This is a genomic window from Pseudomonas sp. CFBP 13727, assembly GCF_014841915.1.
In the GTDB taxonomy this organism is placed as follows: domain Bacteria; phylum Pseudomonadota; class Gammaproteobacteria; order Pseudomonadales; family Pseudomonadaceae; genus Aquipseudomonas; species Aquipseudomonas baltica.
In genome coordinates this window covers 455,951-510,971 of the sequence record NZ_JACYUT010000004.1, presented here as the reverse complement: position 1 = coordinate 510,971, position 55,021 = coordinate 455,951, and the positions used below count along the sequence as shown (strand labels likewise).

Sequence of the window (55,021 nt, the reverse complement as noted above, 5' to 3'; positions counted from 1 at the left end):
GTCAGCGGGAGGCGAATTCTACAGCGTTTCAAACCGCTGTCAACTGCCTTTTTCACCGCTTCCGACCTTGACGATCGAAACCCTTCCGAACCTTCTGAAACGGCTAACTCATTGATTATCAAGGAGTTTATCGTTTCGGCTGCGCCGGAAGTGGGGCGAATTATAGACACATTGAGAGGGGCGTCAACAGGTAATTTCAAAAAACTGTCACATATCCCTAAAAGCAAAGGGCGGGCCTGGCGGCCCGCCCTTTCTCGACGCTTAAAGGCTAGGGAAAGCGAACTGCGAGGCTTCGTGGCTGGCACGTTGCGGCCAGCGCTGGGTAATGGCCTTGCGTCGCGTGTAGAAGCGTACGCCATCCGGGCCATAGGCATGCAGGTCGCCGAACAGGGAGCGCTTCCAGCCGCCGAAGCTGTGATAGGCGACCGGCACCGGCAGCGGTACGTTGACACCGACCATGCCGACTTCGATCTCGTCGCAGAACAGGCGTGCCGCTTCACCGTCGCGGGTGAAGATGCAAGTGCCATTGCCGTATTCATGGTCGTTGATCAACTGCATGGCCTGCTCGAGGCTTTCGACACGGACGATGCACAACACCGGGCCGAAGATTTCTTCTTTATAGATACGCATCTGTGGAGTGACGTGGTCGAACAGGCACCCGCCGAGGAAGAAGCCTTCTTCGTTGCCCGATACACTCAGACCGCGACCGTCCACGACCAGCTTGGCGCCGGCCTGCTCACCGTCATCGACATAGCCTGAGACCTTGTCACGGGCCTGGGCGGTCACCAGTGGGCCCATGTCCAGACCACAAGACGTGCCGGCGCCGATCTTCAGCGACTTGATCTGCGGAGTCAGCTTGGCCACGAGGGCGTCGGCGACCTGGTCGCCGACGCACACGGCTACCGAAATGGCCATGCAGCGCTCACCGCAGGAACCGTAGGCTGCGCCCATCAAGGCGCTGACCGCGTTGTCGAGATCGGCGTCGGGCATCAACACCGCGTGGTTTTTCGCGCCACCCAGGGCCTGAACGCGTTTACCGCGACGGGTGCCTTCGCTGTAGATGTACTCGGCGATCGGCGTGGAGCCAACGAAACTCAGTGCCTTGACCTCCGGCGCTTCGATGAGCGCGTCCACCGCGACCTTGTCACCGTGCACGACATTGAGTACGCCAGCCGGGAGGCCCGCCTCCAACAGCAGTTGCGCTATATAGAGTGTAGAGCTGGGATCACGCTCGGACGGCTTGAGGATGAAGCAGTTGCCGCAGACGATGGCCAAGGGGTACATCCACAGCGGGACCATGGCCGGAAAGTTGAACGGCGTGATACCAGCAACGATACCCAGTGGCTGGAAATCGGACCAGGCATCGATATTGGGACCGACGTTGCGGCTGTACTCACCCTTGAGCACCTCAGGTGCTGCGCAGGCGAACTCGACGTTTTCGATGCCGCGCTTGAGTTCACCTGCAGCGTCTTCCAGCGTTTTGCCATGCTCTTCACTGATCATCTGGGCGATCTTGGCTTCGTTCTGCTCGAGCAGTTGCTTGAAACGGAACATCACCTGGGCACGCTTGGCCGCTGGAGTCTTGCGCCAGGCTGGAAACGCGGCCTTGGCGGCGTCGATGGCCAGTTGCACGGTCTCGCGGCTGGCCAGCTGGAGTTTGCGGATGGCCTGGCCGGTCGACGGGTTGAAGACATCGGCCGTACGGTCGCCGCTGGAAACCAGATCGCCGTTGATCAAGTGTTGGATAGTGCTCATGCAATGGGCTCCTTGGAAAAAAGGTCAGTCGATCTGGTTGAGGGCTTCGCCAACAGCATCGAACAGGCGATCGAGGTCTTGCGGCTGGGCGTTGAAGGTGGGGCCGAACTGCAGGGTGTCGCCGCCGAAGCGCACGTAGAATCCGGCTTTCCATAGCTTCATGGACACCTCATAGGGGCGCACGATGGCATCGCCATCGCGTGGCGCTAGCTGGATCGCGCCGGCAAGGCCGTAGTTGCGAATGTCGACGATGTTCTTCGCGCCCTTGACGCCGTGCAGCACGTTTTCGAAATGCGGTGCCAGCTCGGCGACGTTCTGCACCAGGTTTTCGCGCTGCAGCAGGTCCAGCGCGGCAAGGCCGGCGGCGCAGGCCACCGGGTGCGCCGAGTAGGTATAGCCGTGGGGGAACTCAACGGCGTACTCGGGCGTCGCCTGGTTCATGAAGGTCTGGTAGATCTCGGTGCTGGCGATGACGGCGCCCATCGGAATGGCGCCGTTGGTGATCTGCTTGGCGATGCACATCAGGTCCGGGGTCACGCCGAAGGTGTCGGCACCGAACATGGCGCCGGTGCGCCCGAAGCCGGTGATGACCTCGTCGAAGATCAGCAGGATATTGTGCTGGTCGCAGATTTCACGCAGGCGCTTGAGGTAGCCCTTGGGCGGTGGCAGCACGCCTGCCGAACCCGCCATGGGCTCGACGATCAGGGCGGCGATGTTGGAAGCGTCGTGCAGCTCGATGACCTTGAGCATTTCATCGGCCAAGGCAATGCCACCCTCCTCCGGCGATCCCTTGGAATAGGTATTGCCCGGCAGCAGGGTATGGGGGATGTGGTCGACGTCCATCAGCTGGCCGAACATCTTGCGGTTGCCGTTGACGCCGCCCAGGCTGGTGCCGGCAACGTTGACACCGTGGTAGCCACGGGCCCGGCCAATCATCTTGGTCTTGGTGGCCTGGCCTTTCAGGCGCCAATAGGCACGGACCATTTTCACGGCGGTGTCGCAGCACTCGGAGCCGGAGTTGGTATAGAAGACGTGATTGAGATTGCCGGGAGTCAGGTCGGTGATTTTTTCCGCCAGCTGGAAGGACAGCGGATGGCCGTACTGGAACGCGGGCGAGTAGTCGAGCACACCGAGCTGACGCGACACCGCTTCCTGGATTTCCTTGCGCGTATGGCCCGCACCGCAGGTCCACAGGCCGGAGAGGCTGTCGTAGATCTGCCGGCCCTTGTCGTCGGTCAGCCAGCTGCCTTGGGCCGCGACGATGATCCGCGGGTCACGCTGGAAGCTGCGATTGGCGGTGTACGGCATCCAGTGAGCATCCAGCTTGAGCTGGCTGGTGATGCCGACAGGGGCGTTCTCGGGCATGTTCATGTGCACAGACCTCATTGAGCGATTGAAGACGCGATGACAAGCGTGTTGCCTCTACGGTGTCACGACGATAAAGTCTGGAAAACCCAACTTTTACGATCTTCAGTCAGGCAGCTACTAAACTATGAGCCGTCGCCCCGATCCGCTCGCGCAGGTCAGTGATTTCGATATTCGCCTGCTGCGCATCTTTCGCAGCGTGGTGGAGTGCGGCGGCTTTTCTGCGGCGGAGAACGTCCTGGGTATCGGTCGTTCGGCGATCAGCCAGCAGATGAGCGACCTCGAGCAGCGTTTGGGCCTGCGCCTGTGTCAGCGTGGCCGCGCAGGGTTTTCCCTGACCGAAGAAGGCCGCGAGGTCTATCAATCGGCGCTGCAGTTGCTGGCGGCGCTGGAAAGCTTCCGCACCGGCGTCAACGGCCTGCACCAGCACCTGCGTGGCGAGTTGAACATCGGCCTGACCGATAACCTGGTGACGCTGCCACACATGCGCATCACCCATGCGCTGGCGCAACTCAAGGACCGTGGGCCCGATGTGCGCATCCAGATCCGGATGATCGCGCCCAGCCAGGTCGAGCAGGGCGTGCTCGATGGCAGCTTGCATGTTGGCGTGGTGCCGCAGTCGAGCCCGTTGTCGGGGCTCGAGTACCAGCCGCTGTACAGTGAGCGTTCGTTGTTGTACTGCGCGGTCGGCCACCCGCTGTTCTACGCCAGTGACGAGGCACTCGATGGCGACCGCCTCAACGCACAGGAAGCCATCGCGCCGACATTTCGTCTGCCGGCCGATATCCAGGCGCGTTACCAGGTGCTCAAGTGCACCGCCAGCGCCTCGGATCGCGAGGGCATGGCGTTTCTGATTCTGACGGGACGCTACATCGGCTACCTGCCCGACCATTACGCCACTTTCTGGGTACAACAGGGGCGTCTGCGTGCGTTGAAACCGAGCGAGCGGTTCTATGACCTGACGTTGTCCTGGGTGACGCGCAAGGGCAGAAGGCCCCATCTGGTGCTGGAAAGCTTTCTGGAAAGCCTGGCGCAGACGCGCTGAAGGATCGTCGTGGTTTATCCATCAAGGCTTGTCGGATCAGGGCGGGTACGCTATCAACGCATCTGCAGTATTCAAACGATCGGTTCGGAAATCGCCCATGAGTCTCGAAGTCCCCGCGCACAGCGCCTCGGTCAGTGGCAAACCTGCCAGCCGCATCCGCCAGAAGAATGAAGAAGCGATTCTAAAAGCGGCCGAAGACGAGTTCGCCCGGCACGGTTTCAAGGGCACCAGCATGAACACCATTGCGTTGAATGCAGGCTTGCCCAAGGCCAACCTGCACTATTACTTCACCAACAAACTCGGCCTGTACATTGCGGTGCTGAGCAACATCATCGAGCTGTGGGACAGCACCTTCAATACGTTGCGCGCCGAGGATGATCCGGCGCAGGCGCTGACCCGCTACATCCGCGCCAAGATGGAGTTCTCGCGCCGCCAGCCACTGGCGTCACGGATCTTCGCGATGGAGATCATCAGCGGCGGCGAGTGCCTGAGCGAGTACTTCAGCCAGGACTACCGCAGCTGGTTCGCGGGGCGTGCCGCGGTGTTCCAGGCCTGGATCGACGCCGGCAAGATGGACCCCGTCGACCCAGTGCACCTGATCTTTCTGCTGTGGGGCAGTACCCAGCATTACGCCGACTTCGCCACGCAGATCTGCCGGGTGACCGGACAGGCGCGCCTGACACGGCATGACTTCGAACACGCCAGTGACAACCTGATCCGCATCATTCTGAAAGGATGCGGCTTGACCCCTGCGGTGTGATCACTGCAACAGCCAAGAGATAAGCATGCCTTCTACCCTGCTGGGACCCTGCGAGTACCGCGAGGAGATTCGCAAGAGTCGATTCATCACCCTCGCCGCGCCGATAGCCAGCGTGCAGGACGCCCAGGCCTTCATCGAACAGACCAGTGACCTGGCCGCGACCCATAACTGCTGGGCGTGGAAACTGGGCGATCAGTACCGCAGCAACGACGATGGCGAGCCAGGCGGTACCGCAGGCCGACCGATCCTGGCGGCGATCGAGGCACAGGATTGCGATCAGGTGGTGGTGCTGGTGATTCGCTGGTACGGCGGCATTCAGTTGGGTACAGGAGGGTTGGCCCGTGCCTATGGCGGAGGGGCGAACAAATGCCTGCAGCAGGCGCCCAAGCGCCTGTTGATCGCGCGGGTGGCTGTGAGCTGTTCCTGCACATTCAGTGAGCTGGCCCTGGTCAAGCTTCGGGTGGCCGAGGTTCAGGGGTTGGTGACTGCAGAAGATTTCACCAGCAATGGGGTCGATCTGCAGCTGGCAGTGGCCAGTGAGGCCATCGCTACCCTGGCGCAGCAGCTTGCCGACCTTTCCAGGGGACGGATCGTGCTGCAAGCCGTCGCGTCTTGAGCGCGTCGTTGCTGACAGCGAGTGCTAGTCTGTTTCCTTTGTTCAGGAGAGTGGCAATGACAACTGCAAAGAAAGCGTTGGTGATTGGTGCATCCCGTGGCCTGGGTCTGGGGCTGGTGGAACGCTTGAGCGAAGATGGCTGGGAGGTGACGGCCACGGTTCGCGATCTGGACAAGGTGCCGCCGGCGCTGACGGCCACCGGCGCGAAGGTGGAGGCGCTGGAGATGACTCGCCTGGAGTCCATGGACGCCCTGAGCCTGCGGCTGCAGCAGCAGACCTTCGACCTGCTGTTCATCAATGCCGGGGTGTCCGGGCCGGCGGGCTACAACACCGACCAGGCCAGCGATGCAGACATCGGTGAACTGTTCGTCATCAATGCCGTGGCGCCGATCCGTCTGGCCCAGCGACTGGCGGGCAATGTCGCCGATGGCGGTGCGATCGCCTTCATGAGTTCGGTGCTGGGCAGTGTGGCGATGCCTGAAGGGTCGCCCATGGCCTTGTACAAAGCGAGCAAGGCGGCCTTGAATTCGATGACCAATACCTTCGTGACCGAGTTGGCGCGGCCGCAGTTGACGGTGCTGTCGATGCATCCGGGCTGGGTGAAGACCGACATGGGCGGCGACGGTGCCAGTCTGGACGTTGCCACCAGTACCCGTGGATTGGTGGATGTGATCACCGCGCAGCTGGGCAAGGGTGGGTTGCAGTTTCTCGATTACAGGGGCGAGAAGATCGACTGGTGAGGTCCGAGGGAAGCGGTGGTGTCAGCGGCGGCCTCTTCGCGGGCACTGCCCGCTCCTACAGGATGCGGGCAGTGCCAGTTAGACGGTGGTTTACAGGCCCAGGATCGATAGCATGATGAAGGTCGCGAACAACACGAAGTGAGTCATGCCCTCGATGGCGTTGGTTTCGCCGTCGTTGAGGTTGATCGCGCAGACCAGCAGGGTGATGAAGATCATCACTGTCTGCACCGGTGTCATTGCCATCTGGAACGGCTGGCCGCTGTACAGGGCCAGGCCTTCCATGACCGGTACGGTAAGGATCACCGTTGACAGCGAGGCACCCAGGGCGATGTTGACCACCGACTGCATGCGGTTGGCCAATGCTGCACGCAGTGCAGTCAGGATTTCCGGCGCAGCGGAAATGGCTGCCACCAGAATGGCCGTCATCACCGGTGGTGCACCGGTGCCCTCGAGACCCAGGTCGATGGTCTTGGACATGACTTCGGCCAGGGCGCCGATGACGACGATACCGAACACCAGGGTACCCACCGACCAACCCAGGTGAACCGGCTTCTCGGGTTCGGTGGTCACGCCCTTGCGCTTCTTCTTTTCCGGATAGTTGTAGCTGAAGAAGTAACTGTGCGGCCCGACCTGCATGCGCAGGAACAAGGCGTAGAGCACCAGCATGGCGCCGATGGTAAAGCCTGAGTAGACCTTCCAGTTGCCCTCGGGGATGAACTCCGGCACCACCATGGACACACCCATGGCGGTGAGGATCATGACGCTGTAGCTGCGCGCCGAATCGTCATTGTAGGACTGTTCGCCATGCTTGAGCCCGCCCATCAGTGCCGCGAGCCCGAGAATGCCGTTGATGTCGAGCATGACCGCCGAATAGATGGTGTCGCGCACCAGGGTCGGTGATGGCTCGTTGCTCATCATGATGCCCAGTACCACTACTTCGACCAGCACCGCCGACAGGGTGAGGATCATGGTGCCGTAGGGGTCACCGAATTTTTCGGCGAGCAACTCGGCGTGCCCGGCAACTCGCACCGAGGCGAAGATGATCGCCACGACCAGGGCGATACCCGCGCCCAGTGCCACGCCTTGACCATGGCTGAGCAGGTAGTGCTCGGCCGGGAAGGCAATGCATGCGGCGATCACCGCCAGAAGTAGAAATTTTTCCTGCTTGAGTAACGCGATCATGGCCTGCCTTCGCTGATTGCTGCGACCTGTGCCGCTGAAAGTAACTGGATGTAACAAGAATCAGCGGATCAGAGTACGCGACAGCTGCAAAGGTTCAGGGGCAGACCTGTGCCTGGGCCACCAACCAGTCATGGATGGCACGTCGGGTTGGCGTATTGAGTGCGCCTTCGCGGTACGCCAGCACGTATTTCTTGCGGGCCTGGATGGGCCATCCGAACGGCACGATCAGCGAGCCTTGTTCCAGCTCGTCGGTGATCAGCGCGCGACGGGCGATGGCAACACCCATGCCCATGCGCGCCGCATCGATGGTCAGGTGATTGCGATTGAAAGTGTGGCCGCGGCGCACATCGATGCCTTCGGCGCCTATCGCCGAGAGGTAGAACTCCCACTCTGCATATTCATAGCTGCCGCGCCAGGCGGTTATGTCGTGCAGCAATGGGAAGTGCACCAGCTGGCCGGGGCTGTCCAATGGCGGACGACCCTCAAGCAGAGTGGGCGAGCACACCGGGAACAGCTCCTCTTCCAGCAACGGTGTAGTGACCAGGCCTGGGTAGCTGCCATCGTTGAGGTCGATGGCCAGGTCGAAATCGTCGTCACGCAGTGAGCCACTGCTGTCCTCGGCGATCACCCGCAGCTGGAGCTCGGGAAAAGCCCGCTCGAGGCTGGGCAACCGTGGCATCAGCCACTTGCTCAAAAAGGAAGGGATGCTGCGCAGCTTGAACACCCCGCCGATGGTGCCGGAATGCAACAGCCGCAGTTCTTCGTCGATGCGGCTGTGCACTTCGTTGGCGACCACCGCAAGGCGCTGGCCCTGCGCAGTCAATTGCAGGCCGCGACCCACCCGATGGAACAGCGCAAAGCCCAGGCGATCTTCCAATTGCTTCATCTGCTGGCTGATGGCACCGGGGGTCACATGCAATTCATCGGCGCAGCGGGTGAAGGACAGATGCCGCGCGGCGCAGGCAAACACCTGCAGCCAGGCGTGCATTTGGGCATTGAGGATCTTGCTCATCGGTGAGCCCCGCTAAACAGTGACTTAGTAAGTATCGTTTGTCTGAAATGTCTGTCAGGCCAAAGATAAGGCACGAGTGTATAGAGAGAGAATGAGGCAGACATGGCTATCAGCGTATTCGACATGTTCAAGATCGGCATCGGCCCCTCCAGTTCGCATACGGTGGGCCCGATGCGCGCCGCTGCCCTGTTTGCCAAAAATCTCATTGAACAAGGCATGGCACCGCTGGTGGAGCGGATCGAAGCCCGCTTGTATGGCTCGCTGTCCGCCACCGGCATAGGCCATGGCAGTGACCGCGCGACCCTGATGGGCTTGATGGGCGAATGGCCGGACCGGGTCGACCCGGACACCGTCGGGCCTCGGGTCGACGAAGTGATCCAGCGGCAATGCCTGCAACTGGGCGATCACACGATTCATTTCGACTGGCAGCGCGACATGCTTCTGCTCGATGAGAGCCTGCCCTACCACCCCAATGGCATGACCTTGGTGGCGCACCTGCAGAACGGCGAGGTGCACGAGCAGACCTACTATTCGGTTGGTGGCGGTTTCGTGGTCGATGCCGAGCAGGCTGCCAGCGGTGTGCTGGACAACGACACCACCGTCCTGCCCTACGACTTTTCCTCGGCGGCGCAGTTGCTGAGCCTGTGCAAGCGCACCGGCCTGAGCATTGCGGCACTGATGATGGAAAACGAAAAGGCCTGGCGTTCCGAAGCGCAGATCCGCGAACAGTTGGCGGTGATCTGGCAAGCGATGCAGGCTTGCGTGGATAAAGGTCTGACCGGGCAAGGCATTCTGCCAGGCGGGCTGAACGTGCGCCGCCGGGCCTATCGTCTGCACCAGAACCTGCAGGAGATCGGCAAGCCCAACGTCATTGGCTCCACCCTCAGTGCCATGGAATGGGTCAACGTCTTTGCTCTGGCGGTGAACGAAGAGAATGCCGCCGGCGGGCGCATGGTGACCGCCCCCACCAACGGCGCGGCCGGGATCATTCCGGCGGTGTTGCACTACTACATGAAGTTCTGCCCGGAAGCGTCGGCCGACGACGTGGTCCGGTTCTTCCTGGCAGCTGCGGCGGTAGGCATCCTGTGCAAGAAGAACGCGTCGATTTCCGGCGCCGAGGTGGGCTGCCAGGGTGAAGTGGGTTCGGCTTGCGCCATGGCGGCTGCCGGCTTGGCCGAGGTGCTGGGTGCCACGCCCGAACAGGTCGAGAACGCAGCGGAAATCGGCCTGGAGCACAACCTGGGGCTGACCTGCGATCCGGTCGGAGGGCTGGTCCAGGTGCCGTGCATCGAGCGCAATGCGATTGCCGCGGTCAAGGCGATCAACGCCGCGCAAATGGCGCTGCGCGGTGATGGCGAGCACTTCATCTCGCTGGATCACGCCATCCGGACCATGCGTGACACTGGCGCCGACATGCACGACAAGTACAAGGAAACCTCGCGCGGCGGGTTGGCGGTCAACCTCGTGGAGTGCTGAGTTGCACCCACCGTTTCGAAGGTAAGTCCGAAAGCGCGAAACACTCGTAAAAGAGAATGTTTTTTGATCACGACAGCCTGATATGGAATAGTACCCGCCGTTTTTGCGCGCCCGCCCAGCGCGCAGGTTCCACAGCGAAGGTATTTGTCCATGCGCAGTTCCCGCCTCACCTCGATGATCGTCGCCAGTGCCCTGGCCTTGTGCACACGACTCATCGTCGCAGCGCCCATCGATATCAATGATGGCCAACACACCGTCCATCTGCCCCAAGCGCCGCAACGTGTGGTGGTGCTGGAGTTCTCCTTTCTCGATAGCCTGGCGGCAGTCGGCGTCACCCCGGTTGGCGCCGCCGACGATGGCGACGCCAATCGCGTATTGCCCAGAGTACGGCAGGCCATTGGTCAGTGGAGCTCGGTGGGCCTGCGCGCCCAGCCCAGCATCGAACAGATCGCGCGGCTCAAGCCTGACCTGATCATTGCCGATCTCAATCGCCATCAGGCGCTGTACGCTGACCTGGCAAGCCTGGCGCCGACCTTGCTGCTGCCTTCGCGCGGGGAAGACTATGAAGGCAGCTTGAAGTCCGCCGAGTTGATTGGCCGGGCGTTGGGCAAGAGCGAGGCGATGCAGGCGCGGATCGCGCAGAACCGTCGCAGCCTCGCCGACATCGCCGGGCAGGTGCCCGCCGGTACCAAGGTGCTGTTCGGTGTGGCGCGGGAAGACAGCTTCTCCGTACATGGACCGCACTCCTATGCGGGCAGCGTATTGGCGGCAATCGGTTTGCAGGTTCCGCCGGTACGCAGCAACGCGGCACCGACCGAGTTCGTCAGCCTGGAACAACTGCTGGCGCTGGACCCTGCCTGGCTGCTCGTCGGGCACTACCGGCATCCGAGCCTGGTCGACAGCTGGAGCCAGCAGCCGCTGTGGCAAGTGCTGGGCGCAGTGCGCAATCATCAGGTTGCAGAGGTCGACGGTGACACCTGGGCCCGCAACCGCGGGGTGATGGCGTCCGAGCAGATTGCCGAAGACGCCCTGGCCATTCTCAAGGGCGGCAAAGCCGCCATGACGCCCTGAATGAGGCGTTGGTGGGCGATGGCGCTGGGCACGGTGGTCGTCGCCGGACTGTTCTGGACGTCGCTGTACGCCTGGTCGCCGTTCACGATCAGCCAGGCGGATGCGTTCAACGGGCTGTTCAGCCAGGGCCGTGAGGGCGGCAACATGGCTTATATCGTCGCCCAGTTGCGGGTGCCGCGGGCGCTCTGCGCTGCGTTGGTCGGTGCCTGTCTGGGACTGGCCGGTGCATTGATGCAGGGCATTACCCGCAACCGCTTGGCGTCGCCGTCCCTGTTCGGGGTCACGGCAGGCGCCGCGCTGGGCCTGGCATTGTTCTCCACGGGCCTGGTGGCCCTGCCGTTCGCAGGCGGCGCGTTGCTGATGACGTGTGTGGGGGGTGCCCTGGCCTGGGTGATCGTTTTCAGCCTGGGTGGCGCCTGGTCCCCAGCGGCGGCGCAAGGCCGACTGGTGCTGGCCGGAGTGACCGTGGCGGCACTGTGTGCGGCGTTGACGCGGCTGACCGTGATACTGGTCGAGGCGCAGGCACAGAGCGTGCTCAACTGGCTGGCCGGATCGCTGGCCAACGTCGGTGCTGCGCAACTGCAACTGTTGTGGCCCTGCACTCTGATCGGTGCCCTGTGGGCACTCTTCTGCGCGCCACGCCTGAACCTGGTGAATCTGGGCGAGGATGCGGCTCGCTCGCTGGGCGTCGGTATCGCCGGCCTGCGCCTGCAGGTGTTTTTCGCCAGTCTGCTGCTGGTGGGTGCCAGTGTCTGCGCGGTTGGTCCGATCGGCTTCGTGGGCCTGATCGCGCCGAACATCGCCCGGCAATACCTGGGCAACGACTATCGCTGGCTGATTCCGGCGAGCGCCTTGCTGGGTGCGGCGATCGTGCTGGCGGCCGATCTGGTCAGCCGCGCCGTGGCCTTCCCGGCCGAGACGCCGGCCGGGGTGGTGACCGCGCTGATCGGCGCACCGTTCTTCCTTTACCTTGCCAGGCGCACGCAATGATTCGGCCCTACCCTCGCCTGCTGATCCTGCTCGCGCTGTTGCTTGCGGCGTTGTGGCTGAGTTTGAGTGCAGGCACCTCATGGCTGGCGCCGAATGCAGTGTTCGAGCGTTTGCTGGCGCATGACCCGCTGGACTTCGAGGTGTGGAACCACCGCCTGCCGCGCGGGCTGATCGCGATCCTGACCGGCAGCGCCCTGGGCCTGGCCGGCGCCCTGGTGCAGGGGGTGATTCGCAACCCGCTGGCTTCCCCGGAGATTCTGGGGGTGACCCAGGGCGCCGGGCTGGCCCTGACCATTGCCATCATCGCGGTACCGCAGCTGCCCTTTACCTGGCTGCCGCTGGTGGCCGGCGTGGGCGGCGCCGGCGGCGCACTGCTGCTGGCGCTGTACAACAGCGGTGTGAGTTTTTCCGGCGTGCGCTTTGCGTTGTCCGGGGTGGCGATCGCCGTGACCCTGTCGAGCATCACCGAGTTTCTGATTCTGTCGCACCCGCTGGACATCAACACGGCGTTGCTGGCCTTGACGGGCAGCCTGTGGAGCCGCAGTTGGCATCATCTGGCGCTGGCCCTGCCGTTCGTGGTGCTGATGCCATTGGCGCTGGGCCTGGCGAAACCGCTGAACCTGATCGGCCTGGGCGACGAAGCAGCCCACAGCCTGGGTACCGCACTCAAGCGCACACGCTGGCTGGCGATGGGCGCAGCGGTGCTGTTGAGCAGCCTGGGTGTAGGCATCATCGGCCCGGTTGGCTTTCTTGGCTTGGTCGCGCCGCACATGGCGCGCCGCCTGGTGGGCGGGCATCATCAGCACCTGCTGCCGGCCTCGATGCTGATCGGTGCTCTGTTGCTGGTGCTGGCCGACACGCTGGGACGCACACTGATCGCGCCCAGCGAGATCCCGGCAGGCGTTCTGACCGCGGTCATCGGCGCACCTTACTTTCTCTGGCTGCTGGCACGCTTCAAGGGCTGACATCATGAGCATCATCAAGGCCGACGGCGTCGATATCGGCTACGGCGCCACGCCTATCGTACGCAATCTCTCGTTCACCCCGCCTGCCGGGCAAGTCACCGCGCTGATCGGGCCCAATGGCTGTGGCAAGTCGACGCTGCTCAAGGCCCTGGCACGCATCATCACGCCGCAATGCGGGACGGTGAGCCTGGATGGCCAACCCTACGCGCAGCTGTCGTCGCGCGCGTTGGCGCAGCATGTGGCGTTCCTGCCGCAGGTATTGCCCATTCCCGAAGGGGTCAGCGTTGCCCAACTGGTGGCCTATGGGCGCAGCCCGCACAACAGCTTCTGGGGGCGCCTGAGCGGCACGGACCGCAATGCCGTGGAGCAGGCCCTGCAGCGCATGGGCCTGGAATCACTGGCCGACACCGCGCTGGCGGACCTCTCCGGCGGCCAGCGGCAAAGGGCCTGGCTGGCCATGGTGCTGGCGCAGGATACGCCGGTGGTGTTGCTCGACGAGCCCACGACCTACCTGGATATCAGCCATCAGGTCGAGCTGCTCGACCTGATGCGCCAGCTTGCCGCCGAAGGCAAGACCGTGGTTACGGTGTTGCACGATATCAACCAGGCCTGCCGCTACGCCGATCATCTGGCGGTGATGCATCAAGGTCGCCTGGTGGCCGATGGTCCGCCTGGGCAGGTCGTCGATGCCCAATTGATGCAGCAGGTATTCGAGGTGCAGGTGCAGATCGTCCGTGAGCCGGTGGCGGGCACGCCGATGTGCGTGGTGGAAAAAAGCACGCGCGCCTCGACGTGAATGGTCTGGCCCCCGACCGGGGCCGACCCGCCGGGCGTCGGCACGAACCTGCCGGTTGGGCCCTCGCGGCTGCGAGTGAAGGGCAATACCTGTAGAATCGGGCACGATTGCACCTGATGAGAGAACGAAAACACCATGTACGACTGGCTCAATGCCTTGCCCAAGGCCGAACTGCACATGCACCTGGAAGGCTCGCTGGAACCCGAGCTGCTGTTCGCCCTGGCCGAGCGCAACAAGATCGCGTTGCCCTGGAATGATGTGGAGGCGCTGCGTGGAGCCTATGCGTTCAATAACCTGCAGGAGTTTCTCGACCTGTATTACCGCGGTGCCGACGTGTTGCGCACCGAGCAGGATTTCTACGACCTGACCTGGGCCTATCTGTTGCGCTGCAAGGCCCAGAACGTCGTACACACCGAGCCGTTCTTCGATCCGCAGACCCACACCGACCGCGGTATCGCCTTTGAAACGGTGCTGGGCGGCATCACTGCCGCACTGAATGACGGCCGTACCCAGCTGAACGTCGACAGCGGGCTGATCCTTAGTTTTCTGCGCCATTTGAGCGAAGACGAGGCGCAGAAGACCCTGGATCAGGCCTTGTCTTTCCGTGATGCGTTCGTTGCCGTGGGTCTGGACAGCTCCGAGATGGGCCATCCGCCGAGCAAGTTCAAGCGCGTGTTCGACCGCGCCCGCGACGAGGGCTTCCTGACAGTCGCCCACGCCGGTGAGGAAGGCCCGCCCGAGTACATCTGGGAAGCCCTGGACCTGCTCAAGATCCAGCGCATCGACCACGGCGTGCGTGCCATCGAGGACGAGCGCCTGATGCAGCGCATCATCGACGAGCAGATTCCACTGACCGTATGCCCGCTCTCCAACACCAAGCTGTGTGTGTTCGATCACATGAGCCAGCACAACATTCTCGACATGCTCGAGCGCGGCGTGAAGGTCACGGTCAATTCCGATGACCCGGCCTATTTCGGCGGCTACGTCACCGAGAACTACCACGCGCTGTACACCCATCTGGGCATGACCCAAGACCAGGCTGGGCGCCTGGCGCAGAACAGCCTGGATGCTCGCCTGATCAAGCAATGAGGCCGGCGGGGTCGAACCCCGGCCTCACCCGCCCCATCACGTACCCAAGCGACCGATCTCGCTCATGCCCAGACGGGTAACCTGCAGCGTGCGGCTGTCTTCGTTGAGCTTGAGCCAGCCCGACTGCAGGAACAGGGTCAGCAACCCTGCACCCAGTGCGCCGCCGACGTGCGGGCGCTGGGTGCTCCAGTCGCAACAGCTGTGCAGCGGCTGGCGCTCGCGATTGACCAGTGCCTGCGTATAGATGCCTTGGCTGGCCAGGCGGCTGCTGCCCAGCGCCGTCACTTCGAGCCGCTGTTCATAGTGTTCGAGCCAGCCGTTCTGGACCATGCGCTGGAACAGGTCGGCCGCCAGCACGCCGCCCAGATGATCACCGCACAGCCGCACCTGATGCAGGGCCTTGGGCGAGCGCGGTTTGGGCACGCTGATGCGCGCCGCCATTCCCGCATTGGCTTGCACCAACGAGACGCTGGCCAATGCCTCCACCGCCGCCCCTACTTCAGGCTTGGCCAGACGGAAGAAACGCTTGCGCCCACGCGCTTCGAGGGTCAGCAGACCACCTGCCGACAGCCGCGCCAGATGCGCGCCTGCCGACGAGGGCGAGACACCTGCCAGCGATGCCAGCTCGTCGGCGCCTCGCGTGGTGCCGTCGATGAGCGCCCAGAGCATGGCGCTGCGCTTGGGGTCGGCCAGCAATGTGGCGATCCGGCTGATGCAAGGTGTTGGTTGCATGTGTTCACTCCCTGTGGAAACGTTCGTCAATCTGGCAATGGTTGCCGGGGTGATTATATGCACCCCGCCGTTGTACGGAATTGGACGAAAGCGCCGGGGACCAGCATCGAATGCGAGGGGTGTGCAATACCCTGTACTTGTATGGCCCGCCCTTACCGACGGCATTTTCCGGGACGCTTGCTCAAGCGCCCGCAACGCGTCGCTCTGTTGCCTGAAGACCGGTTGGATACATCATTCATTACAGGTTTGACCCCACAGCCGGGGCGGACTTTTCCCGCAATGTCCGTCCTTGCAGACCTACATGATTGTTTGGTTCGCGCTGCCTCGCCGTCAGTCTGACGGGCACCCGATGACGCTCGCACGCCCGAAATGAGGACTACACTGGGTCCTCATCTCGAGCCCGAGGACATCGCAATGAAAGTTCTTCTTTCTGAGTTGAAGCAACCACGTGGCAGCTGCTGGCAGGTGCGTATGGACCAGCATGCGGTGTCATTCCGCAGCGAAGCCGAGGCGCGGGCCTTCATCGCCACCCTCGAAGCCCGCTTGCAGGCGCCCCACGGCCTGCCGCAGGCGCGGGGGGCCAGCGCCGGTTAGCGGGCTGTCTGCAGGTCGCGCCGTTGCTGGCAGCGGCGTGTCAGTACTGCCGCACAGACGGCAAGGATGCCGCAGCCAGCGATCACCCAGGCCATCGGCATTGCCGTGCCGTCGTGCAGTAATCCGACCAACGACGCGGCGGCGGCGGCAAGACTGAATTGCAGACACCCCAACAGCGCCGAAGCGCTGCCGGCGCGTGAGCCCTGTCCGCTCATGGCACACGCCGAGGCGTTGGGGATGATCCCGCCCAGGCTCGCCAGACAGACGAACAGTGGGATCAGCAATGGCCACAAGACCGTTGGCCGCAGCGCACTGAGTGCCAGCAGCACCGCACCCGCTGCCATGTACACCCACACGGTGCGTGACAGCAGCAACGCCGGACCGCGGCGCGACAGCAGGCGCGCATTGACCTGCGCCATCAGGATGAACCCTGCGGCATTGCTGCCGAACAGCCAGCCATAGTGTTCGGCGGGTACGCCGTAGAGCTTGATGAATACGAACGGTGACCCGGCGATGTAGGCGAACATGCCGGCCATGGCGATTCCGCCGGTCAGCGCATGCCCCATGAACACAGGGTCCAGCAACAAGCCGCCGTACAGCCTGGGGGCGCCTGCAAGGGGGCGTCTGGGTCTGTCGGCGGGCATGCTTTCCGGCAGGCCCAAGGCGACGGCCAAGGTGCAGGCGGCGCTGAACAGGGTGAGCAGGATGAAGATCCACTGCCAGCCCCAACTGTTGACCAGTACGCCACCGAGCATAGGTGCCAGGATCGGCGCCAGGCCCATGACCAGCATCAGTTGCGAGAACACCTTGGCCGAGCCGACTGCATCGCACTTGTCGCTGACGATGGCGCGGGCCAGCACCATGCCAGCGCAACCGCCCAGGGCCTGGACGAAACGGGCAACGATGAGCCAGTCCAGGGTGGGTGCGAAGGCACAGGCCAGCGAAGCTGCGGTGAACAGCGAAACGCCCACGAGCAGGGGCACCCGGCGACCGAAGCGATCGGCGACCGGGCCGTATATCAGTTGGCCGATCGACAAACCGAGGAAGTAGGCAGCCAGGGTGGTCTGGATGTGCTTTTCGTCGGTGCCGAAGGCAAGCGCCATGGCAGGGAAGCCCGGCAGGTAGAAGTCGATCGCCAGGGGGCCGAATGCGCTGAGCGCCCCCAGGATCAGAATGGTCTTGAAGTTCATCGGGTATTCACTACGTCCTGACAATACAGGCGACGTAGTCTAACCGGGTTACGCGGGTGTCGCGCTGTAGCCTTCTTCGCTGATCAGCTGGACGATTCGCTCGGGCGGCAGGTTGCTGTCGATTTCGACCTTGCCGACTGCCAGGTCGATCTGGACCTGGGCAGCCGGATCCTGAGCGGTGATTGCCTGGGTCACGGCGCGTACGCAGTGGCCACAGGTCATGCCTTGCACGGTGAACTGTTGCATGGGTGATATCTCGCGGGACGGGATTGCGATCATTCTCAACCTTCCCATCGGGGCAAGGTCAAGGTAAAGATCAAGTTCTGCACGGATCGGCCGGGCTGGAATTCCCCGTGCAGCTCGTCCAAGCTGGACGCTTGCCACCCTGCCAGGAGTAACTCGATGCGCCCTACCACTGCATGGCTTTTCGGAATATGTGCCCTGGCAGCGCAGAGCTGTTGGGCCGGTGCCAGTACCGGTCAGCCATACGGCATTCTGATCGTTTCCCGCGAGCGCCTGGAAGTCGCCACGTCCTGCGAGATAGGGGTGTACCTGCAGGACCAACTGGTCGGGCGGCTGTTTCAAGAGCAGGCCACATCGTTCAACCTGCCGCCAGGCCCCGTGTCGGTCGGTTTGCGTCAGCTTCCGGGGCAAACGCCTGGGTGTGCGCCGGGCATGACCGAGTACAAACCGGTAATCGTGACCCTGCAGGCCGGGCAGATTCAGAAATTCCGTATCGCTGCAGGCAGCGCCGGCTTGTACTTGAAGCCCGAGCCACTGGAGTATTGACCTTGCCGGAGGGGCAAGGTTGATACTGGCGCAAACGCATCCGAGGACATTTCGAGCATGAACATTGGCCAGGCCGCCCGTGAAAGCGGCCTCAGCGCAAAGATGATCCGTTACTACGAGTCGATCGGCCTGCTCGCGCCAGCCGTGCGCAGCGACAGCGGCTACCGCCTGTATCAGGCAGCGGACGTGCACACGCTCGGTTTCATCAAGCGCTCGCGCGACCTTGGGTTTTCCCTGGAGGAAGTGGCCAGGCTGCTCACGCTGTGGCAAGACCGCAAGCGTGCCAGCGCCGACGTGAAGCAGCTGGCTCGCCGGCATATCGACGAGCTCGACCGCCGCATCGGCGAGCTGAGCAGCCTGCGCAACACCCTTGAACACCTGGTGGAACACTGTCACGGCGATGACCGCCCGGACTGCCCGATCCTTCAGGAGCTGGCATCCGGGGGCTGTTGCAGCTGACAAGGGGAAAACGGCGTCAGCTGGCAAGCAGGCCGCTTATTGCAACCAGGGCGGAGGCGGTTCTTCCGTTGTCTTGGTCGGCTGGTCATCGGCCTCGCGTGCGGCGCGTCGGCGAATGTCGTCCAGGCGCGCGGCCTCGATTTCACGCATGACCCCGCCCACATCGGCTTCCACTTCTTCCTCTGCGAACTCGCCGGTCAGCACACTGGCCGGGTGCAGTTTGCCTTCTTCGTACAACGCCCACATTTCCTTGGCATAACGCGTCTGGCGAAGCTCGGGAGCGAACCTGCCGAAATAGCTGGCCATGTTGCCGACGTCACGCTCGAGCATGCTGAAGGCATGGTTGTTGCCCGCCGCATCCACAGCCTGCGGCAGATCGATGATCACCGGGCCATCGGGCGTCAGCAGCACGTTGAACTCGGAGAGGTCGCCGTGCACCAGGCCTGTGCACAGCATCAGCACGATCTGGTGGATGAGGAACGCGTGGTACTCGCGCGCCTGGTCCGGTTCCAGCTCGACGTCGTTGAGACGTGGGGCTGCATCGCCGTCGCCGTCGCAGATCATCTCCATGAGCAAGACGCCCTCGAGAAAATCGTACGGCTTGGGCACACGCACACCGGCACTGGCCAGCCGGAACAACGCCGCGACCTCGGCGTTCTGCCAGGCGTCCTCGGTTTCCTTGCGGCCGAACTTGGAGCCCTTGGCCATGGCCCGAGCCTGTCGGCTGTTGCGCACCTTGCGGCCTTCCTGATATTCGGCCGCCTGGCGAAAGCTTCGTTTGTTCGCCTCCTTGTAGACCTTGGCGCAGCGCAATTCCTTGCCACAGCGCACCACATAGACAGCTGCTTCTTTACCGCTCATCAGCGGTCGCAGCACCTCGTCCACCAGACCGTCCTCGATCAGCGGTTCAATGCGTTTTGGAGTCTTCATCAGCTTTTATTCTGGGTCCTTCGTAGCCAAACACGCGAATTCTGGCGGCATCGTCTCACAGCGAGCGCGGCTTGCCGACCCGAGCCTGTAAAAGGATGCAAACAACTCGCCAAGCGGTGGACGATCATAGCGCTTTCGCAGCTGATGGACAGCGGCGCTCATGCATTAAAGCTCGCCCGGGGTGAAACCGAACAGCGCCTTGAACGCTGCGATGAAGGCCGATGTGGATTCGTAGCCGTTGTTCAATGCGGCCGTGGTCACACTGTCACCGTTTTCCAGCGCCTGCAGCGACGACAGCAGCCGCATGCGCTGCCGCCAGGCCCGATAGCTCATGCCGGTTTCGCGCTGGAACAGGCGCATCAGGGTCTTTTCCGACGTCCCCAGGCGATGCGCCCATTGGGTCAGCGTGGTGGCCTGATCGGGGGCGGCAATCAGCTGGTTGCACAACGCCAACAGCCGATGATCCCTGGGCAGGGGCAACGAGAACGCCACCTCGGGCAGGCCTGCCAACTGATCCAGCAATACCTGCACCAGACGTGACTGAGCGGTGTCACCGGCTGGGTAGTCATGGGGCAACTCGCAGAAACCCTTGATCAGTTCGCGTGCCAGCGGGGTGACCTCAAGCACCTTGCAGTGCTCCGTGAGGAAGGGCGACTCTTCTCTGCGCACGTACAGACTGCGCATCTCGGCGCGCATCGAGGTGACGACCTTGTGTTCCACTCCCGCCGGAATCCAGATACCCCACTGCGGCGGCGCGAAGAAACTGCCTTCATCGGTGTGCACGCCGAGGACGCCGCTGATGGCGTAGGAAAACTGCGCCCAATCATGTCGATGGGCGGGCGTCCACGATCCCGCACCCAGGCTTTCGGCACGCGCATACAACGGTCGAGGCAGGCTTGCCAGGGCGGGTATGGGGCGTGGTGACGATGCATGTCCGTTTGGCGGCATTGATTGGCCCTCTGTCGCAAGACGGCAATAGAGTGCCTGAGTTAGCCTGCCGTTCTCAATGTCCATCGACGCACAGGCGATTCATTCATGCACATTCTCAAACACCTCAAGCGCGTGGTAACCGATTGGTTCCTCTGCGGCATGGTGCTGGCAGTCCTGCTGGCGTGGATTTTTCCGAGATTCGGCGCCACCGGCGGTGCCATGCACGCAGGTCTGGTGACCAATATCGGCGTGTTCGTGGTGTTCTTTCTGCATGGCATGAACCTGTCCAGCGAGCAGATCCGCCACGGATTGAAGAACTGGCGCCTGCATGTGATGGTGCAGGCCTTCACCTTCGTGGTGTTCCCGCTGCTGTGGCTGGCCTGCGACAAGACCCTTGGCGCGTTCATTCCCGGCACCTTGATGGTAGGCTTTCTGTACCTTGCCGCCCTGCCCTCGACCATTTCGTCATCGGTGGCATTGACGGGCAGTGCGGGCGGCAACGTGCCGGCAGCGATCCTCAACGCCAGCCTGTCGAGCGTGCTGGGTATCTTCATCACGCCGTTTCTGTGCGCGCTGGTGGTCGGTGGCGGTTCGGGGGGCATCGACCTGGGGGAAACCCTGCTCGACCTGTGCGCCATGCTGCTGTTGCCGCTGGTGCTGGGGCAACTAATGCGGCCGTTGTTCGGCAAATTCTTCGGCCGGCACAAGCGCTACACCAACTTGATCGACAAGGCCGTGATCCTGCTGCTGGTGTATGCCGCCTTCTGCAATTCGATGGTATCGGGGCTGTGGCAGCAGCAGGGCGCATCGGTATTGGCCATGGCCGTGGGCGGGAGCGCCTTGCTGTTGGTGCTGATCCTGCTGCTGACCACACGCACCGCCAAACTGCTGGGCTTCAGCCACGCCGACAAGGTGGCCGCCGTGTTCTGCGCCAGCAAGAAGTCATTGGCGGCGGGAGCACCGATGGCGGCGTTGATCTTCGGCAGCAACCCCGGACTGGGCTTGATTCTGCTGCCGATCATGATCTATCACCCGCTGCAGCTGATCGTATGTTCGATCATGGCGGAAAACTATGCCAACCAACTGCGTGTGGAAGCAACCAGCGTGCCCGTGGGCGCAACCGTCAGCGCTCGATGATTGCCGTGACGCCCTGGCCACCGGCTGCGCAAATCGAAATCAGGCCGCGACCGCTGCCTGCGTTGTCCAGAAGCTTGCTCAGGTTGCCGAGGATGCGGCCACCGGTGGCCGCGAACGGGTGCCCTGCCGCCAGTGAACTGCCCTTGACGTTGAGGCGGCTGCGGTCAATCGAACCCAGCGGCGCATCCAGGCCCAAGCGCGTGCGGCAGTAGTCTGCATCCTCCCAGGCCTTGAGGGTGCAGAGCACTTGTGCGGCGAAGGCCTCATGTATTTCGTAGTAATCGAAATCCTGCAGGCTCAAGCCGTTGCGCGCCAACAGCCGCGGAACCGCGTAGACCGGCGCCATCAGCAGCCCTTCCTGCCCTCCCACGAAATCCACTGCAGCGGTTTCCCCATCGCGCCAGTACGCCAGCACCGGCAGCCCGCGCTCCCTGGCCCAGGCTTCGCTGGCCAACAGCACCACCGACGCGCCGTCGGTCAAGGGCGTGGAATTGCCTGCCGTGAGCGTGCCCTGCCGGTTTTTCTCGAACACGGGCTTGAGCGCCGAAAGTTTTTCCAGGGTCAGGTCGGGACGCAGATTATGGTCGCGGACCAGCCCGCCGAATGGCGTGGTGAGATCGTCCTGCCAACCTTGCGCATAGGCGGCGGCCAGGTTCTGGTGACTGCGCAGCGCCAGCTCATCCTGTTCGTGACGCGGGATGTTCCAGTGCTGCGCCATCAGCTCGCAATGCTGCCCCATCGACAGACCGGTGCGCGGCTCGCCATTGCGCGGCAGTTCGGGCCGCAAATGCTGCGGCCGCAGTTGCAGCAATGCCTTGGCCCGTTCGCCGAGCGATTTGGCTCGATGCGTCTGCAACAGGATCTGACGCAAGCCTTCATCGACCGCGATGGGCGCATCGGATGCACTGTCGACACCGCCGGCAATGCCGCATTCGATCTGGCCCAAAGCGATCTTGTTGGCCACCAGCAGCGCGCTTTCCAGACCTGTGCCACACGCTTGCTGAACATCGTAGGCCGACGTTTGTGCCGACAGCCGCGAGCCCAGTACGCTTTCACGGGTCAGGTTGAAATCGCGGGAATGCTTGAGCACCGCACCGGCCGCGACCTCACCCAGGCGCAGGCCGTGCAGACCATAACGTTCAATCAGGCCTTCGAGTGCGGCCGTGAGCATGGCCTGATTGCCGACTCGGGCGTAGGGCCCGTTGGCGCGAGCGAACGGGATACGATTGCTGCCAACGATGGCAACCCGGCGCACCGTATGCGTGTCTAGGTTCATGTCGAACCTCCTGGATTGAAAGGCGGAAGCGAGATTCCGGGTCGAGCATGATGCATGGCACGGGGCCCGGGCGAACGACGCGCGCCTTGCCGTGGTCCACACTTTGAACCCTTTGAACCGGAGCACGTTCCATGTCCGATCGATATATCGACTTCGCCAACTCCGACCTTGGTCGTCGCCTGGTAGGGGCCATCGGCCTGCCTTCGCCGGCACGCCTGGAGCGCTGGCAAGCCGGACGGTTGCGACCGGTGGAAGGTGCTCTGCTGCTGGGCGGCGGCAGGCTCGCCGACAAGGTGGCCAGCTTCGCTTCGCGCTTGACCGACACCGCGTACGGCGCCGCCGACCTGCCGAGCTGGACCGCTGGCCTTGGGCCCAAGCTCCAGGCCGTGGTGTTCGACGCCAGTGAGATCGTCGATGGTACCCAACTGGCACGCTTGCGCGAATTCTTCCAGCCGGTGATCAAGAGCCTGGACCACAACGCGCATATGGTCATTCTGGGACGCAACCCCCGCGACCTCGAAGACCCTGAAGCACACATCGCCCAGCGCGCCGTGGAGGGTTTCAGCCGGTCGCTGGCCAAGGAGTTGCGCAACGGTGGCACCTTGCAGCTGCTGTACGTCGCGCCTGACGCCGACGAACAGCTGGAAGGTGCGTTGCGCTTCTTCCTTTCGCCCAAGAGTGCGTTCGTGTCGGGCCAGGTGCTGTCGCTGCAGGCCAGCGCCCGCCAGGTCACTGACTGGACCCGCCCGTTGGCAGGCCGCAAGGCGCTGGTCACCGGCGCCGCACGCGGCATCGGTGCGTCGATCGCGGAAACCCTGGCGCGCGACGGCGCCGAAGTGATCCTGCTCGATGTGCCCCAGGCACGCCATGACCTGCAAGCGCTGGCGGCACGGCTGGGCGGTCGCACGATAGACCTGGACATCTGCGCCGACGACGCTGCAAGCCAGCTGATCGCCGCGCTGCCGGAGGGAATCGACATCGTGGTGCACAACGCTGGCATTACCCGCGACAAGACCCTGGTCAACATGACACCCGACTATTGGGACTCGGTGCTCGCGGTCAACCTGCTCGCTCCGCAACGGCTGACCCAGGCGCTGTTCGACAGCGGCACGCTGCGCGATGACGGGCGCGTGGTACTGCTTTCCTCGACGTCAGGGATTGCCGGCAACCGTGGGCAGAGCAACTATGCCGCGAGCAAGGCCGGACTGATCGGCCTGGCGGAAGCGTTCGCCGCCAGGCTGGCCACGCGCGGTGCGACCATCAACGCCGTGGCCCCTGGCTTCATCGAAACCGGCATGACGGCGCAGATGCCCTTTGCCCTGCGCGAAGCCGGGAGGCGCATGAGCTCACTGGGCCAGGGTGGCCAACCGCAGGACGTTGCCGAGGCCGTTGCCTGGCTGGCGCAGCCCGGCAGTGGTGCGGTCAATGGCCAAGTGCTGCGCGTGTGCGGCCAAAGCATTCTGGGGGCCTGACATGGCAATCCACTGGCAGACTTTGGCTCGCAATCCCGACCTGCCCAGCGCCTATCTGAAAGCAGCGCTCAACCGCAAGATCACTGGCGAGCGCCTGCCTGAGCTGGGCCTGCGTTGCAGTCTGTCGGCAGACCCACGACACCTGGCGGCCTACCGCGAACTGTGCGGGTTCGGCGAAGGCGGCATGCTGCCGGCCACTTACCCGCATGTGCTGGCGTTTGCCTTGCAGATGCGCTTGATGACCGATAAAAGCTTTCCGTTTCCCCTGCTGGGCCTGGTGCATCTACGCAACCGCATTCAGGTGTTGCGGCCCTTGGGCGGGGTGGCCGGTGTACGGGTCAGCGTGCATGCGCAGAACCTGCAGCGCCATGAAAAAGGCGTGACGTTCGACCTGGTGACCCAAGTCGATGACCCCTTGGGGCCGCTGTGGCAGGAACACAGCACTTTTCTGTGTCGCCATGCCAGAATCGAAGGCCTGCAAGAGCCGGTGCACACTCCTGCCCAGCATCAGGACCAGGCTCTGATGGAGGTGCATCGCTGGTATGCGGCGGCGGACACCGGACGCCGTTACGCACGCGTCTCCGGCGATTACAACCCGATCCATCTGAGCGCCCTGAGCGCGCGTCTGTTCGGCTTTCCCACTGCCATTGCCCATGGCATGTGGAGCCTGGCGCAAAGTGTGGCAGCCCTGCGCGAACGCCTGCCGTTGAGCAATTACCAACTGGCGGTGGAATTCCACAAACCGGTACGCCTGCCCAGCGAGTTGATCTTGCGCGCCAGCGCTGCAGGGCTCGGCGGGCAGTTGGCATTGCATGGGCGCGACGAGCTGTTGCACATGAGCGGCACCTGGGGACCTCTGGTTCTGTAGCTATTGCGTTCGGCAAAGTTCGGCTTGAAGCTATGCGCCTTCAGGAGCTTTGCGATGAACCTAGACGCACTTACCCAACGCCTCCACCAGATACGCGAAAACAACGATTGGCGGCGCTTTCACAGCCCAAAGAACCTCGCCATGGCGGCCAGCGTGGAAATGTCCGAGCTGCTGGAAATCTTCCAGTGGCTGACCGAAGACCAGTCACGACAATTATCGGCCGAGCAGCTCGAACATGCCGGCCAAGAAGTCGGTGACGTGGTGCTGTACCTGTTGCTGCTGTGCAGCGAACTGGGCCTGGACATGGACCAGGTGGTACGCGCCAAACTCGCTGACAGCGAGCGGCGGTTCGCTCGATGAACGATCGCCATTTCGATCAACTGGCGACCCGCTTTGCCGAAAAGATCTATGGCGGCGCCAAGGGCGCGATCCGCCTTGCCGTGCTCCAGGCCGACCTGCGCGAAACCCTGCCTCAGCGCTCCCTGCGCGTGCTGGACATTGGCGGCGGCCTGGGCCACATGGCCTTGTGGCTGGCCGAGCAAGGTCACCAGGTCACCTTCAGCGAACCGGCCGAACCCATGCTCGAGGGCGCGCGCGAGCGCTTCGCGGCAGCGGGCCACAGCGCCACGTTCATCCAGGCGTCCTGGCAGCAGCTGCCCGCGCTCGGATTGCCCGCATTCGACCTGGTGATCTGCCACGCCGTGCTGGAATGGCTGGCCGAGCCCCATGCCATTCTGCCCGTCCTGCATTCGCTGACTGCCGCCAACGGCTGGCTGTCATTGGCGTTCTACAACCGCGATGCGCTGGTTTACCGCAATCTGCTCAAGGGTCACTTTCGCAAACTGAACAGCAATGAACTGGCAGGTGAAAAGCAGAGCCTTACGCCTCAGCAGCCATTGGACCCGCGCGAAATGGCCGCGCAACTTGACGGCGCCTGGCGTGTCGAATCCAGAAGCGGTGTGCGCGTGTTCCACGACTACATGCCCATCGATTTCCAGAAGCGCGCCGACTTGGAACAACTGGTGACAATGGAGCTTGCCCATCGGCGACATCCGGCGTTTGCCGGTCTGGGTCGCTACCTGCACTGGATCTGCCGCCCCGCTTGACCGGTATTTCGGAGACTGCCATGCGTCGCCTGTCCCTATCCGCTGTTTGCCTGACCCTGGCGGCCTGCCAGAGCCCCAATCCCTATGTCGCCAGCTCCAGGCCCCTGCCACCTGCCCCCGCGCAGGCGGCGCAGACATTCGATGCCAGTGCCTACCCTGCGCCCCCGCGCGACTATGCCCGGTATCGCAATTGGGCCTGGGTCAACGGGCAGCTACCGGCCGGGACCAGTTGGGCGGACTCTGCGCAGATCGCCGAAGCGGTCAGCAATGCCCTCGACCAGCGCGGCTTGCGCCCCCAGCGCAGTGGCGACAACGCCGACTTGCGGGTCGGCACCAGCCTGCGCATGGAAACCCGCCTGCAACAAACCCGCGACGATGTCGGCTACGGTGCTGGCTACGGACGCGGTTACGGCGGCTATGATCGCTACGACCGCTATGGCGGCTATGGCAGCTATCCGGTGGTACGCACCTACCAGATCCAGGTGATGGTGGTGCGCATCGACCTGTTCGACGGCAAGAGCGGCCAGCCCGTCTGGAGCGCAAGTGCTGAAACCAGCAGCCAGGGCAGCCTGAGCGATCGTAACGAGGCGTTACGCAACGCTGTGCAAAAAGCGCTGACGGCTTATCCTCCGTCCTGACCCACAGGAGATTTCACCATGTTGCGTCGCCTTGCCGTTCTACCGCTGGCGCTGTTGCTGAGCGCCTGTCAAACCCCTCGAGTCAATCATGATTTCGATGCCAGCCGTGACTTCGCGGCCTACCGCAGCTGGGCCTGGAAAGAGCCGGCGGTGCAATATCGGCCGGACGATCCACGGGTGCGCAGCGACCTCACCGAGCAGCGCATCCGCCAGGCCGTGAGCAGTCAGCTCGACCAGCGCGGACTGCGCCCAGCGGCCGCCGGTGGCCGTGCCGACGTCACGCTGCAAGCCTACTTGATCGTCGACAACCGTCAGCAGCAGGTCACCACCAATTATGGCGGTAGCTGGGGTGGGGGCTACTGGGGTCCGTATTGGGCCTCGCCCGCCATGAACGAAACGCGCAGCGTCGACTACAAGGTCGCGACCCTGCAGCTGGACATGCTCGATGCACGGGACGGCAAGCTGGTGTGGCGCGGCAGTACCGAGCAACTGGTCAACGACAATGCCGTTTCGCCGAGCGAGCGCAGCACTGTCATCCAGAAGGCGGTGAACGACATCCTGTCCACCTACCCGCCTCGCTGAGCCTGCCGCCAGCAGCAAAAAAAGTGTCGCAGCAACCCCATCGTCAGCGTCAGGCGTCTAATCTGAAACAGAAGGTCTGTTTCAGAAGTGAGCCACTGCCGTATTCAAGTGGGTGCTGCCATGCCAAGTCTCGTTCTTCTCCTGTGGTTTACCCTGTGCGCCGAGCAGGACATCCGGCACCGGCGCATCGCCGACAAACTGACCGTCGGCGCAGGGGTGCTGGCGCTGGTGTGCCTGTTCGCCACCGGGCATACCTGGATCGGCTCGAGCATGGTCGAGGCGGCCGCAGCGCTGGTATTGAGCATGGCGTTGACCTTGCCTGGCTACCTCAATGGCCGCCTGAGCTGTGGCGAGGTCAAGCTGCTCTGGGCACTGGCGCTGGCTTCGGACAGCAGTCACCTGGTCGGCACGCTGATCGGCGGTATCGTGGCCCTGGTGCTGTGGGTCTTCGTGTCACCGATGATCTGGTACCGCTTGAGCATTCGCTATAGGCGCAAGGTGGAGTACCTGAACCCCGAGTCGGCAGCCGTGCTGCCGCTCACCCCGTTTCTGCTGGCAGGGTTCGTGCAGACATTGTTCTGGCTGAGCTGATAAGCCGGGTTGGCATCCGACAGGCTCAGTCCACCACAGTCAGCTCGGCCTTGGCAGTCTGCCCCGCCTCGTCCAGCACCGTGACCTGATAACGCCCCGTGCGCTCGAACACCGCGCTCAAGCCAGTGCCCTGCGCACTGCTTTGCTGGGGCATGCCATTGATGAACCACCAACGCTGCCCCTGCCCGCCGAGCGTGTCGAGGTGTATCCGCAGCGGGCCGGCATCGGCGGCCGGATGGCGCAGCCGATCACCGCTGCGCACGCCGACGATCGACAAGGGTGCCATGGCCGGCAACGGTGGCGCGGGGCATTGTGGATCCGAGTCCGGCACCCGCATCCGGCGACGTTCGGCCTTGGCCAGCCAGGGTTCGAGTGCGGCCGGCCACAGGGCGATGGAGCGTGCCTGGGCGCCGGGGCAGGAGGCACCGGTGCGCAGCCCTGCGGGCGAGAGCCAGACCTGCTCCTGCAGCCCGGTACCCAGCGGTTGGTCCAGCGCCTGCAAGGTGGGCGGGATGGTCTTGTCCAGTGTCCAGGCAAAGCGCTGGCGCCGACAGTTGGGGTCACGGCGATCCAGTGCTTGACCCAGCGGCCAGCATATCGCAGCCACGCCGACGCTGGACGGTACGCGCTGGACAGGCGTCGAGATGGCCCGCTGCGCATCGCGGTTGCTCAGGACGTCGTGTACCTGCAGCATCAACGGCGCGGCCGAAGCCAGGCCGAACTGGCCGGGTACCGGGGTGCCATCCGGGCGACCGATCCATATCCCGATCAGATAACGCGGCCCGATGCCGATCGACCAGGCGTCACGAAAACCGTAACTGGTACCGGTCTTCCAGGCCAGCGCCGGACGCTGGACGAGTTCGGCGTGCAGGTCTTGATCCGGGCGTGCCTGGCCGCTGAGGATGCGCCGCACGATCCACGCCGCGCCCGCCGACATCATCGGCCGCTCGCGCAGTACATCCTGCGGTTGCCAGCGCAGTGAGGCACTGTTGCCGCTGCGGGCGAAAGCACTGTAGGCGGCGACCAGATCGTCGAGCCGACTGCCCATCCCGCCCAGGATCATCGCCAGGTTGGGCTCGGCGGCCACGGGCCAGCTCAGGTGCAGGCCGCCGTTGCGCAACTGCGCGGCAAAGCGCTTGGGACCCAGCGCCTCGAGCACCTGCACCGCTGGCAGATTGAGCGACAGGGCCAGCGCCGAACTGGCCGCGACCGGACCGCTGAACCCTGCGGAAAAATTGCCGGGGCGGTAATCACCGTAGCGGCGCGGGACATCCTGCAACAGAGACTCGGAGTGAATCAGGCCGGCATCCATGGCCATGCCGTAAAGAAACGGCTTGAGCGTGGAGCCTGGCGACCTGACAGCACTGACCATGTCGACGTGACCGAAGCGCCGGTCATCGGCCAGGTCCACCGAGCCCAGGTAGGCGCGCACGGCCATGGTCTGCGCGTCCACCACCAGGATGGCCGCCGAGGTTCGCTCGGGCAGCCGCGCTCGCCAGCCCAGCAGCAGGTCTTCCAGGCGCCGTTGCAGGCTGGCGTCGATCAAGGTGTGGATGAGCGGTGGACTGTCATTGCGGTTCAGGCGCCTGGCCAGCAATGGCGCCAACGCCGGCTCCTGGCGCGGGGCCAGCAACAAAGGCTCCTGTTGCGCGTCGCGCACCTGGGCTGCGGGCCATACTTCACGCTCGGCCATGCGTTGCAGCACTTTGTTGCGAGCGGCTTGCGCCTGTTGCGGATGGCGGTCGGGACGCAGGCGGCTGGGCGCTTGGGGCAACACCGCCAGCAAGGCGGCTTCGCTGCGGGTGAGCTGCGCAGGCGACTTGCCCAGATACGCCCAACTGGCCGCCGCCACACCTTGCAAGGTGCCGCCGAATGGCGCGCGGTTCAGGTACAGCGTGAGGATCTGCGTCTTGCTCAGGTGCCACTCCAGCTGCGCAGTTCGCCATAACTGATGCAGTTTGCCGGAGAAGGTCCGTGAATGCGGATCGAGCAGGCGCGCCACCTGCATCGACAACGTACTGCCGCCCGACAACACCCGACCGCCGCTCAGGTTGAGCCAGGCAGCACGAGCCAGTGCCAGCGGGTTGACCCCTGGATGCTGGTAGAACCAGCGGTCCTCGTAGGTCAGCAAAGCTTCGAGATAATAGGGCGAAACCTGGTCCACGCTGACCGGATATCGCCATACCCCTTCGGCATCGGCGAAACGCCACAGCGGTGTGCCGTCCTCGGCAAGCACCACGCGCGCCAGATCATCCCGGGGCAACGGTAGTGGCCAGAGTCGATCGGCCAGCCACAGAAGAACGACCGGCACACAAATCGCCAACAGCGCACGGCGCATGAATCTGCCTCGACGCGTTTTCGGAAAAACTGCAAAGCTGCGGATCAAGTGCGCCAACCTTGCTGGCGCTGTCGGGAACTTGGTTCGCTGGCGCATGGCCAAAGGGGGCACAATGGCATGAATGCCACTAACCGAATCAGGACGCAACTATGCATGTAGAAGGCTTTTTCGAGTGGCTGGGGCAGGCCCTGGGCGCAATCATTCGCTGGGTGGTAGACAGCCTGAGCTGGCTGTTCAGCCTGCTCGGCAACGCGGGCGGAAATTTCGTCGACGGCCTGTCGAGGACCCTGGGCATGGACACCAATGTCGTTACCATCGCCGCGTTGATCGTCGGCTTGCTGTTCCTGTACTCCGCCGTCCGGGCTTTCATGCGTGCATCGATCATCATGGGTGTCATCTGGGCCGTACTGGGCCTGTGGTTGCTGAGCTGGATCATTCAGTGAGCCATGGGTCGAATGGCAAGGGCAGCCGTTCGCTGCCCCTGCCCGGCCTCACCTCGGGCGTACCGTCAGGTCCGCTGGCGTAGCACCGACAGCCTGCCAGTTGGGCCGGTACATCGATTCCACCTGCGGTGGCGGTACCTTGTAGATACCCGGCGTTACCGCACGCGCCAGATACAGCAGGTGGGTGCTGCCATAACCATCGAGCTTGAGTGCGGCCACGTAGCGGTCATCGCGAAACTCCTGATGCTGCAGATTGGCGTTTTGCATCGACTCACGCCACTGCCGGACGCTGCTGCTGGCGTTATCCAGGCTGGCGGCACTTTGCGCCAGGTTCTGGTTTTCGATTTCCAGGCCAGCGGGCAGCAGGTCGACGACCAGGGCATCGGGCACGCGCTGCTTGGCGCCCACCACCAGATGCACCAGCACCAGCTCGCCACTCTTGAGGGTATCGAGCTTGAGCGGCTCGCCGTCCAGGCCCAGGTATTGGCGACGGATCGACAGATTGTCTTGCTGCGGCGCCGGCGGCCGTACCGGATAGCCCGACAGCGTCACCTGCTGATACAGCGGCTGTTGTGCCTGGCTGGTAACGGTGAGCGACTCGGACAGCGCGCCGTCCGCCAGTTTCAGCGCCGGCTGGGCGTCACTCAACAGGTGACTGACGTCGGCGCTTTGTACCTGGGCAGTCCAGGCCTGCTCGGGCAAGGCCAGCGCATTGCGACCGGCCAGATACAAGGCATTGCGCTCCTGGGTCGATAGCCAACTGCTGCTGGCGAGCATATCCGAGAGGGTGAACAGGCGCTCTTCGAGTGTGGCTTTGCTCAGATCGTTCTCCTGCAGCAAGGCCAGGATCAACGCCTGGTCACGTAGCGGGCTGCCATAGTCGCCGAGCCAGTCGCTGTCGTTGCGTGCTGCCGCCAGACCGGCTTGCAGTACCTGATCGGCACGGGGCTGATCACCCATTTTCTGCAGGGCGATCGCCAATTGCACCAGTGGCAGGCCCGAGCGCGCATCGCTGCGCCGTTCGAACAGGCTGCGCAGTGCGCCTAGCGGTGCCTGTTGGCTACGCGCCAGCACCAGGCCGGCATAGGCCTGGACCGCAAAGCGGGTGTGGTCGAGATTGTCGCTGTAGTCAGCCTCGATCAAATCGCGCTCCTGCAGATAGCGCAACAGTCGCTCGCTGGCTTTCTTCACGGGCTCGGGCGGTACGGCGTAGCCCTGATCACGGGCACGCAGGAGGAAATCGGTCACGTAGGCAGTCAGCCAGTACTCTTCCTCGCCATCCGCACCCCACAGGCCGAAGCTGCCGTTGTAGCGCTGCATGCCCAGCAGCCGCTCGATACCGATGTCCATCTTGCGCGTGCGCTCGGCGTCGGTGTCGCTTTCCACACCCAGCTTTTTCAGGCTGGCGGCATCGGAATACAGCGACGGATACAGGCCACTGACGGTCTGCTCGAGGCAGCCGTAGGGGTACGCATTGAGCGCCTTGATCTGCTCGCCGATGTTCAGCGGCGGTCGGTTCGACAGGCTGAGCAGGGCCTCGCGCCCAGCGGGCTCGAAGGGCGACAGGGCACCGGCGGGAAGCGTCCAGGGCTGATCCTTGAGCACGTTGCGCAGATGCCTGACCAACGCCGGATAGGCGGGACGCACGCCCAGGGTCCAGTCCCGGGTAATGGCAGGCAAGGTTTCGCCAGGCAGGTTCAGCCCGTCGATCCGTACCTTGATGTGACCTTGACCCAACCCGCCTGTGGCTTGTACCTGCAGATGCAGGGTCTGACGTTGCCCCTTGGCCAGTTGCAGCGGTTGCCGGGGGACGTCCAGCAGGGTCAACGGGCCGTCTGCGTTCACCTGCACGGTCAGGGTTTGCGCTCGTTCGGTGAGGTTGGTGATGTCGAGCGCAATGCGGGCCTGGTCGCCACCGGCCAGGAAGCGCGGCGCGGACAGTTCTGCAACCAGCGGCGCGGCGACCACCGTGCGCGCCTCGGCCATGCCGAAGCGATCATCGGTCCAGGCTTGGGCCATCACGCGCAGTTCGCCGTTGAAGTCCGGGATATCGAGGGTCATCTGCCCCTCGCCTTGCTCGTTCAACGTCACCGGAGCGCTTTGCAACGCAACGATGGTGACGCTGGTCTGCGGGCGCTTGCCGCCCTTGGCCAAATCGGCCGCGTCGCCACCGAACGCCAGGCTGGCCAGCCGGCCCTGCCCCGCTTCGATCAACTGCCCATAGATATCCAGTTGGTCGACGCCATAGCCCTTGCGGCCGAACAGCGCAGCGAAAGGATCGGGGGTGGCGTACTGGGTGATATTGAGGATACCTACGTCCACCGCCGCCAATAGCACATGGGCCTGACGTGGGATGCTGCCGTCGCTGTTGCGGGCCGTCACCTTGACCGTGAGGGGCTGCTGCGGGCGCATGCTCGCAGGCGCGTCAAGGGTCACCGCCAGCTTGCGTGGGGCGCGATCGAGCGGCAGGTGCAGCAGGCCGACCGCACGCTTGGGGGTGACGTTGGCCTTGCGTTCGCCGGGGCGGACCACCAGCGCGCTGATGTAGAGGTCATGGCGGGCCCATTTCGGATCGACCTTGATGTCGAAGGCCTTGCCTTCGGCGGGTACGTCGATCTCCTGCCACCACAAGGGGCCCTCGGCGGACTCCACCAGCAGATAGCCGGTACCGGCGGCGGGCGGCGTCACTGTCACCCTGGCCGTATCGCCATCTGCGTAGTGGGGTTTGTCCAGGGCGAGCTTGACCTGATCGGGGCGTACCGCGCCGCCTTCGGTGTTGTCCTGCCAGCTGTAGCCGGCCCAGAAACGCAGGCTGCTGACCAGCCCGGTTTGCGGATCTTCGACCTCGACCCGGTACGGCCCCCACTCAACGGGAAAGCTGACCTTGGCGGTGCCACCCTCGGCAACTGCAACGGTTTCCTCGCTCAGGCTCAGGTATTTTTCGTTGTAGTTGTAGCTCCAGCCGTCGCTTTCGGAGTAGTTCCAGTAGTAATCGCGACGCTCGCGCACCAGGCGTACCTTGAGGGCATCGGCAGCCAGCTTACGACCCTGGGCGTCGGCGACGAGCAATTCGAACTCGGCCGGTCCGTCGCCGTCCACGTTCTCGCCTTCGAACGTTCCTCGCACACCGGGCAGGCGGTCCGCAGGCCATACCGGTTGCACCAGGCGACGGGTGATGGGCCGGCCACCGGATTCCTGCAGGCTGGCTTGCAGCACGACCTGCAGCGGGGACCTGGTTTCGCTCCAGCGGCTATCGATGGCCAGAGTCGCCCTGCCTTGCGCGTCGAGGGTGGTCTCGTCCAGCTCCAGGTCCTGACTGAGCTCGCCTTCGGTCAGCGAGCCGAACTGGAACCCGGGCAGCGTCGACACAGCTTCGCGCAGCGGACGCACGTAAACCTGGCCGCTCAAACGATTGCCCGCAGCCGGCGCGCCGTACAGGTAGCGGCCGGTCACGTCGACAGCCAGCGCATCGGCGGGCGCGATGGGCGTGTCCGCGCCCTTGAGGTCCAGCGCCATGCGCTCGGGGAGAAAATCTTCCACCTGGAATTCGTGAACCTGAGGCTTGCCGTCGCCCAAGTCGAGCAGCAGTTGCCAGCGCCCGGTCGGCGCTTCGCCAGCCAGTGGCAACTGGTACTGATACAGGCCGGAGGCGTCCGGCTGCCAGACGAATTTGCGGCTGAGCTGGTCGTCCGGGCGGCGCACCTCGACGCTTACCGGTTGCGGTTTGACCGGGTGCCCGTCGTTGTCGCGCAACAGGGCATTGAGCAGCACCGTTTCGCCGGGACGGTAGAGGTCTCGCGGACCGAAGACGAAAAACTGCAACGGGTGTGCCTTGGCTCCGGCGATGTCGAACTCGGCCAGATCCAGTGCCGCAGTGTTCAAGCGCAGCAGGCTGGTCTGGTCGCCCTGATGCGCCAGCAATACTTCGGCTTTCACCGGCGAGGCGAGTTCGGCATGGCCGGCGGCGTCGGTCTTGCCTTCGCCGATGACCCGGCCCTGGGCGTCGAGCAACTGCAGGCTGACGTCGGCCAAGGCCTTGCCGCCCTCCAGGGCCTGGGTGAATACATCCATGCGGTCGGCATAGCGATGCACGGACAGGCCGATATCGCTGAGGGTGAACAACGTCGCCGGCTGCGCATAGTCGTAGCTGCCGGAGGCACGCATCACCGCCAGATAGACGCCCGGTTGCTGCAATGGCTTGATGCCGCCGAGGGGCAACAGCAGGGTCTCGCGGGTATTGCGTGCGGGATCGAGATCGAAGCGACCCCCGTAGACCAGTTCGGCCATGGGCAACAGCTCGCGCGATTCGTAGCTTTGCAGGCTGCTGTTGCGGCCCCAGCGGCTGAGAAAGGCCGGCAGTTGCTCGGGTCGTACGCGGAAGAACTCGACGTCGACCTTGTCGACATTCAGGGCAATGACCGGCAAGCCTTCGGCCAGCCGGGTGGGCAACAACGAGCCGCGGCTGGCGAAGCCCACGGTGGGTTGCAGGTCTCGGGTTTCAAGACGAACGGTGTGTGGCGCACCCAGGGTGTTCTGGTTCACGGAGAGCAGCCCGGCATCGACCGTGAGCACCAGCTTGCGCTTGGGCTCCAGGTGGCGAAAGCGCAACTCCATGAGGTTGTCGGACAGTTCCCAGGCGCCGTCCAGCTTGCCGCGGGTGCTGTCGACCAAGTGAACCTTGTCGGCGAAGTTCTGCTTGGGATCCAGCGGTGCGGTGAAGGTCACTGAAAGGGTGCTGGCACCGTCCAGCTGGACTTCGGAGGCGTCGGCTACGGCGAGTTCACGGCCCTTGTAGCGTTGCGCCAGGGCCGGCAGATCGACGCTCGCCGCAGGCTTGGGCACCGCATTCACGGCAGCAGGGGGCGAGGGCTCGGCAGGTTTCTGCGATGTCGATGAATCGCACCCGCCAAGCAGGGCCAGGGCGCAGGCCAGAAACAGTCCTTTGTTCAATTCGAGGTACCCAAGGCAGTGAAAAGCAAGGCTGGGAATATATATCAATATTGATGGTTTCGTGGCCGGGGTTACCGGCTGAGACAAGTGTAGTGAAGTGTGTAGGGTATACCGCGCGGATTCCTTCGCGGCCACGGACCGCTCCTACAAGGATTGCGATCATCCTGTGGGAGCCGTCATCGGCTGCGAAATGAGCGCTGCGGTGTGTCAGGGGTATCGCAGCGTATTCTTCGCGGCCACGGACCGCTCCTACAGTGGGGTGGGCTACAATCGCGGCCCCGACTTCGGAGCTTACATGTCCATCCTACTGACCGATTGGCGCCATCGCCCTACTCACAAGAGGGTCTGGGCCCTGGCTGCGCCGATGATCCTGTCCAACCTGTCGGTGCCCCTGGTGACGCTGGTGGACAGCGCGGTGATCGGCCATCTGCCCCATGCCCACCAGTTGGGCGCAGTGGCCGTGGGGGGCAGCCTATTCACCTTCATGGTGTCGCTGATGAGTTTTCTGCGCATGGGCACCACGGGGTTCGCCGCACAGGCTGCCGGACGCCGTGATGGTCGTGCACTGCGCCAGATTCTGGTGCAGGGTCTGGCCCTCGGCCTGCTGTTCTCCTTGCTGCTATGCGTGCTGGCGCTGCCCTTCAGCCATCTGGCCCTGAGCTTCATGGCGCCGTCTGCGGCACTGGAACAAGCCACCCACGATTTCTTCCAGACACGTCTGCTGGGGCTGCCTGCCGCGCTGGCCAGCTACGCCTTGATCGGCTGGTTCCTTGGTACCCAGAATGCCCGCGCGCCGTTGCAGCTGCTGCTGACCACCAACCTGGTCAACATCGCCCTTAACCTGTGGTTCGTGCTCGGCCTGGACTGGGGCGTGATCGGCTCGGCGCGCGCCTCGGTGATAGCCGAATGGGTCGGCGCCCTGCTCGGCCTGGCACTTACCCGGCCCTCCCTGCGAGCGTATCCGGGAGCTATGGCCTGGGCGGCGCTGAGGTCATGGCGCAACTGGCGCCCGCTGCTGGGGGTCAACCGCGATATTTTCCTGCGCAGTCTGGCGCTGTCCGGGGTCTTTCTGCTGATCACCATCCAGGGCGCCCGCTTCGGCGACGCCACTGTGGCCGCCAATGCGCTGTTGCTCAATGGCCTGTTGATAACTGCCTATGCGCTGGATGGCCTGGCCCATGCGGTCGAAGCCTTGTGCGGCCACGCCATCGGTGCGCGCGATCGGCAGACGCTGCGCCGCTCGATGGTGGTGTCCCTGGGGTGGTCGCTGATTGCCAGCGGCGGGTTTGCCGTACTGTTTCTGCTGGGCGGGCATGTGTTCATCAACCTGCAGACCGATATTGCCAGTGTCCGCGAGGCGGCCTACCCGTTCCTGCCATACCTGGCGGTGCTGCCGCTGATTGCGGTAGGCAGCTACCTGCTGGACGGCCTGTTCATCGGCGCCACCCGCGCCCGGGAGATGCGCAATGCCATGCTGGTCAGCGTAGCGGTGATGTTGCCGATCGGCTGGTGGAGCACCGGGTTCGGGAATCATGGCCTGTGGATCAGTTTCCTGCTGTTCATGGCGCTGCGTGCGGCGACGCTGGGGTGGATTGCTTGGCGATTGCAGCGCAGGGATGAATGGGTATCGTAGCGGATGGGTATGAACGATGTTCCACACTCCGTTCACAGCTTCTATACCTCGAACAGCACCCATATATCCCTATGGCAAGAATTTCAATACGATAAACTGACAATCAATCAGCTAAACGTTGTTGGTCAATGCCGGCACTTTCTTATAACAGGAAGAGTCAACATCCAATCTGCATAGAGTACAGCAAAACTTCGCGAGATCATTACTAGAGGTAACAAGGCCTTCCCTGCACTTTCACGACTCCGCCTCCAGCCAACTGTAACCATTAGTTAAAATCACGCTGACAAGCGATACATATTCATATCCTGCCTATAGACTACGCCGCCTTCCACTTCACTATCGATTGGAAATCCGTAAATAAGGAATAGGGATGCCTAAACTTCGCAGTTTGTTTGCCGCCACGCTTATCGTATTGACCACTGGCTGCGCGAGCGGACTCAACTCCGCCCAGCAATCCGAACTTGCCATGCTCCGCGCCAAAAACCTCGCCGTGGAAGTCAAACAACCCGTCCTCGGTGCCGGCCTTGGGCTATTGCCTGGCGGTGGGTCGTTTTATGGCCGCGCCTATGGCTGGGGCGTCGTCAACCTGCTTCTGTGGCCAGCGTCCATTCTATGGGACCCGGTCAGCGGCTACGACGCTGCCGAAACTTTGAACTATCACGCTAGCAGAGAGCATGTCGCCAGTTTGAGAAAACGTGACATGAATGAGCTTGACTCCAAACTCACCACCAATGAGATCGATCTGAAAGCCTACACACTAGAAAAGCGCAAGATCGAAGATAAATACCAGTGAGCCTTTGACCTCACAGAAAAAGCCTGCCACAGAGCGGGCTTTTTCCATATGGACTTTTGATAATAGCAGAATGCTTGGATGCTGCTTGCAAGGCTCTTGCAACTGTAAAACTCCGCCCTCACCCTGAAACGCGCCAGGCTCTGGCTCAATGACCTCTGCACCCCGCACTTTCAGCATCTACCATAATAAAATCTGACAATAACGTCTGCGGCGAACCGGCAAGATTCATTTATTCGCGCAAACGGACTTCCGCTGCTCCAGGCTTGGCCTTGACGAACCGCTCGACGTCCTCCAGCACGGGTGCCAGCCAGCGCAGTGGCCAGGCAAAGGAGGCGATCAGGGTGCGATGGTTCAGGCGCCGGTAATAGCGCTCCTGCACGGGGACGCCGGCGGCGCGCAGCCGGCGGGCCAGGCCCTCACTATTGCGCACGGGGTCGACGGTGCTGTCGTGCGTGGCGGCGATCAACAGTGCCGGGGGCGAGCCTGCCAAAGACTGGTTGATGGGTTGCGATTGGGGCGGTGAATCGGGGAAGAAGAATACCGGCTTGGCTTCGGGATTCTCGATCGGCAAGAAATCATAGGGGCCGGCCAGGCCGATCCAGCCGCGCAAGGCATTGGCCGGCACGCCCGCATCGCGCAGCCAATGCCGGTCGAGGGCGAGCATGGCGGCGTTGTAGCCGCCGGAGCTGTGGCCCATCACGAACAGACGGCGAACGTCGCCACCGTACCGAGCAATGTTTCGATAGGTCCAGGCAACGGCATCGGCGCCGTCTTCGAGAAAGCTGGGATAGCGCACCTGTGGATAGAGGCGGTAGTCGGCGACCACCACCAGCAACCCACGGGCGGCCAACGCCTGGGCGACGAAACGATAGTCGCCTCGCTCGCCGCTGTTCCAGGTACCCCCATAGAAAAAAACCACCACCGGGGTTTCCGGCAGTGGTCGAGTGGGACGGTACACGTCTAGCTTCTGCCGCGGATCGGCGCCGTAGGCCACGCCCTGCGTGAGCTGGTAGCCGCCGGACGCCGTCACGGCATCCAGAGTGTGCAGCCCGGAACAAGCGCTTAGCAGCCCCAGCAGGGCGGCGAGCGCGAGGAGCCGGGCAACCAGACCCACTCGTTACGACGACAGGTAAGAAGAACGCGTCAAGCCCAGGCGCAAGGCGTCCAGGTACTGGGTGCGCTCGCGCGCGGTGATCTTGGCGCTGGCAACCTTGTCGCGGTAATGCGTCATCAACTCTTCGGGAGACAGATGCACGTAGCGCAGCATGTCTTCGATGGTGTCGTGGGTTTCGATGCCGGCGCTGTAGACGCTGCCGTCCTGGCGCTGATAGATGTTCACCGAGTCGGTGTCACCGAACAGGTTGTGCATGTCACCGAGGATCTCCTGGTACGCGCCGACCAGGAAGATACCCAGCAGGTAATCCTCGCCCTGGTTGACGGCGTGCACCGGCAGGCTGGTTTCGATGCTCTGTTCATCGACGTACTGCTTGATCTTGCCGTCGGAATCGCAGGTCAGGTCCTGCAGTACGGCGCGGCGCAGTGGCTCCTCGTCGAGACGGTGCAGCGGCAGGATCGGCAGGACCTGGCCGATGGCCCAGGTATCGGGCAGGCTCTGGAACACCGAGAAGTTGCAGATGTACTTGTCGGCGAGCTTGTCGTTGAGCTCGTCCAGCACCTGGCGATGCGAGCGCTGGCGGGCCTTGAGCGAGTTGTGCAGGCGGCGGCACACGGCGAAGTAGCACTGTTCGGCCAGGGCCTTCTGCGCCAGGGTGACCTTGCCGTCGGCGTACTGCGCCGCGATGTCGCTGATGTAGTGGGTCGCGCGCCAGTAGTTTTCAGTGACCATCTCGATGTCGGTCGGACCCAGCAGATCGACCAGCCACTGCAGGGTTTCGGGCAGGCTTTGCTTGTCGACGATCTCGGGCACTTCGTCGTTGTGACGCTCGACGTCGGTGACCTGCACCACCAGCATGGCGTGGTGCGCAGTCAGCGAGCGGCCACTCTCCGAGAAGATGTGCGGATGCGGCATGCCCTGGGCATCGCAGAACTCCTTGAGCATCCCCACCACGACACCGGCGTAGTCGTCCATGTCGTAGTTGATCGAGCTGGCATTGCGCGAGTGAGTGCCGTCGTAGTCCACACCCAGGCCGCCGCCCACATCGATATGATCGACCGGCAGGCCCAGCGAACGCAGCTCGCCGTAATAGCGAATGGCTTCTTTGAAGCCGTGCTGGTAGTCCGCCAGGTTGGCGATCTGCGAGCCCATGTGGAAGTGCAGCAGGCGGATGCCCTGGTCCACGCCCGCTTCGCGGAAGCGCTCGACGACCGACAGCAATTGGGCCGCAGACAGGCCGAACTTGGATTTCTCACCGCCGGTGTCGGCCCACTTGCTCGAAGCCAGGGACGACAGGCGCACGCGCAGACCGATCTGCGGCTTGACCTTGAGCTCGGCGGCCTCTTCGATCACCAGCGCCACTTCGGACTCTTTCTCGATGACGATGAAGACGTTGTGACCCAGCTTCTGGCCGATCAGGGCCAGGCGGATGAATTCGCGGTCCTTGTAGCCGTTGCAGACGATGGTCCCGCCCTTGGGCGCCAGGGCCAGCACGGCCAGCAGCTCCGGCTTGGAGCCGGCTTCCAGGCCGATCGACACGCCTTCGGTGGCGATGATGTTTTCCACCACCGCTTCCTGCTGGTTCACCTTGATCGGATACAGCGCGGTGTAGCGACTCTGGTAGTCCAGGCGAGCGATGTTGGCATCGAAGGCACCGGTCAACTGGCGTACGCGGTCTTGCAGGATATCGGGGAAGCGCACCAGCAGCGGCAGCGACAGGCCGCTCTTGCGCAGTTGGTCGACCTGCTCGTAAAGATCGATCGGCGAGCTGTCCGGACCGTTCGGACGAACCTCGACACGGCCGGCCTCGTTGATGGCGAAATAACCAGCGCCCCAGTGGCGAATGCCATAAACGCTGCGGCTGTCGGCCACGGTCCATTGGCTGCCATCGTCTTTACGTGTGCGTCGTACGGACATCGAGGTCCCCTATGAAAAAAGTCGGTTGTCGCGGGCCGTCGGGCCCTGCGCAGTGTAGAGGGTAAAGATGACGATTGCTGCGCCTGCTGGGGTAGACCCCGGCGAGTACTTCAAGTTTACAGGGTGTGCGGCTCAACCACCGGACTTGCGGGCCTTGAAGCCCTGCTTGACCAGCTCGGCGAGCAGCAGCTCGACATGGTCGCCCTGGATTTCGATGACGCCGTCTTTCAACGCACCGCCTGTGCCGCAACGGCGCTTGAGGGTGGTCGCCAGCTCCTTGAGCTCATCGGCCGGGAGTGGGACACCGGTGATGGTGGTCACGGTCTTGCCGCCGCGACCTTTGCTTTCGCGCCGCACACGGGCGATGCCGTCGCCCTCGGCCACGGCCGTTTGCTTGCAGGTGCAGGCGTCGATGGGCTGACGGCAGTCCGGACAATGCCGACCGCTGTCGGTGGAGAACACCAAGCCGCCGAGGGCGGCGAAGGATGCGGCTTTCTTGGCCACCGGCATGCCTCATGTGAAGTGGATCAGGCCGAGCAGTTTAGCGGGAAACCGGGTGCATGCTAAGTGCCTGGTGGAGGCAATTGCCGAGGATCGAATGATTTCATGAAGTGCGAGGCTGTACAGGGAATACCGCGATGCCCGTTTCGCGGCCGATGACCGCTCCTACAGGGCGCAGGGGATGCACGTAGGAGCGGTCCGTGGCCGCGAAAAGCACAGCGTGGTGTATCAGGCGAGCCGCGTCGTGTGATTCACGGCCGATGGCCGCTCCTACATGATGCTGCACGGAGTCAGGCATTGTCCCGGCAGGTCAGGAATCGCAGCAATGCAGCCAGAGAATCGGGGCAATAGGGCTCGGTGGTGCTCTCATCCAGAGCCTGCTGGACCGGGACGAACCGGGCCTCCAGCACTTCCTCGGGCTGCAGCTCCAGCGGGCCATCCCAAACCGCGGAGAACACCGCACACCAGACTCGGTTGCCCGGCTGGTCGAACAGAAAATGCTCGTGTGCAATCAGTTGGACGCCACGCACACCCAGTTCTTCCTCGAGTTCGCGCGCGGCTGATTCGATGTAGGTCTCGTTGCCCTGCACCATGCCACCTGCAGCCACGTCCCAGTAGCCAGGGTAGATCGCCTTGCTCAAGGTGCGCCGGTGCACGCACAGCTCGCCCTGGCTGTTGAACAGGAGGATGTAGGTGCCGCGGCCGATCAGCCCACGTTCGCGCAGCTCTGACCTGGGCAAGGTCCCCAGCAGCTGATCGGACTCGTCGACCCAGGCGATCGACTCGGCATCGGACGCTGCACGATGTTCGACCTCCTGGGTCGAGATCGGCATGTCTTCAGCCCTGCGACAGCAGTTGGCGCAGGTCGATGACGGCGGCGTTGGCCCGCGAGATGTAGTTGGCCATCACCAGCGAGTGGTTCGCCCACATGCCGAAACCGCTGCCATTGAGAATCATCGGGCTCCATACCGGTGCCTGGGACGCTTCCAGTTCACGGATGATCTGGCGCACGCTGACGGTTGCATTCTTCTTCGCCAATACATCGGCGAAGTCGACTTCGATAGCGCGCAGCAGATGCGACAGCGCCCAGGCCTGACCGCGTGCCTCGTAGAACACGTTGTCGATCTGCATCCACGGTGTCTCGACGATTTCTTCGTCGACTTGCGGCGCCTGGCCTGCAATCACGCTTTCGGTCTTGAGCGTGGTGTTCAGCTTGACGCGACCGACACTGGCAGACAAACGCTGAGACAACGAGCCCAGACGCGTACCGACGTCGCCCAGCCAGTTGTTCAGGTTGTCGGCACGGGTGTAGAACAATGCGTTGGTCTGGCTAGGATCGGACAGCCGATTCTGGTAGCGGGTAAGCAGGTTGATGCCTTCCTGGAACTCGGACTCGCTGGAAGGCAGCACCCAGCTCTTGTTGTCGAAGTTGAAGCGCGGCTCGGCGCGGGCCAGATCGGCGTCTTCGGCGGACTGCGACTGCGAACGAGCGAAGTCCTTGCGCAGCGCACGGCTCAGATCGCGGACCTGGACCAGTACACCGTATTCCCAGCTAGGCATGTTGTCCATCCACAAGCCAGGCGGAAAGCGGTCGTTGGAAATGTAGCCACCCGGCTTGTTCAGCAGTGTCGATGCCACTGTCTTGAGGGTTTCCACCGTGGTGTAGCCGACCACCATCTGACGGCCGTCACGTTGTGCGGCCGACTGGGCATTCTGCTGCACCGGGAACAGTTCGGGCTCTTCGCTCCAGTACCAGCCCAGCAACAGGGTCACCACCAGATAGACAGCCAGCGCACCCAGCACGGCCTTGCTCAGCAGCAGGCTCTTGACATGGCTGCGTGGGCCGCCACTGCTGTCGGCACGCTCGCGTGCTCCGCCGTTGCCCGCACGATTCTTCCAGTCCAGCATGACTTATGTCCTTTCTATCGCGGAATTCATGGGTTCTGACCTCGCCACCCGGCTAACGTGCCTCCCATGGGCAAAGTTTTCCAGGCAAGGCAGTATCGCCACTATAAAGGATGCATCGGCATGTCGCAGTCGCGGTAAAGACATCCGGATGTGTCTGAGCGTCGAATTCAATGGCCGACCTAAAATACAGGCCATATGCCATCTTTTTCAGATTGAAGTCACGCGTCTGTAACAGACCGCCCCTACCTTCACGCACTGACCATTTCGCTGTTGGTAGTGCCCCCCATGCGCCTGAAACTGCTTACCAATCTGAACACCCTGCTGCTGGTCGCCGTGTGCACCGCCCTGGCGGCGACGCTGTGGTGGTCGCAACGGGCGCTGGAAAAACCCTATCTGTTGATGGAGCGCTACCTGCAACTGTCCCGGCAGTTTCAGGACGACGTCGTGCGCAACGTCCAGGATTACCTGAACAGCGGCGATGCGCTGCGCCATGCCGAAGCGGCCCAGGGCTTGATCCGGCTGCGTGAGGGGCTCGCCACCTTGCCCAGTGAACTGAGCGGCCCACTGCACGGCGATGCCGATGCGCTGAGGATCTTCACTGCCGAGCAGTTGCTCGCTGCCGGCAAGCTGGCGGGCGATCCACAGGCGCTGCTGGTGCAGGCCGAGCGCGAGCTGGGCGGTACGTTGGAACAACTGGCTCGGTATGCCGCGAGCAACGGGCCCTATCAGGCGGCACTGCTGCCTGCCAGCCAGCACCTGGCAAAACTGTCCCTGGCACGCGAGAAGATGATCAGCAGCGGGCGCAGCGAACTGGCTGCGGACGTCGAGCGCGAACTGGCCGGCATCAGGGCCCAGGCCGATACGCTGCAAAGCCTGCCGCTGCTGGGCGTGGCCAGCTCCACCGCGTCGGGGGCCGATGACTTTGCGGCGCTGATGGGTTTGCAGAACGAAAACACCGGCGAGGCTCAGGATGATGGCGTGGACCTCAAGCGTGAGCTGGCCAGCTTGCTGACGCGCTATCCAGCCGAACTGGGCCGTACCCGCGAGCTGATCCAGCGGCGTACCGAACTGGCCGATGCCGCCCAGCAACGCATCGGCGCAGTCCAGCATGGCCTGAGCGAACTGGAACCGGCCGTGCGTGGGGAGCACGCCAGAATCCAGGGTGAAGTGCGTCTGCTGCAAGGGGCCATGATCGGCCTGATCCTGTTGATCGCATTGCTCATCGACCGCATGCAGCGCCGCCTGGCCGGTGCGCTGACACGCCTGGATCCGGCCCTGTCGACCTGGGCCGAGGGGGATTTCGCCAAGCCCGTCGCTCTGGGCCGTACCAACCATGAGTTACAGGCCATCGAAGCGTCTCTGAACCGCTTGCGCCTGTATCTGGTCGCGTTGGTCGGCACCATTCGCCAGAACGCCGAGCAAGTGGCCGGCAGCAGTCACCAACTGGCCGAACTCAGCGGTGGCCTGCACCAGGGGGCACTGCGTCAGGCCGGCGATACCGCACAGATTCGCGATGCGCTGGGCGAGCTGGAGGCAACCATCGGCCAGGTAGCGGACGATGCCAGCCAGGCAGCTGCGGCCAGCCGATCGGCGGGCGAAGCGGTGGAGCATGGCAAGCATGTCATCGGGCAGAGCCTCAAAGGGCTGCATGCGCTGGTGGGTGAAGTGCAGGGCAACGCGCAGATGATCGAGCAGCTTGCCGAGGAGTCGGCCACCATCGGTGGCGTGCTGACCGTTATCCGCTCGATCGCCGACCAGACCAACTTGCTGGCCCTCAATGCCGCAATCGAAGCGGCGCGTGCCGGAGAAATGGGCCGCGGCTTCGCGGTGGTTGCCGAAGAGGTCCGTTCGCTGGCGTCGCGCACGACCGGGGCGACCCATCAGATCCAGAGCTTGATTGGCAACCTGCAGACGGCGGCGCGCGAGTCCGTGCACGGCATGCGCGCCCAAGTCGTTCATGCCCAGGCGACGGCCAGCCAGGCCCAGGCAGCGGACGGGGCGTTGGCGCAGATCGTCGCGGCCATCCAGACCATCTCTGCCACCGCCGTGCGCATCGCCGATTCAACCGCGCAGCAGAGCGGTGCCGTGGGCGAGATTCGCGAGCACGGCGAGCGCATTCATGGCTTGGGTGAAGACAACCTGCTGCGCATCGGCCAAGGGCGCGCGCAGGGCGAGCATCTGTTGCGTCTGGGTGGCGAATTGCGCACGGCGGTGCAGGCGTTCAGGGTCTAGGGCTTGTAGCGGACTGGGCGACCCTATCCGGGCGACCCTGTCCAGGCGACCTTATCCAGGCGACCCTATCTGGGCGACCCATCCTGTTACATGAAATCGGGCCCTGGCGATTCGGCAGTACCGCATCGCTCCAGTATGATGCGCGCTCAATTGCTGTTCGAGAACTGTCATGCGCCGCCTGCTTTGCCTTCTGTTGTTGGTTTTCGCACTGCCCGTCGCGGCTTCCGGCCTGCTCGACGCACGGCCCAGCGCCACTCTGGGCGGTGCTTCGCTGAACAACGGCGCCGACTTCCTGCCGGTCGGCCAGGCGTTCCAACTCGAACAGGTAGAGGCTTCTGCGCAGGACATCACCCTGCGCTTCGTGATTGCCGAAGGCTACTATCTCTACCGCCATCGCTTCGAATTCAAGGCCGAGCCTGCCGACATCGCGCTGGGGGCCGCGCAACTGCCGGCCGGCGAGCAGAAACACGACGAGTATTTCGGCGATGTCGAGGTCTACCACGGCATTCTCGACGTGAAGATCCCTCGCCCCGCCGGAGACTCGCGCGCATTCACCCTGGCTGTAGGCTTCCAGGGCTGCGCCGACAAGGGCCTGTGCTACCCACCGGAAACCCAGCGCCTTTCCGTACCTGGCATCGGCCAGGCTGCCCCGGTGGCGAGCGATGCCGGGGCCTCAGGAGGCTGGCAATGGCATGAATTGGCGTTGTTCTTTCTGGCCGGTATCGGCCTGACCTTCACGCCCTGCGTGCTGCCGATGCTGCCAATCTTGTCCGGTGTGGTGCTGCGCGGGCAGGTGGGCGGGCTGCGCGGCTTCAGCCTGTCGCTGGCCTATGTGCTGCCGATGGCCGTCTGTTTCGCCCTGTTGGGTGCGCTGATGGGCAAGTTCGGCGCCGAACTCAACCTGCAGGCACGGCTGCAGTCGATGTGGGTGCTGGTGCCGTTCGCCCTGTTCTTCGTGGTATTCGCGCTGGCCATGTTCGGCCTGTTCGAGCTCAAACTGCCGGCTGCCGTGAGCCAGCGCCTCGACCGCGTGGCCGGCAATGCCAAGGGCGGCTCGCTGTGGGGAGCCGCCGTGCTGGGGGTCGTGTCGAGCCTGCTGGTGTCGCCGTGCGTATCGGCGCCGCTGGCCGGTGCGCTGCTTTATATCAGCGCCAGCGGCGATGCCCTGGGGGGCGGACTGAAACTGTTTGCACTGGGTCTGGGCATGGGCGCGCCGTTGTTGCTGGTGGCTACCGGTGGCGCGGCCTGGCTGCCCAAAAGCGGGCCGTGGCTGGTGACCGTGAAAAATGCCATTGGCATCTTGCTGCTGGGCCTGGCCATCGCCCTGCTCGCTCGGGTGCTGCCAGGCAGCGTGACCCTGCTGCTGATCGGCCTGCTGGCAGCCGGCATCGGTGTGTTCATGGGGGCTCTGGAGTGGGTGGCCAAACCTGCGCGCCAGCGTCTGCAACAGGTGCTCGGGCTGGCCTTCGTGTTTTATGCCCTGGCATGCTGGCACGGCGCTTTGAGCGGCCAATCCGATCCGTTCCAGCCGCTGGCGCGCCCGGCCACGACCGGTGCGCCAGCGACTGCCCCGACGGCTGCGCAGGACGCCTGGCAGACGGTCACCACCACCGAAGGCTTCGAGCTGGCACTGCGCCAGGCAACTGCCGCCGGGCAACCGCTGGTACTGGACTGGTATGCCGACTGGTGCATCAGCTGCAAGGTCATCGAGCATGAAGTGCTGACCGATGCGCAGGTGATCGCAGGGCTGCAGGGTTACCGCAAGGTGCGCCTGGACATCACCCAGAGCAACGCGGAACAGCGTGCCCTGCTCGATCGCTTCAAGCTGTTCGGGCCGCCCGCATTGCTGTTCTTCGACGGCAACGGCAATGAACAGGCAGCCTCACGTGTCGTCGGTGAAGTCGATGCGGCAACGTTCCTCGGGAAAATACCTCCCGCTGGCAATCCATGACTCGGGTGGTGACCGAAACCGACAAGCGAGTCACAAATTTTGCGCAAACATCGGACAACGTGCGGGCTATTGCGCTTAACTGGACATACGCCTGAGGTTTCCGGCATAGTTCGCCCGCTTTGCCCGTGAAGCCGAAGGCGAGACACCGCTGGAAATGGACATGACTCGACAGCTTTTCATGACCGATGTCACCCCTGACGTGACGCGCTGCTGTCGATGAGCATCCCACTGTTCGACGTGCGTATTTTTCACCGGCACGTTCGAGAATTTTCGCCGTCACTCGGCCCTTTTCAACGGCACATGAGTGTTTGCAGCCTTCTTCGAAAGGCGCATGGCAAGAACACCTACTGAACGCCCCTGACCGACCCTTGGGAGTTGATGATTGATGGATATTCGTAAAGTCAAGAAACTGATCGAGCTGCTGGAAGAGTCCGGCATCGACGAGCTGGAAATCAAGGAAGGCGAAGAATCCGTACGGATCAGCCGTCACAGCAAGACCCCGGCCCAGCAGTACTATGCACCGGCGCCGATGGCCGCGCCTGCCGCAGCGCCCGTCGCCGCAGCACCTGCCGCCCCGGCCGAGCCTGTGGCTGCCAAGCTCAACGGCACCGTGGCCCGTTCGCCGATGGTCGGCACCTTCTACCGCAAGGCGTCGCCAGCCTCGCCGGCCTTTGCCGAAGTAGGCCAGACGGTCAAGAAAGGCGATACCCTGTGCATCGTCGAAGCAATGAAAATGATGAACCACATCGAAGCTGAAACCAGCGGTGTGATCGAATCGATCCTGGTAGAAGACGGTCAGCCGGTTGAGTACGACCAGCCGCTGTTCACCATCGTTTGACCAGCGGAGAGCCTGCGATGTTGGAAAAAGTTCTGATCGCCAACCGCGGCGAAATCGCCTTGCGGATCCTGCGTGCCTGCAAAGAGCTGGGCATCAAGACCGTTGCCGTCTACTCCAAGGCCGACAAGGAGCTCATGCACCTTGGCCTGGCTGACGAGTCGGTGTGCATCGGGCCGGGGCCTGCAAACCTGTCCTATCTGCATATCCCGGCGATCATTGCCGCGGCCGAAGTGACTGGCGCCACTGCCATTCACCCAGGCTACGGCTTTCTCGCCGAGAACGCGGACTTCGCCGAGCAGGTCGAGAAATCCGGTTTCGCCTTCATTGGCCCGACTGCAGAAACCATTCGCCTGATGGGCGACAAGGTGTCGGCCAAGCACGCGATGATCGCGACGGGCGTACCGACGGTGCCCGGCTCCGATGGCCCGCTGCCCGAAGACGAGGAAGAGGCCCTGCGCATCGGCCGTGAAGTCGGCTATCCGGTGATCATCAAGGCCGCTGGCGGCGGCGGTGGTCGCGGCATGCGCGTGGTGCACAAGGAAGAAGACCTGATCGCCTCAGCCAAGCTGACCCGCACCGAAGCCGGTGCCGCGTTCGGCAACCCGATGGTGTATCTGGAAAAATTCCTGACCAACCCGCGTCACGTGGAAGTCCAGGTGTTGTCCGACGGTCAGGGCCAGGCAATCCACCTGGGCGACCGTGACTGCTCGCTGCAGCGCCGGCACCAGAAGGTGCTGGAAGAAGCACCGGCACCGGGCATCGACGAAGCAGCGCGCGAGGAAGTCCTGGCGCGTTGCGTGAAGGCCTGCATCGAGATCGGCTACCGCGGCGCCGGTACCTTCGAGTTCCTCTACGAAAACGGCCGGTTCTACTTCATCGAGATGAACACTCGCGTGCAGGTAGAGCATCCGGTATCGGAGATGGTCACGGGTATCGACATCGTCAAGGAGATGCTCAGCATCGCCGCCGGCAACAAGCTCTCGTTCACCCAGGACGACGTGGTCATTCGCGGTCACTCGCTCGAGTGCCGGATCAACGCCGAAGACCCGAAGAGCTTCATTCCGAGCCCCGGCACCGTGAAGCATTTCCACGCACCGGGCGGCAATGGCGTTCGCGTCGATTCGCACCTGTACAGTGGCTATGCGGTACCGCCGAACTATGACTCGCTGATCGGCAAGCTGATCACCTGGGGCAAGGACCGCGACGAGGCCATGGCCCGTATGCGCAACGCCCTGGACGAGATCATCGTGGACGGCATCAAGACCAACATCGCACTGCACCGCGACCTGGTGCGCGATGAAGGTTTCTGCAAGGGCGGCGTCAACATCCACTACCTGGAACACAAGCTGGCCGGTCAGAAGTGATTCGGTTGGCGACGTGAAGGTGTAGATGTAAAAACGACCCGGCTTTCGAGCCGGGTTTTTTTTGGTCCTCGCGCCTGTCCTCGCGTAAACTGGCGCGCTTGTCGCAGCGAACGTGCTGCGCCCCCCGTTTAGATCGAAGGTGCCCGCCATGCCTTGGCTGCAAGTCCGTCTGGCCATCAGCCCAGAACAAGCCGAAACCTATGAAGACGCCCTGCTGGAAGTCGGTGCCGTGTCCGTGACGTTCATGGATGCCGAAGACCAGCCGATCTTCGAGCCCGAACTCAATACCACGCCGCTCTGGTCGCACACCCACTTGCTGGCGCTGTTCGAAGCCGACACCGACGCCGGCGCAGTCTTCGCCCACTTGCAGTTGTTGACCGACGCCGCCCTGCCCGAGCATCACGCCGAAGTGATCGAGGACCAGGACTGGGAGCGCAGCTGGATGGACAATTTCCAGCCCATGCGCTTCGGCCGCCGTTTGTGGATCGTGCCCAGCTGGCACCAGGCCCCGGAACCCGAGGCGGTCAACCTGCTGCTGGACCCAGGCCTGGCGTTCGGCACCGGCACCCATCCGACCACGGCACTGTGCCTGGAATGGCTGGACGGGCAGCAGCTGCAGGACACGCAGGTGCTGGATTTCGGCTGCGGGTCGGGCATTCTGGCCATCGCTGCGTTGCTGCTGGGCGCGCGTCAGGCGGTTGGCACCGACATCGATGTGCAGGCGCTGGAGGCTTCACGCGACAACGCCCAGCGCAATGGCATTGCCGACGATCGCTTCCCGGTGTACCTGCCTGCCGACCTCCCCGCTCAGCAGGCCGATGTGCTGGTCGCCAACATTCTTGCAGGTCCCCTGGTCAGCCTCGCACCCCAGCTCAGCGGATTGGTCCGGCCTGGCGGACTGCTGGCGCTGTCCGGCATCCTCGCCGAACAGGGCGAAGAAGTCGCGGCAGCCTACGCACAGGACTTCGAGCTGGATCCGATTGCCAACCGTGACGGCTGGGTACGCATCAGCGGCCGTCGCCGCTGAGCTCCATCCAGAATGTCCCCCGGCCCTACCAGGACCTGCGCATGAGCGAGAGTTTCGTCACCCAGTGCCCGCATTGCCAAAGCAGCTTCCGCGTCAGCCACAACCAGTTGAGCGTGGCGCGCGGCGTGGTTCGCTGCGGCTCCTGCCTGCAGGTCTTCAATGCGGCCCGACAGCTGCTCGAACAGAGCGCGACCCTGACCCCGGCCAATTTGCCCAGACCGCCGGAGCTGGCTCCGCGGCCGTGGACCAATGGTGACATAGACCTGGATCGGCTCGAGCTGGGTGACACTCCCAGAATGGACAGCCTGAGCGCGCGCCGGGACGACGCCGATACCGATGCGGCGGCCTTGCCACCGATCATCGAACGGCTGCCGGCACTGGACGAAGACCAAGCGCCGACACCTGCCAAGCGGACAGAGCCTTCGTTTTCCCATTCCGAGGCCCTCGACCAGGCCCACGTCGATGACGAGCCGTCGGTGGATGGCCACGGCCGGTTATCGGCACTCGACGAGCATGATCGAGACGAGCCGCCTCTTGCTGCCGCCACCAGCACTCGCAAGGGCCAGGCAACCCGCAATGAACCTGCCGTGCGGGATGAGGACGATCTGGCCGACCTGCTGGACGAGCCGATGCAACTGGCCTGGGAGAAGCCCCGCTCGCACTGGGGCAAGCGCCTGTTGTGGCTGGGCCTGGCGATCGTTGCCGCGTTGGGCCTGGGCGTGCAGTACGTGGTCTATCATTTCGCCGAACTGGCCCGTCAGGACCAGTACCGGCCGCTGTTCCAGCAGCTGTGCCCCGTTATAGGCTGCAGTGTGCCGGCCAAGGTCGATATTGCCCTGGTAAAAAGCAGCAACCTGGTGGTGCGCAGCCATCCCGAGTTCGCCGGGGCGCTGGTGGTGGATGCGATCATCTACAACCGCGCGGCGTTCTCGCAGCCTTTTCCGTTGCTGGAGCTGCGCTTTGCCGACCTCAATGGCCAGTTGATCGCCAGCCGTCGCTTCAAGCCCAGCGAATACCTCGACGGCGAGTTGGCCGGCAAGGCCGAGATGCCGCCGCAAACGCCCATCCACATTGCCCTGGACATCCTCGACCCAGGCCCTTCGGCGGTCAATTACAGCCTCAGTTTCCGCTCGCCCGAATAGCCAGATGCTCTGGGGCAAGGGTGGACTGCGCCTGTTCAAAGCTGTCCGCGCGGGCAGATAACTGTTCAGATTTTATCCAAATCTATCTTTAACCCGTCATCGAGAGCGGGTATTATGCCAACCCTTTTTCGAACTCTCATGATCCGGCCCCACAACAGGGAAGTCCTATGTCGGCGGTACGCATCGGCCCATACACCTTGAACAACTCGCTGATCCTGGCCCCCATGGCCGGGGTTACCGACCAGCCCTTTCGTCAGTTGTGCAAACGCCTGGGCGCAGGCCTGGTGGTGTCGGAAATGGTCACCAGCGACATGAGCCTGTGGAACAGCCGCAAGTCCCGTCTGCGCATGGTCCACGAGGGCGATCCCGAGCCACGCTCGGTGCAGATCGCCGGAGGGGACGCGCAGATGCTGGCCCAGGCAGCACGGGCGAACGTGGAGGCCGGGGCGCAGATCATCGATATCAACATGGGCTGCCCGGCGAAGAAGGTGTGCAACAAGGCGGCGGGGTCTGCCTTGCTCAAGGACGAAGCGCTGGTGGCGCAGATTCTGGAAGCTGTGGTGGCCGCCGTGGATGTACCGGTGACCTTGAAGATTCGCACGGGCTGGGACCGCTCCAACCGCAATGGCATCGCTGTTGCAAAGATTGCCGAGCAGTCGGGCATCGCCGCGTTGGCGGTGCACGGTCGCACACGCGCCGACCTCTACACCGGCGAAGCCGAATACGACACCATCGCTGCGATCAAGCAGGCGGTGTCCATCCCGGTCTTCGCCAATGGCGACATCGATTCACCGCACAAGGCCCGGCAGGTACTGCAGGCGACCGGTGCCGACGGCCTGCTGATAGGGCGCGCGGCCCAGGGTCGGCCCTGGATCTTCCGGGAGATCGAGCATTACCTGCGCACCGGCGAGCTGCTGCCGGCACCGCAGTTGAGTGAAGTGGAAAGCATTCTGCTGGAACATCTGCAGGCCCTGCACGCCTTTTACGGCGATGTGATGGGCGTGCGCATCGCCCGCAAGCATGTTGGCTGGTATCTGTGTACACAGCCTGGCGGGCGTGAATTTCGCAGCCATTTCAATGGGCTGCAAGAGACGCAAGAGCAATGCGCCAACGTTCGCGAGTTTTTCGGCGAGCGCTATAGAAGCCTTGGTGAAAGGGACGCGAAAGAGGTGGCCGCATGACGATGATGAGCGAGACTTTAGTGAGTGGAACAACGCCTGTGAGCGACAATGTAAACCTCAAGCAGCATCTGAACACGCCGAGCGAAGAGGGCCAGACCCTGCGCGGCAGTGTCGAGAAGGCGTTGCACAACTACTTTGCCCACCTCGAAGGCGCCTCCGTCACGGACGTGTACAACCTGGTGCTGTCCGAAGTCGAAGCTCCCCTGCTTGAAAGCGTCATGAACCACGTCAAGGGCAACCAGACCAAGGCCAGCGAGATGCTGGGCCTGAATCGAGGCACCCTGCGCAAGAAACTCAAGCAGTACGACCTGCTGTAACCGAAGCATTCAAACCAGAAAAGGCGACCCAGCGGTTCGCCTTTTTTGTTGACTTCTACGCTTTGAAGATGGAAATCGTGATGACCGACCAGACCACCCGCCTGCCGATCCGCCGCGCCTTGATCAGCGTTTCCGACAAGACCGGAATCGTTGAATTCGCCCGCGAACTGGAAGCCCTTGGCGTCGAGATCCTGTCCACCGGCGGTACCTTCAAGCTGCTGCGCGACAACGCCGTGGCCGCCGTGGAAGTGGCCGACTACACCGGCTTCGCCGAGATGATGGACGGCCGCGTGAAAACCCTGCATCCGAAGATCCATGGCGGCATCCTCGGCCGTCGCGGTACCGACGACGCGATCATGGCCGAGCACGGCATCCAGCCGATCGACCTGGTGGCGGTCAACCTCTACCCCTTCCAGGCGACGATTTCCAAGCCTGGCTGCGACCTGGCCACGGCCATCGAGAACATCGACATCGGCGGGCCGACCATGGTCCGTTCCGCGGCGAAGAACCACAAGGACGTGGCCATCGTGGTCAACGCCGGTGACTATGCCCAGGTGCTGGCCGGGCTCAAGGCCGGCGGCCTGACCTACGCGCAGCGCTTCGACCTGATGCTCAAGGCGTTCGAACATACCGCCGCGTACGACGGCATGATCGCCAACTACATGGGCACCATCGACCAGACCGGCGAGCGTCTGGGCACCGAAGGCCGCGGCGAGTTTCCGCGGACCTTCAACAGCCAGTTCGTCAAGGCGCAGGAGATGCGCTACGGCGAGAACCCGCACCAGAAAGCGGCATTCTATGTGGAGGCGCAGCCGGCCGAAGTGGGCATTGCCACGGCAACCCAGCTGCAGGGCAAGGAGCTGTCCTACAACAATGTGGCCGATACCGACGCCGCCCTGGAGTGCGTGAAGAGCTTCGTCAAGCCGGCCTGCGTCATCGTCAAGCATGCCAACCCCTGCGGCGTGGCCGTGTGCCCGGACGCCGAGGGCGGCATCCGTCAGGCGTACGAACTGGCCTACGCCACCGATACCGAATCGGCGTTCGGCGGCATCATTGCCTTCAACCGCGAGCTGGATGCGGCCACTGCCAAGGCCATCGTCGAGCGTCAGTTCGTCGAAGTGATCATTGCCCCGAGCGTCAGCGAGGAAGCCCGCGCCATCGTGGCGGCCAAGGCCAATGTGCGCCTGCTGGCCTGCGGGCAGTGGTCGGCCGAGCG

The 55,021-nt window shown here is 63.4% G+C and carries 50 protein-coding genes (1 of these 50 only partly in view); 33 read left to right on the top strand and 17 right to left on the bottom strand.

The window, feature by feature from the left end; all coding sequences use genetic code 11:
- Positions 1-261: 261 nt before the first annotated feature.
- Both IFT76_RS15585 and IFT76_RS15580 read right to left on the bottom strand, forming a co-directional pair.
- The gene (locus IFT76_RS15585; RefSeq protein WP_122480266.1) at positions 262-1,755 is read right to left on the bottom strand and encodes a CoA-acylating methylmalonate-semialdehyde dehydrogenase; all 1,494 of its coding nucleotides are present in this window, start codon (positions 1,753-1,755) and stop codon (positions 262-264) included.
- Positions 1,756-1,779: 24 nt separating this feature from the next.
- Complete coding sequence (locus tag IFT76_RS15580) at positions 1,780-3,126, bottom strand: aspartate aminotransferase family protein (protein WP_122714707.1); 1,347 nt, start codon at positions 3,124-3,126, stop codon at positions 1,780-1,782.
- 121 nt (positions 3,127-3,247) lie between these two features.
- Here IFT76_RS15580 and IFT76_RS15575 point away from each other — a divergent pair, with 121 nt between their 5' ends.
- From IFT76_RS15575 to IFT76_RS15560, 4 genes are all read left to right on the top strand, one after another.
- Positions 3,248-4,165 carry a LysR family transcriptional regulator gene (locus tag IFT76_RS15575; RefSeq protein WP_122480268.1) on the top strand — a complete coding sequence of 306 codons (918 nt, stop codon included), beginning with the start codon at positions 3,248-3,250 and terminating at the stop codon, positions 4,163-4,165.
- A 97-nt stretch (positions 4,166-4,262) separates the two neighbouring features.
- Positions 4,263-4,925: a TetR/AcrR family transcriptional regulator gene (locus tag IFT76_RS15570; RefSeq protein WP_122480269.1), complete on the top strand. Its 663-nt coding sequence runs from the start codon at positions 4,263-4,265 to the stop codon at positions 4,923-4,925.
- Positions 4,926-4,950: 25 nt separating this feature from the next.
- On the top strand, positions 4,951-5,541 hold the full coding sequence (locus tag IFT76_RS15565) for an IMPACT family protein (RefSeq protein ID WP_192059166.1): 591 nt from the start codon (positions 4,951-4,953) through the stop codon (positions 5,539-5,541).
- Positions 5,542-5,597: 56 nt separating this feature from the next.
- Positions 5,598-6,281, top strand: coding sequence for an SDR family oxidoreductase (locus IFT76_RS15560; RefSeq protein ID WP_192059165.1), 684 nt, complete (start codon positions 5,598-5,600; stop codon positions 6,279-6,281).
- Positions 6,282-6,371: 90 nt separating this feature from the next.
- On the opposite strand, the gene IFT76_RS15555 is transcribed toward IFT76_RS15560, so the two are convergent.
- A complete protein-coding gene (locus IFT76_RS15555; RefSeq protein WP_122714702.1) occupies positions 6,372-7,463 on the bottom strand; it encodes a calcium:proton antiporter in 1,092 nt (363 codons plus the stop codon).
- Positions 7,464-7,557: 94 nt separating this feature from the next.
- Complete coding sequence (locus IFT76_RS15550; protein WP_122480273.1) at positions 7,558-8,475, bottom strand: LysR substrate-binding domain-containing protein; 918 nt, start codon at positions 8,473-8,475, stop codon at positions 7,558-7,560.
- A gap of 102 nt (positions 8,476-8,577) precedes the next feature.
- On the opposite strand from IFT76_RS15550, the gene IFT76_RS15545 reads away from it, so the two are divergent.
- The 6 genes from IFT76_RS15545 (at position 8,578) to IFT76_RS15520 (ending at position 14,862) form a co-directional block, all read left to right on the top strand.
- On the top strand, positions 8,578-9,951 hold the full coding sequence (locus IFT76_RS15545) for an L-serine ammonia-lyase (RefSeq protein ID WP_192059163.1): 1,374 nt from the start codon (positions 8,578-8,580) through the stop codon (positions 9,949-9,951).
- Between the two features lie 174 nt (positions 9,952-10,125).
- Complete coding sequence (locus IFT76_RS15540; RefSeq protein ID WP_240998859.1) at positions 10,126-11,022, top strand: Fe(3+) dicitrate ABC transporter substrate-binding protein; 897 nt, start codon at positions 10,126-10,128, stop codon at positions 11,020-11,022.
- Positions 11,023-12,012, top strand: a complete 990-nt coding sequence (gene fecC, locus IFT76_RS15535) for an iron-dicitrate ABC transporter permease FecC (RefSeq protein WP_192059161.1) — start codon at positions 11,023-11,025, stop codon at positions 12,010-12,012. It abuts the gene before it with no gap.
- Complete coding sequence (locus IFT76_RS15530; RefSeq protein ID WP_122480277.1) at positions 12,009-12,977, top strand: iron chelate uptake ABC transporter family permease subunit; 969 nt, start codon at positions 12,009-12,011, stop codon at positions 12,975-12,977. Before fecC ends, IFT76_RS15530 begins: the two co-directional genes overlap by 4 nt.
- 4 nt (positions 12,978-12,981) lie before the next feature.
- Positions 12,982-13,773 (top strand): Fe(3+) dicitrate ABC transporter ATP-binding protein FecE, encoded by a 792-nt coding sequence (gene fecE / locus IFT76_RS15525; RefSeq protein ID WP_192059159.1) that lies wholly within the window; start codon positions 12,982-12,984, stop codon positions 13,771-13,773.
- A gap of 135 nt (positions 13,774-13,908) precedes the next feature.
- On the top strand, positions 13,909-14,862 hold the full coding sequence (locus IFT76_RS15520) for an adenosine deaminase (RefSeq protein ID WP_192059157.1): 954 nt from the start codon (positions 13,909-13,911) through the stop codon (positions 14,860-14,862).
- A 36-nt stretch (positions 14,863-14,898) separates the two neighbouring features.
- Here the strand turns inward: IFT76_RS15520 and IFT76_RS15515 are convergent, their stop codons facing one another.
- Positions 14,899-15,594 carry an ArsR/SmtB family transcription factor gene (locus IFT76_RS15515; protein ID WP_122480280.1) on the bottom strand — a complete coding sequence of 232 codons (696 nt, stop codon included), beginning with the start codon at positions 15,592-15,594 and terminating at the stop codon, positions 14,899-14,901.
- Positions 15,595-16,008: 414 nt separating this feature from the next.
- Between IFT76_RS15515 and IFT76_RS15510 the strand changes: the two genes are divergently transcribed.
- Positions 16,009-16,188, top strand: a complete 180-nt coding sequence (locus IFT76_RS15510; RefSeq protein WP_122480281.1) for a hypothetical protein — start codon at positions 16,009-16,011, stop codon at positions 16,186-16,188.
- Here the strand turns inward: IFT76_RS15510 and IFT76_RS15505 are convergent.
- Positions 16,185-17,378 (bottom strand): multidrug effflux MFS transporter, encoded by a 1,194-nt coding sequence (locus IFT76_RS15505; protein WP_185795255.1) that lies wholly within the window; start codon positions 17,376-17,378, stop codon positions 16,185-16,187. The two genes, IFT76_RS15510 and IFT76_RS15505, sit on opposite strands and share 4 nt — an antisense overlap.
- 48 nt (positions 17,379-17,426) lie before the next feature.
- Positions 17,427-17,624 (bottom strand): heavy-metal-associated domain-containing protein, encoded by a 198-nt coding sequence (locus tag IFT76_RS15500; RefSeq protein ID WP_122480283.1) that lies wholly within the window; start codon positions 17,622-17,624, stop codon positions 17,427-17,429.
- 156 nt (positions 17,625-17,780) lie between these two features.
- On the opposite strand from IFT76_RS15500, the gene IFT76_RS15495 reads away from it, so the two are divergent.
- Together IFT76_RS15495 and cueR are read left to right on the top strand one after the other, a co-directional pair.
- Positions 17,781-18,167 carry a hypothetical protein gene (locus tag IFT76_RS15495; protein WP_192059155.1) on the top strand — a complete coding sequence of 129 codons (387 nt, stop codon included), beginning with the start codon at positions 17,781-17,783 and terminating at the stop codon, positions 18,165-18,167.
- A gap of 57 nt (positions 18,168-18,224) precedes the next feature.
- On the top strand, positions 18,225-18,626 hold the full coding sequence (cueR, locus tag IFT76_RS15490; protein ID WP_185795256.1) for a Cu(I)-responsive transcriptional regulator: 402 nt from the start codon (positions 18,225-18,227) through the stop codon (positions 18,624-18,626).
- A gap of 36 nt (positions 18,627-18,662) precedes the next feature.
- Here cueR and IFT76_RS15485 read toward each other — a convergent pair whose 3' ends face one another.
- Both IFT76_RS15485 and IFT76_RS15480 read right to left on the bottom strand, forming a co-directional pair.
- A complete protein-coding gene (locus IFT76_RS15485; RefSeq protein ID WP_192059153.1) occupies positions 18,663-19,556 on the bottom strand; it encodes a PA4780 family RIO1-like protein kinase in 894 nt (297 codons plus the stop codon).
- Between the two features lie 165 nt (positions 19,557-19,721).
- On the bottom strand, positions 19,722-20,504 hold the full coding sequence (locus IFT76_RS15480) for an AraC family transcriptional regulator (RefSeq protein WP_192059151.1): 783 nt from the start codon (positions 20,502-20,504) through the stop codon (positions 19,722-19,724).
- A gap of 87 nt (positions 20,505-20,591) precedes the next feature.
- On the opposite strand from IFT76_RS15480, the gene IFT76_RS15475 reads away from it, so the two are divergent.
- Positions 20,592-21,623 (top strand): bile acid:sodium symporter family protein, encoded by a 1,032-nt coding sequence (locus IFT76_RS15475; protein ID WP_192059149.1) that lies wholly within the window; start codon positions 20,592-20,594, stop codon positions 21,621-21,623.
- On the opposite strand, the gene IFT76_RS15470 is transcribed toward IFT76_RS15475, so the two are convergent.
- Positions 21,610-22,899, bottom strand: coding sequence for an acetyl-CoA C-acetyltransferase (locus IFT76_RS15470; RefSeq protein ID WP_192059147.1), 1,290 nt, complete (start codon positions 22,897-22,899; stop codon positions 21,610-21,612). The two genes, IFT76_RS15475 and IFT76_RS15470, sit on opposite strands and share 14 nt — an antisense overlap.
- A gap of 131 nt (positions 22,900-23,030) precedes the next feature.
- Between IFT76_RS15470 and IFT76_RS15465 the strand changes: the two genes are divergently transcribed.
- The 7 genes from IFT76_RS15465 (at position 23,031) to IFT76_RS15435 (ending at position 28,156) form a co-directional block, all read left to right on the top strand.
- Positions 23,031-24,371, top strand: coding sequence for a 3-oxoacyl-ACP reductase (locus IFT76_RS15465; protein WP_192059145.1), 1,341 nt, complete (start codon positions 23,031-23,033; stop codon positions 24,369-24,371).
- Position 24,372: 1 nt separating this feature from the next.
- Positions 24,373-25,239, top strand: a complete 867-nt coding sequence (locus tag IFT76_RS15460; RefSeq protein ID WP_192059144.1) for a MaoC family dehydratase — start codon at positions 24,373-24,375, stop codon at positions 25,237-25,239.
- A 54-nt stretch (positions 25,240-25,293) separates the two neighbouring features.
- Positions 25,294-25,599 (top strand): MazG-like family protein, encoded by a 306-nt coding sequence (locus IFT76_RS15455; RefSeq protein WP_122480292.1) that lies wholly within the window; start codon positions 25,294-25,296, stop codon positions 25,597-25,599.
- Positions 25,596-26,345, top strand: coding sequence for a methyltransferase (locus IFT76_RS15450; RefSeq protein WP_192059141.1), 750 nt, complete (start codon positions 25,596-25,598; stop codon positions 26,343-26,345). Before IFT76_RS15455 ends, IFT76_RS15450 begins: the two co-directional genes overlap by 4 nt.
- A 20-nt stretch (positions 26,346-26,365) precedes the next feature.
- On the top strand, positions 26,366-26,983 hold the full coding sequence (locus IFT76_RS15445; RefSeq protein WP_192059140.1) for a DUF4136 domain-containing protein: 618 nt from the start codon (positions 26,366-26,368) through the stop codon (positions 26,981-26,983).
- Between the two features lie 18 nt (positions 26,984-27,001).
- The gene (locus IFT76_RS15440) at positions 27,002-27,565 is read left to right on the top strand and encodes a DUF4136 domain-containing protein (protein WP_192059138.1); all 564 of its coding nucleotides are present in this window, start codon (positions 27,002-27,004) and stop codon (positions 27,563-27,565) included.
- Positions 27,566-27,685: 120 nt separating this feature from the next.
- Positions 27,686-28,156: a prepilin peptidase gene (locus tag IFT76_RS15435; protein ID WP_192059136.1), complete on the top strand. Its 471-nt coding sequence runs from the start codon at positions 27,686-27,688 to the stop codon at positions 28,154-28,156.
- 25 nt (positions 28,157-28,181) lie between these two features.
- On the opposite strand, the gene pbpC is transcribed toward IFT76_RS15435, so the two are convergent.
- Positions 28,182-30,494 carry a peptidoglycan glycosyltransferase PbpC gene (gene pbpC / locus IFT76_RS15430; RefSeq protein ID WP_192059134.1) on the bottom strand — a complete coding sequence of 771 codons (2,313 nt, stop codon included), beginning with the start codon at positions 30,492-30,494 and terminating at the stop codon, positions 28,182-28,184.
- A gap of 149 nt (positions 30,495-30,643) precedes the next feature.
- On the opposite strand from pbpC, the gene IFT76_RS15425 reads away from it, so the two are divergent.
- Positions 30,644-30,937 (top strand): hypothetical protein, encoded by a 294-nt coding sequence (locus tag IFT76_RS15425; protein WP_122480298.1) that lies wholly within the window; start codon positions 30,644-30,646, stop codon positions 30,935-30,937.
- Between the two features lie 48 nt (positions 30,938-30,985).
- Here IFT76_RS15425 and IFT76_RS15420 read toward each other — a convergent pair whose 3' ends face one another.
- Positions 30,986-35,887, bottom strand: coding sequence for an alpha-2-macroglobulin family protein (locus tag IFT76_RS15420; RefSeq protein ID WP_192059132.1), 4,902 nt, complete (start codon positions 35,885-35,887; stop codon positions 30,986-30,988).
- A gap of 295 nt (positions 35,888-36,182) precedes the next feature.
- Here IFT76_RS15420 and IFT76_RS15415 point away from each other — a divergent pair, with 295 nt between their 5' ends.
- Positions 36,183-37,520, top strand: a complete 1,338-nt coding sequence (locus tag IFT76_RS15415; RefSeq protein WP_192059130.1) for an MATE family efflux transporter — start codon at positions 36,183-36,185, stop codon at positions 37,518-37,520.
- A 370-nt stretch (positions 37,521-37,890) separates the two neighbouring features.
- A complete protein-coding gene (locus IFT76_RS15410; protein WP_192059128.1) occupies positions 37,891-38,313 on the top strand; it encodes a hypothetical protein in 423 nt (140 codons plus the stop codon).
- Positions 38,314-38,542: 229 nt separating this feature from the next.
- Here the strand turns inward: IFT76_RS15410 and IFT76_RS15405 are convergent, their stop codons facing one another.
- The 5 genes from IFT76_RS15405 to IFT76_RS15385 form a co-directional block, all read right to left on the bottom strand.
- The gene (locus tag IFT76_RS15405) at positions 38,543-39,427 is read right to left on the bottom strand and encodes an alpha/beta hydrolase (protein ID WP_446730950.1); all 885 of its coding nucleotides are present in this window, start codon (positions 39,425-39,427) and stop codon (positions 38,543-38,545) included.
- 3 nt (positions 39,428-39,430) lie between these two features.
- Positions 39,431-41,344: an arginine decarboxylase gene (gene speA / locus IFT76_RS15400; RefSeq protein ID WP_122480302.1), complete on the bottom strand. Its 1,914-nt coding sequence runs from the start codon at positions 41,342-41,344 to the stop codon at positions 39,431-39,433.
- 132 nt (positions 41,345-41,476) lie between these two features.
- The gene (locus IFT76_RS15395; RefSeq protein ID WP_192059127.1) at positions 41,477-41,848 is read right to left on the bottom strand and encodes a translation initiation factor Sui1; all 372 of its coding nucleotides are present in this window, start codon (positions 41,846-41,848) and stop codon (positions 41,477-41,479) included.
- Between the two features lie 287 nt (positions 41,849-42,135).
- A complete protein-coding gene (locus tag IFT76_RS15390; protein WP_192059125.1) occupies positions 42,136-42,678 on the bottom strand; it encodes an NUDIX hydrolase in 543 nt (180 codons plus the stop codon).
- 4 nt (positions 42,679-42,682) lie between these two features.
- The gene (locus IFT76_RS15385) at positions 42,683-43,753 is read right to left on the bottom strand and encodes a DUF2333 family protein (RefSeq protein WP_122480304.1); all 1,071 of its coding nucleotides are present in this window, start codon (positions 43,751-43,753) and stop codon (positions 42,683-42,685) included.
- A gap of 285 nt (positions 43,754-44,038) precedes the next feature.
- On the opposite strand from IFT76_RS15385, the gene IFT76_RS15380 reads away from it, so the two are divergent.
- The 9 genes from IFT76_RS15380 to purH form a co-directional block, all read left to right on the top strand.
- Positions 44,039-45,985, top strand: coding sequence for a methyl-accepting chemotaxis protein (locus IFT76_RS15380; RefSeq protein ID WP_192059123.1), 1,947 nt, complete (start codon positions 44,039-44,041; stop codon positions 45,983-45,985).
- 169 nt (positions 45,986-46,154) lie between these two features.
- Positions 46,155-47,936 carry a protein-disulfide reductase DsbD gene (locus IFT76_RS15375; protein ID WP_192059121.1) on the top strand — a complete coding sequence of 594 codons (1,782 nt, stop codon included), beginning with the start codon at positions 46,155-46,157 and terminating at the stop codon, positions 47,934-47,936.
- A gap of 385 nt (positions 47,937-48,321) precedes the next feature.
- Positions 48,322-48,774, top strand: coding sequence for an acetyl-CoA carboxylase biotin carboxyl carrier protein (accB, locus tag IFT76_RS15370; protein WP_122480307.1), 453 nt, complete (start codon positions 48,322-48,324; stop codon positions 48,772-48,774).
- Between the two features lie 17 nt (positions 48,775-48,791).
- On the top strand, positions 48,792-50,138 hold the full coding sequence (gene accC / locus IFT76_RS15365) for an acetyl-CoA carboxylase biotin carboxylase subunit (RefSeq protein ID WP_122480308.1): 1,347 nt from the start codon (positions 48,792-48,794) through the stop codon (positions 50,136-50,138).
- 148 nt (positions 50,139-50,286) lie between these two features.
- On the top strand, positions 50,287-51,165 hold the full coding sequence (gene prmA / locus IFT76_RS15360) for a 50S ribosomal protein L11 methyltransferase (RefSeq protein WP_122480309.1): 879 nt from the start codon (positions 50,287-50,289) through the stop codon (positions 51,163-51,165).
- A gap of 41 nt (positions 51,166-51,206) precedes the next feature.
- A complete protein-coding gene (locus IFT76_RS15355) occupies positions 51,207-52,307 on the top strand; it encodes a DUF3426 domain-containing protein (RefSeq protein ID WP_192059119.1) in 1,101 nt (366 codons plus the stop codon).
- 167 nt (positions 52,308-52,474) lie between these two features.
- On the top strand, positions 52,475-53,488 hold the full coding sequence (dusB, locus tag IFT76_RS15350) for a tRNA dihydrouridine synthase DusB (RefSeq protein WP_192059117.1): 1,014 nt from the start codon (positions 52,475-52,477) through the stop codon (positions 53,486-53,488).
- On the top strand, positions 53,485-53,805 hold the full coding sequence (fis, locus tag IFT76_RS15345) for a DNA-binding transcriptional regulator Fis (RefSeq protein WP_049861977.1): 321 nt from the start codon (positions 53,485-53,487) through the stop codon (positions 53,803-53,805). Before dusB ends, fis begins: the two co-directional genes overlap by 4 nt.
- An 80-nt stretch (positions 53,806-53,885) precedes the next feature.
- Positions 53,886-55,021, top strand: partial view of a bifunctional phosphoribosylaminoimidazolecarboxamide formyltransferase/IMP cyclohydrolase gene (gene purH, locus IFT76_RS15340; protein ID WP_122480312.1) — the 5' portion only. 472 nt of this gene lie beyond the right edge of the window; the window shows 1,136 of its 1,608 coding nt (coding positions 1-1,136); it begins with the start codon at positions 53,886-53,888; the stop codon falls past the right edge of the window.

Excerpts from the sequence above, each read along its gene's own strand:
- IFT76_RS15585 (WP_122480266.1), bottom strand. The coding sequence starts at position 1,755 with ATGAGCACTATCCAACACTTGATCAACGGCGATCTGGTTTCCAGCGGC.
- IFT76_RS15580 (WP_122714707.1), bottom strand. The coding sequence starts at position 3,126 with ATGAACATGCCCGAGAACGCCCCTGTCGGCATCACCAGCCAGCTCAAG.
- IFT76_RS15575 (WP_122480268.1), top strand. The coding sequence starts at position 3,248 with ATGAGCCGTCGCCCCGATCCGCTCGCGCAGGTCAGTGATTTCGATATT.
- IFT76_RS15570 (WP_122480269.1), top strand. The coding sequence starts at position 4,263 with ATGAGTCTCGAAGTCCCCGCGCACAGCGCCTCGGTCAGTGGCAAACCT.
- IFT76_RS15565 (WP_192059166.1), top strand. The coding sequence starts at position 4,951 with ATGCCTTCTACCCTGCTGGGACCCTGCGAGTACCGCGAGGAGATTCGC.
- IFT76_RS15560 (WP_192059165.1), top strand. The coding sequence starts at position 5,598 with ATGACAACTGCAAAGAAAGCGTTGGTGATTGGTGCATCCCGTGGCCTG.
- IFT76_RS15555 (WP_122714702.1), bottom strand. The coding sequence starts at position 7,463 with ATGATCGCGTTACTCAAGCAGGAAAAATTTCTACTTCTGGCGGTGATC.
- IFT76_RS15550 (WP_122480273.1), bottom strand. The coding sequence starts at position 8,475 with ATGAGCAAGATCCTCAATGCCCAAATGCACGCCTGGCTGCAGGTGTTT.
- IFT76_RS15545 (WP_192059163.1), top strand. The coding sequence starts at position 8,578 with ATGGCTATCAGCGTATTCGACATGTTCAAGATCGGCATCGGCCCCTCC.
- IFT76_RS15540 (WP_240998859.1), top strand. The coding sequence starts at position 10,126 with ATGATCGTCGCCAGTGCCCTGGCCTTGTGCACACGACTCATCGTCGCA.
- fecC (WP_192059161.1), top strand. The coding sequence starts at position 11,023 with ATGAGGCGTTGGTGGGCGATGGCGCTGGGCACGGTGGTCGTCGCCGGA.
- IFT76_RS15530 (WP_122480277.1), top strand. The coding sequence starts at position 12,009 with ATGATTCGGCCCTACCCTCGCCTGCTGATCCTGCTCGCGCTGTTGCTT.
- fecE (WP_192059159.1), top strand. The coding sequence starts at position 12,982 with ATGAGCATCATCAAGGCCGACGGCGTCGATATCGGCTACGGCGCCACG.
- IFT76_RS15520 (WP_192059157.1), top strand. The coding sequence starts at position 13,909 with ATGTACGACTGGCTCAATGCCTTGCCCAAGGCCGAACTGCACATGCAC.
- IFT76_RS15515 (WP_122480280.1), bottom strand. The coding sequence starts at position 15,594 with ATGCAACCAACACCTTGCATCAGCCGGATCGCCACATTGCTGGCCGAC.
- IFT76_RS15510 (WP_122480281.1), top strand. The coding sequence starts at position 16,009 with ATGAAAGTTCTTCTTTCTGAGTTGAAGCAACCACGTGGCAGCTGCTGG.
- IFT76_RS15505 (WP_185795255.1), bottom strand. The coding sequence starts at position 17,378 with ATGAACTTCAAGACCATTCTGATCCTGGGGGCGCTCAGCGCATTCGGC.
- IFT76_RS15500 (WP_122480283.1), bottom strand. The coding sequence starts at position 17,624 with ATGCAACAGTTCACCGTGCAAGGCATGACCTGTGGCCACTGCGTACGC.
- IFT76_RS15495 (WP_192059155.1), top strand. The coding sequence starts at position 17,781 with ATGCGCCCTACCACTGCATGGCTTTTCGGAATATGTGCCCTGGCAGCG.
- cueR (WP_185795256.1), top strand. The coding sequence starts at position 18,225 with ATGAACATTGGCCAGGCCGCCCGTGAAAGCGGCCTCAGCGCAAAGATG.
- IFT76_RS15485 (WP_192059153.1), bottom strand. The coding sequence starts at position 19,556 with ATGAAGACTCCAAAACGCATTGAACCGCTGATCGAGGACGGTCTGGTG.
- IFT76_RS15480 (WP_192059151.1), bottom strand. The coding sequence starts at position 20,504 with ATGCCGCCAAACGGACATGCATCGTCACCACGCCCCATACCCGCCCTG.
- IFT76_RS15475 (WP_192059149.1), top strand. The coding sequence starts at position 20,592 with ATGCACATTCTCAAACACCTCAAGCGCGTGGTAACCGATTGGTTCCTC.
- IFT76_RS15470 (WP_192059147.1), bottom strand. The coding sequence starts at position 22,899 with ATGAACCTAGACACGCATACGGTGCGCCGGGTTGCCATCGTTGGCAGC.
- IFT76_RS15465 (WP_192059145.1), top strand. The coding sequence starts at position 23,031 with ATGTCCGATCGATATATCGACTTCGCCAACTCCGACCTTGGTCGTCGC.
- IFT76_RS15460 (WP_192059144.1), top strand. The coding sequence starts at position 24,373 with ATGGCAATCCACTGGCAGACTTTGGCTCGCAATCCCGACCTGCCCAGC.
- IFT76_RS15455 (WP_122480292.1), top strand. The coding sequence starts at position 25,294 with ATGAACCTAGACGCACTTACCCAACGCCTCCACCAGATACGCGAAAAC.
- IFT76_RS15450 (WP_192059141.1), top strand. The coding sequence starts at position 25,596 with ATGAACGATCGCCATTTCGATCAACTGGCGACCCGCTTTGCCGAAAAG.
- IFT76_RS15445 (WP_192059140.1), top strand. The coding sequence starts at position 26,366 with ATGCGTCGCCTGTCCCTATCCGCTGTTTGCCTGACCCTGGCGGCCTGC.
- IFT76_RS15440 (WP_192059138.1), top strand. The coding sequence starts at position 27,002 with ATGTTGCGTCGCCTTGCCGTTCTACCGCTGGCGCTGTTGCTGAGCGCC.
- IFT76_RS15435 (WP_192059136.1), top strand. The coding sequence starts at position 27,686 with ATGCCAAGTCTCGTTCTTCTCCTGTGGTTTACCCTGTGCGCCGAGCAG.
- pbpC (WP_192059134.1), bottom strand. The coding sequence starts at position 30,494 with ATGCGCCGTGCGCTGTTGGCGATTTGTGTGCCGGTCGTTCTTCTGTGG.
- IFT76_RS15425 (WP_122480298.1), top strand. The coding sequence starts at position 30,644 with ATGCATGTAGAAGGCTTTTTCGAGTGGCTGGGGCAGGCCCTGGGCGCA.
- IFT76_RS15415 (WP_192059130.1), top strand. The coding sequence starts at position 36,183 with ATGTCCATCCTACTGACCGATTGGCGCCATCGCCCTACTCACAAGAGG.
- IFT76_RS15410 (WP_192059128.1), top strand. The coding sequence starts at position 37,891 with ATGCCTAAACTTCGCAGTTTGTTTGCCGCCACGCTTATCGTATTGACC.
- speA (WP_122480302.1), bottom strand. The coding sequence starts at position 41,344 with ATGTCCGTACGACGCACACGTAAAGACGATGGCAGCCAATGGACCGTG.
- IFT76_RS15390 (WP_192059125.1), bottom strand. The coding sequence starts at position 42,678 with ATGCCGATCTCGACCCAGGAGGTCGAACATCGTGCAGCGTCCGATGCC.
- IFT76_RS15385 (WP_122480304.1), bottom strand. The coding sequence starts at position 43,753 with ATGCTGGACTGGAAGAATCGTGCGGGCAACGGCGGAGCACGCGAGCGT.
- IFT76_RS15380 (WP_192059123.1), top strand. The coding sequence starts at position 44,039 with ATGCGCCTGAAACTGCTTACCAATCTGAACACCCTGCTGCTGGTCGCC.
- IFT76_RS15375 (WP_192059121.1), top strand. The coding sequence starts at position 46,155 with ATGCGCCGCCTGCTTTGCCTTCTGTTGTTGGTTTTCGCACTGCCCGTC.
- accB (WP_122480307.1), top strand. The coding sequence starts at position 48,322 with ATGGATATTCGTAAAGTCAAGAAACTGATCGAGCTGCTGGAAGAGTCC.
- accC (WP_122480308.1), top strand. The coding sequence starts at position 48,792 with ATGTTGGAAAAAGTTCTGATCGCCAACCGCGGCGAAATCGCCTTGCGG.
- prmA (WP_122480309.1), top strand. The coding sequence starts at position 50,287 with ATGCCTTGGCTGCAAGTCCGTCTGGCCATCAGCCCAGAACAAGCCGAA.
- IFT76_RS15355 (WP_192059119.1), top strand. The coding sequence starts at position 51,207 with ATGAGCGAGAGTTTCGTCACCCAGTGCCCGCATTGCCAAAGCAGCTTC.
- dusB (WP_192059117.1), top strand. The coding sequence starts at position 52,475 with ATGTCGGCGGTACGCATCGGCCCATACACCTTGAACAACTCGCTGATC.
- fis (WP_049861977.1), top strand. The coding sequence starts at position 53,485 with ATGACGATGATGAGCGAGACTTTAGTGAGTGGAACAACGCCTGTGAGC.